Source organism: Flavobacterium flavipallidum, from assembly GCF_038289905.1.
Lineage (GTDB): Bacteria > Bacteroidota > Bacteroidia > Flavobacteriales > Flavobacteriaceae > Flavobacterium > Flavobacterium flavipallidum.
In genome coordinates this window covers 57,672-114,989 of record NZ_JBBYHU010000010.1, presented here as the reverse complement: position 1 = coordinate 114,989, position 57,318 = coordinate 57,672, and the positions used below count along the sequence as shown (strand labels likewise).

At 33.4% G+C, this 57,318-nt stretch carries 49 protein-coding genes, 1 tRNA gene and 1 riboswitch (1 of these 51 cut by a window edge); of the genes, 23 read left to right on the top strand and 27 right to left on the bottom strand.

Annotated elements, in window-relative coordinates:
• Nucleotides 1-185: 185 nt before the first annotated feature.
• Nucleotides 186-258, bottom strand: a tRNA-Phe gene (locus tag AAEO59_RS07375).
• Between the two features lie 99 nt (nt 259-357).
• On the opposite strand from AAEO59_RS07375, the gene AAEO59_RS07370 reads away from it, so the two are divergent.
• From AAEO59_RS07370 to AAEO59_RS07345, 6 genes are all read left to right on the top strand, one after another.
• Nucleotides 358-1,092 carry a type III pantothenate kinase gene (locus AAEO59_RS07370; RefSeq protein ID WP_341700089.1) on the top strand — a complete coding sequence of 245 codons (735 nt, stop codon included), beginning with the start codon at nt 358-360 and terminating at the stop codon, nt 1,090-1,092.
• Nucleotides 1,085-2,335: a hypothetical protein gene (locus AAEO59_RS07365; RefSeq protein WP_341700088.1), complete on the top strand. Its 1,251-nt coding sequence runs from the start codon at nt 1,085-1,087 to the stop codon at nt 2,333-2,335. Before AAEO59_RS07370 ends, AAEO59_RS07365 begins: the two co-directional genes overlap by 8 nt.
• A gap of 35 nt (nt 2,336-2,370) precedes the next feature.
• A complete protein-coding gene (lptC, locus tag AAEO59_RS07360) occupies nt 2,371-2,925 on the top strand; it encodes an LPS export ABC transporter periplasmic protein LptC (protein WP_341700087.1) in 555 nt (184 codons plus the stop codon).
• Between the two features lie 17 nt (nt 2,926-2,942).
• Nucleotides 2,943-3,137: a DUF6526 family protein gene (locus AAEO59_RS07355; protein WP_341700086.1), complete on the top strand. Its 195-nt coding sequence runs from the start codon at nt 2,943-2,945 to the stop codon at nt 3,135-3,137.
• 3 nt (nt 3,138-3,140) lie between these two features.
• Nucleotides 3,141-4,400: a hemolysin family protein gene (locus AAEO59_RS07350; protein WP_341700085.1), complete on the top strand. Its 1,260-nt coding sequence runs from the start codon at nt 3,141-3,143 to the stop codon at nt 4,398-4,400.
• A 107-nt stretch (nt 4,401-4,507) separates the two neighbouring features.
• Nucleotides 4,508-6,607, top strand: a complete 2,100-nt coding sequence (locus AAEO59_RS07345) for a peptidylprolyl isomerase (protein WP_341700084.1) — start codon at nt 4,508-4,510, stop codon at nt 6,605-6,607.
• Nucleotides 6,608-6,693: 86 nt separating this feature from the next.
• Here the strand turns inward: AAEO59_RS07345 and AAEO59_RS07340 are convergent, their stop codons facing one another.
• Entirely contained in the window at nt 6,694-7,617 is a 924-nt protein-coding gene (locus AAEO59_RS07340) for a GYDIA family GHMP kinase (RefSeq protein WP_341700083.1), read from the bottom strand.
• 29 nt (nt 7,618-7,646) lie between these two features.
• On the bottom strand, nt 7,647-8,978 hold the full coding sequence (locus AAEO59_RS07335) for a hydroxymethylglutaryl-CoA reductase, degradative (RefSeq protein ID WP_341700094.1): 1,332 nt from the start codon (nt 8,976-8,978) through the stop codon (nt 7,647-7,649).
• A 165-nt stretch (nt 8,979-9,143) separates the two neighbouring features.
• On the opposite strand from AAEO59_RS07335, the gene AAEO59_RS07330 reads away from it, so the two are divergent.
• The 4 genes from AAEO59_RS07330 to AAEO59_RS07315 are packed head-to-tail and all read left to right on the top strand — an operon-like array spanning nt 9,144 to nt 15,122.
• A complete protein-coding gene (locus tag AAEO59_RS07330) occupies nt 9,144-11,312 on the top strand; it encodes a S9 family peptidase (protein ID WP_341700082.1) in 2,169 nt (722 codons plus the stop codon).
• 2 nt (nt 11,313-11,314) lie between these two features.
• The gene (locus AAEO59_RS07325; RefSeq protein WP_341700081.1) at nt 11,315-12,859 is read left to right on the top strand and encodes a peptide MFS transporter; all 1,545 of its coding nucleotides are present in this window, start codon (nt 11,315-11,317) and stop codon (nt 12,857-12,859) included.
• Between the two features lie 5 nt (nt 12,860-12,864).
• Complete coding sequence (locus AAEO59_RS07320; RefSeq protein WP_341700080.1) at nt 12,865-14,619, top strand: peptide MFS transporter; 1,755 nt, start codon at nt 12,865-12,867, stop codon at nt 14,617-14,619.
• Between the two features lie 41 nt (nt 14,620-14,660).
• Entirely contained in the window at nt 14,661-15,122 is a 462-nt protein-coding gene (locus tag AAEO59_RS07315; RefSeq protein WP_341700079.1) for a thioredoxin family protein, read from the top strand.
• A gap of 6 nt (nt 15,123-15,128) precedes the next feature.
• Here AAEO59_RS07315 and AAEO59_RS07310 read toward each other — a convergent pair whose 3' ends face one another.
• The 4 genes from AAEO59_RS07310 to surE form a co-directional block, all read right to left on the bottom strand.
• Nucleotides 15,129-17,147: a ComEC/Rec2 family competence protein gene (locus AAEO59_RS07310; RefSeq protein WP_341700078.1), complete on the bottom strand. Its 2,019-nt coding sequence runs from the start codon at nt 17,145-17,147 to the stop codon at nt 15,129-15,131.
• A gap of 38 nt (nt 17,148-17,185) precedes the next feature.
• Nucleotides 17,186-17,677, bottom strand: a complete 492-nt coding sequence (locus AAEO59_RS07305) for a C40 family peptidase (RefSeq protein ID WP_341700077.1) — start codon at nt 17,675-17,677, stop codon at nt 17,186-17,188.
• The gene (gene lpxB / locus AAEO59_RS07300; protein ID WP_341700076.1) at nt 17,670-18,785 is read right to left on the bottom strand and encodes a lipid-A-disaccharide synthase; all 1,116 of its coding nucleotides are present in this window, start codon (nt 18,783-18,785) and stop codon (nt 17,670-17,672) included. Before lpxB ends, AAEO59_RS07305 begins: the two co-directional genes overlap by 8 nt.
• Nucleotides 18,786-18,858: 73 nt before the next feature.
• Nucleotides 18,859-19,638, bottom strand: a complete 780-nt coding sequence (gene surE, locus AAEO59_RS07295; RefSeq protein ID WP_341700075.1) for a 5'/3'-nucleotidase SurE — start codon at nt 19,636-19,638, stop codon at nt 18,859-18,861.
• Nucleotides 19,639-19,811: 173 nt separating this feature from the next.
• On the opposite strand from surE, the gene AAEO59_RS07290 reads away from it, so the two are divergent.
• The gene (locus AAEO59_RS07290; RefSeq protein ID WP_341700074.1) at nt 19,812-22,082 is read left to right on the top strand and encodes a carboxy terminal-processing peptidase; all 2,271 of its coding nucleotides are present in this window, start codon (nt 19,812-19,814) and stop codon (nt 22,080-22,082) included.
• 79 nt (nt 22,083-22,161) lie between these two features.
• Nucleotides 22,162-22,995, top strand: a complete 834-nt coding sequence (locus tag AAEO59_RS07285) for a DNA/RNA non-specific endonuclease (RefSeq protein WP_341700073.1) — start codon at nt 22,162-22,164, stop codon at nt 22,993-22,995.
• An 18-nt stretch (nt 22,996-23,013) separates the two neighbouring features.
• On the opposite strand, the gene rodA is transcribed toward AAEO59_RS07285, so the two are convergent.
• The 6 genes from rodA to purH all read right to left on the bottom strand — a co-directional run bounded on the left by rodA (nt 23,014) and on the right by purH (nt 30,213).
• Nucleotides 23,014-24,246, bottom strand: a complete 1,233-nt coding sequence (rodA, locus tag AAEO59_RS07280) for a rod shape-determining protein RodA (RefSeq protein ID WP_341700072.1) — start codon at nt 24,244-24,246, stop codon at nt 23,014-23,016.
• Nucleotides 24,247-24,260: 14 nt separating this feature from the next.
• On the bottom strand, nt 24,261-26,201 hold the full coding sequence (mrdA, locus tag AAEO59_RS07275; RefSeq protein WP_341700071.1) for a penicillin-binding protein 2: 1,941 nt from the start codon (nt 26,199-26,201) through the stop codon (nt 24,261-24,263).
• Nucleotides 26,198-26,704, bottom strand: coding sequence for a rod shape-determining protein MreD (locus AAEO59_RS07270; protein WP_341700070.1), 507 nt, complete (start codon nt 26,702-26,704; stop codon nt 26,198-26,200). The genes mrdA and AAEO59_RS07270 overlap by 4 nt, the downstream gene beginning before the upstream one ends.
• Nucleotides 26,697-27,524, bottom strand: a complete 828-nt coding sequence (mreC, locus tag AAEO59_RS07265) for a rod shape-determining protein MreC (protein ID WP_341700069.1) — start codon at nt 27,522-27,524, stop codon at nt 26,697-26,699. The genes AAEO59_RS07270 and mreC overlap by 8 nt, the downstream gene beginning before the upstream one ends.
• A gap of 79 nt (nt 27,525-27,603) precedes the next feature.
• Nucleotides 27,604-28,632: a rod shape-determining protein gene (locus tag AAEO59_RS07260; RefSeq protein WP_066328646.1), complete on the bottom strand. Its 1,029-nt coding sequence runs from the start codon at nt 28,630-28,632 to the stop codon at nt 27,604-27,606.
• 54 nt (nt 28,633-28,686) lie between these two features.
• Entirely contained in the window at nt 28,687-30,213 is a 1,527-nt protein-coding gene (gene purH / locus AAEO59_RS07255) for a bifunctional phosphoribosylaminoimidazolecarboxamide formyltransferase/IMP cyclohydrolase (RefSeq protein ID WP_341700068.1), read from the bottom strand.
• Between the two features lie 195 nt (nt 30,214-30,408).
• Between purH and AAEO59_RS07250 the strand changes: the two genes are divergently transcribed.
• Entirely contained in the window at nt 30,409-31,659 is a 1,251-nt protein-coding gene (locus tag AAEO59_RS07250) for an ABC transporter permease (RefSeq protein WP_341700067.1), read from the top strand.
• A gap of 169 nt (nt 31,660-31,828) precedes the next feature.
• On the opposite strand, the gene AAEO59_RS07245 is transcribed toward AAEO59_RS07250, so the two are convergent.
• From AAEO59_RS07245 to tamL, 4 genes are all read right to left on the bottom strand, one after another.
• Nucleotides 31,829-32,431: an SMI1/KNR4 family protein gene (locus tag AAEO59_RS07245; RefSeq protein ID WP_341700066.1), complete on the bottom strand. Its 603-nt coding sequence runs from the start codon at nt 32,429-32,431 to the stop codon at nt 31,829-31,831.
• 400 nt (nt 32,432-32,831) lie between these two features.
• On the bottom strand, nt 32,832-33,686 hold the full coding sequence (gene accD / locus AAEO59_RS07240; protein WP_341700065.1) for an acetyl-CoA carboxylase, carboxyltransferase subunit beta: 855 nt from the start codon (nt 33,684-33,686) through the stop codon (nt 32,832-32,834).
• 117 nt (nt 33,687-33,803) lie between these two features.
• A complete protein-coding gene (gene fbaA, locus AAEO59_RS07235) occupies nt 33,804-34,871 on the bottom strand; it encodes a class II fructose-bisphosphate aldolase (RefSeq protein WP_341700064.1) in 1,068 nt (355 codons plus the stop codon).
• Between the two features lie 69 nt (nt 34,872-34,940).
• A complete protein-coding gene (tamL, locus tag AAEO59_RS07230; RefSeq protein ID WP_341700063.1) occupies nt 34,941-37,496 on the bottom strand; it encodes a translocation and assembly module lipoprotein TamL in 2,556 nt (851 codons plus the stop codon).
• Nucleotides 37,497-37,534: 38 nt separating this feature from the next.
• Between tamL and AAEO59_RS07225 the strand changes: the two genes are divergently transcribed.
• Nucleotides 37,535-38,266, top strand: coding sequence for a TrmH family RNA methyltransferase (locus tag AAEO59_RS07225; RefSeq protein ID WP_341700062.1), 732 nt, complete (start codon nt 37,535-37,537; stop codon nt 38,264-38,266).
• A gap of 4 nt (nt 38,267-38,270) precedes the next feature.
• On the opposite strand, the gene porT is transcribed toward AAEO59_RS07225, so the two are convergent.
• Complete coding sequence (gene porT / locus AAEO59_RS07220) at nt 38,271-38,972, bottom strand: type IX secretion/gliding motility protein PorT/SprT (protein ID WP_341700061.1); 702 nt, start codon at nt 38,970-38,972, stop codon at nt 38,271-38,273.
• A gap of 11 nt (nt 38,973-38,983) precedes the next feature.
• Complete coding sequence (ubiE, locus tag AAEO59_RS07215; RefSeq protein ID WP_341700060.1) at nt 38,984-39,715, bottom strand: bifunctional demethylmenaquinone methyltransferase/2-methoxy-6-polyprenyl-1,4-benzoquinol methylase UbiE; 732 nt, start codon at nt 39,713-39,715, stop codon at nt 38,984-38,986.
• 145 nt (nt 39,716-39,860) lie between these two features.
• Between ubiE and AAEO59_RS07210 the strand changes: the two genes are divergently transcribed.
• Complete coding sequence (locus AAEO59_RS07210; RefSeq protein ID WP_341700059.1) at nt 39,861-40,196, top strand: hypothetical protein; 336 nt, start codon at nt 39,861-39,863, stop codon at nt 40,194-40,196.
• Between the two features lie 50 nt (nt 40,197-40,246).
• On the opposite strand, the gene AAEO59_RS07205 is transcribed toward AAEO59_RS07210, so the two are convergent.
• Together AAEO59_RS07205 and AAEO59_RS07200 are read right to left on the bottom strand one after the other, a co-directional pair.
• On the bottom strand, nt 40,247-40,744 hold the full coding sequence (locus tag AAEO59_RS07205; RefSeq protein WP_341700058.1) for a dihydrofolate reductase: 498 nt from the start codon (nt 40,742-40,744) through the stop codon (nt 40,247-40,249).
• Nucleotides 40,745-40,750: 6 nt separating this feature from the next.
• Complete coding sequence (locus tag AAEO59_RS07200) at nt 40,751-41,086, bottom strand: 2TM domain-containing protein (protein ID WP_341700057.1); 336 nt, start codon at nt 41,084-41,086, stop codon at nt 40,751-40,753.
• A 238-nt stretch (nt 41,087-41,324) separates the two neighbouring features.
• Between AAEO59_RS07200 and AAEO59_RS07195 the strand changes: the two genes are divergently transcribed.
• The gene (locus AAEO59_RS07195) at nt 41,325-41,621 is read left to right on the top strand and encodes an isoamylase early set domain-containing protein (protein WP_341700056.1); all 297 of its coding nucleotides are present in this window, start codon (nt 41,325-41,327) and stop codon (nt 41,619-41,621) included.
• Nucleotides 41,622-41,644: 23 nt separating this feature from the next.
• Here the strand turns inward: AAEO59_RS07195 and AAEO59_RS07190 are convergent, their stop codons facing one another.
• The 4 genes from AAEO59_RS07190 to AAEO59_RS07175 form a co-directional block, all read right to left on the bottom strand.
• Entirely contained in the window at nt 41,645-42,469 is an 825-nt protein-coding gene (locus AAEO59_RS07190) for a thymidylate synthase (protein WP_341700055.1), read from the bottom strand.
• A 63-nt stretch (nt 42,470-42,532) separates the two neighbouring features.
• Entirely contained in the window at nt 42,533-43,153 is a 621-nt protein-coding gene (locus tag AAEO59_RS07185; RefSeq protein WP_341700054.1) for a bifunctional nuclease family protein, read from the bottom strand.
• Nucleotides 43,154-43,281: 128 nt separating this feature from the next.
• Complete coding sequence (locus AAEO59_RS07180; RefSeq protein WP_341700053.1) at nt 43,282-44,250, bottom strand: electron transfer flavoprotein subunit alpha/FixB family protein; 969 nt, start codon at nt 44,248-44,250, stop codon at nt 43,282-43,284.
• Between the two features lie 139 nt (nt 44,251-44,389).
• Nucleotides 44,390-45,136, bottom strand: a complete 747-nt coding sequence (locus tag AAEO59_RS07175; protein ID WP_341700052.1) for an electron transfer flavoprotein subunit beta/FixA family protein — start codon at nt 45,134-45,136, stop codon at nt 44,390-44,392.
• Between the two features lie 266 nt (nt 45,137-45,402).
• On the opposite strand from AAEO59_RS07175, the gene AAEO59_RS07170 reads away from it, so the two are divergent.
• The 4 genes from AAEO59_RS07170 (at nt 45,403) to AAEO59_RS07155 (ending at nt 52,191) form a co-directional block, all read left to right on the top strand.
• On the top strand, nt 45,403-46,380 hold the full coding sequence (locus tag AAEO59_RS07170) for a pyruvate dehydrogenase complex E1 component subunit beta (RefSeq protein ID WP_341700051.1): 978 nt from the start codon (nt 45,403-45,405) through the stop codon (nt 46,378-46,380).
• Nucleotides 46,381-46,449: 69 nt separating this feature from the next.
• Nucleotides 46,450-48,939: a DUF5686 and carboxypeptidase-like regulatory domain-containing protein gene (locus AAEO59_RS07165; protein WP_341700050.1), complete on the top strand. Its 2,490-nt coding sequence runs from the start codon at nt 46,450-46,452 to the stop codon at nt 48,937-48,939.
• 120 nt (nt 48,940-49,059) lie between these two features.
• On the top strand, nt 49,060-49,590 hold the full coding sequence (locus tag AAEO59_RS07160; protein ID WP_341700049.1) for an inorganic diphosphatase: 531 nt from the start codon (nt 49,060-49,062) through the stop codon (nt 49,588-49,590).
• 108 nt (nt 49,591-49,698) lie between these two features.
• On the top strand, nt 49,699-52,191 hold the full coding sequence (locus AAEO59_RS07155; RefSeq protein ID WP_341700048.1) for a sodium-translocating pyrophosphatase: 2,493 nt from the start codon (nt 49,699-49,701) through the stop codon (nt 52,189-52,191).
• A gap of 63 nt (nt 52,192-52,254) precedes the next feature.
• Here AAEO59_RS07155 and AAEO59_RS07150 read toward each other — a convergent pair whose 3' ends face one another.
• Together AAEO59_RS07150 and metK are read right to left on the bottom strand one after the other, a co-directional pair.
• Nucleotides 52,255-52,869, bottom strand: coding sequence for a deoxynucleoside kinase (locus AAEO59_RS07150; RefSeq protein ID WP_341700047.1), 615 nt, complete (start codon nt 52,867-52,869; stop codon nt 52,255-52,257).
• A 188-nt stretch (nt 52,870-53,057) separates the two neighbouring features.
• Nucleotides 53,058-54,308 carry a methionine adenosyltransferase gene (gene metK / locus AAEO59_RS07145; RefSeq protein WP_341700046.1) on the bottom strand — a complete coding sequence of 417 codons (1,251 nt, stop codon included), beginning with the start codon at nt 54,306-54,308 and terminating at the stop codon, nt 53,058-53,060.
• A gap of 937 nt (nt 54,309-55,245) precedes the next feature.
• Here metK and AAEO59_RS07140 point away from each other — a divergent pair.
• From AAEO59_RS07140 to thrA, 3 genes are all read left to right on the top strand, one after another.
• Nucleotides 55,246-55,452 carry a hypothetical protein gene (locus AAEO59_RS07140; RefSeq protein ID WP_341700045.1) on the top strand — a complete coding sequence of 69 codons (207 nt, stop codon included), beginning with the start codon at nt 55,246-55,248 and terminating at the stop codon, nt 55,450-55,452.
• 173 nt (nt 55,453-55,625) lie between these two features.
• Nucleotides 55,626-55,731: riboswitch (SAM riboswitch) on the top strand.
• Nucleotides 55,732-55,802: 71 nt separating this feature from the next.
• Entirely contained in the window at nt 55,803-56,765 is a 963-nt protein-coding gene (locus tag AAEO59_RS07135; protein WP_341700044.1) for an alpha/beta fold hydrolase, read from the top strand.
• A 22-nt stretch (nt 56,766-56,787) separates the two neighbouring features.
• Nucleotides 56,788-57,318, top strand: partial view of a bifunctional aspartate kinase/homoserine dehydrogenase I gene (gene thrA, locus AAEO59_RS07130; RefSeq protein WP_341700043.1) — the 5' end (the start) only. 1,881 nt of this gene lie beyond the right edge of the window; the window shows 531 of its 2,412 coding nt (coding positions 1-531); it begins with the start codon at nt 56,788-56,790; its stop codon lies beyond the right edge, outside the window.

The following is a 57,318-nucleotide window of genomic DNA, read 5'->3' as shown; positions in this document are numbered from 1 at the left end:
AGAATCTTTTAATGCGAAAATAAAAGCTTTCAGAAGTCAATTTAGAGGAGTCAGAAAAATTGATTTTTTTCTATTCAGATTATCCAATCTTTTTGCTTAGTCCCCAACTTTTGAACTTGATCCACATTATACTTTCCAAAAACCTATAAAAACAAAAAACCCGAACTCTAAGAATTCGGGTTTTGTGGTACCTCCAGGGATCGAACCAGGGACACATGGATTTTCAGTCCATTGCTCTACCATCTGAGCTAAGGTACCTTGCATGTTGCGGGTGCAAATATAGAATCATTTTTAATATATCCAAAACATTTCTATGAAAAAATCTATTCGTACCTTCGCCTTGCCAAAAATCAAAATATGATAGTAACCGTTGATGTGGGGAATACCCGAATTAAAGCCGCTGTTTTTGAGGATGATACCCTTTTAGAAGGCTTTGTTTTTGATAAAATAGAGTTGCAGAAAAATATAAATGATATCTTAATGAAGTATAAGGCAGTAAGTCATTTGGTGATTTCTTCGGTGGGAGATACTGATAGAGCAGCTTTTTTGGTATTTGAAAAAGGAATTAAAGTGCATTTTGTTTCTCGAGATGATTCATTTCCATTTGTAAATAATTATGGAACTCCCAAAACTTTAGGAATCGATCGAATGGTATTGGCAGCAGGAGCAACTTTGTTGTATCCTCATCAAAACCGATTGATTATAGATGCTGGAACTTGCATTACCTATGATTTTGTAGATGAAAACAATGTGTATCAGGGCGGAGCTATTTCTCCGGGATTGCGATTGCGATATGAATCGATGCATCAATATACAGCAAAACTTCCTTTATTGACGTTAGAAAATCCTGAAACCTTTATCGGAAAATCAACCCAAACTTCGATGCATTCGGGTGTTGTTAATGGATTGGTCTATGAAATTGATGGTTTTATAGAGGAATATAAGGCATTCTGTAAAAATATTATCATAATTTTAACGGGTGGTGATGCAGATTTTTTGGCTAAACGATTAAAAAATACCATATTTGCCAATTCAAATTTCCTTTTGGAGAGTTTGAATCAAACATTTCAATATAAAATCAACAATGATTAGAAAAATTATATCAAGCCTTTGTTTACTTTTTTCGTTAGTATCCTTAGCTCAGGAAGGAACTTCATCCCCATACTCATTTTACGGAATAGGTGATGTTCGATTTAAAGGAACCATTGAAAGTCGTTCTATGGGAGGTGTTCAGGTTGAACAGGATAGTATTCATCTTAATTTAGATAATCCGGCGAGTTATTCAAATCTTAAGTTGACCACTTTTACTGTTGGAGGAACTTATAATATGACCAATTTAAAAAATGATAGTGGTTCTGAGAAAGCTAAGAGGACTACTTTTGATTATTTGGCGGTAGGATTGCCAATGGGTAAATTAGGAGTTAGTTTTGGATTGATTCCTTATTCTTCTGTAGGTTATAAAATTAATTCTATTTCAGATGTAGAAGGCGATAACAGTAGTCGTGATTATGGTAGCGGAGGTATGAATAAAGCTTTTTTTGGAGCTTCTTATAAGTTGTTGCCAAATTTAAATTTAGGTGCTAATGTTGATTATAATTTTGGTCGAATTGAAACTACTAATTTGACTTTTGCTAATGGAGTAGGTACTGGTAGTCGTGAAATTAATAGAGCTGATTTGTCAGGAGTAAACTTTAATTTTGGGGCTATGTATCAGGCGAAGCTTAATAAAAAGTTGCGTTTGTATAGTAGTTTGAGTTATAAGTTAGAGGGTAAATTAGCTTCGGATAACACCAGAAATCTGTCTGTGGTAACTACAACTAACGGAATTGATTTTTCTGCTATTGACAGTGCTGAAGAAGAAAAATTCCCTGAAAAGTTGACCTTGCCAAGTGAATTGAAATTTGGTTTAGGTATTGGGCAATCTAAGAAATGGTTGGTGGGAGCCCAAGTGATTTCTGCTTCTCAAGGTGATTTAGCTAATAGTTATAATACCGCATCTGATGTTTCGTATGAGAAGGCAATGAAATACAGCTTAGGAGGTTATTTTATTCCAAATTATAGTTCTTTTACAAGTTATTTTAAAAGAATCGTTTATAGAGCAGGTTTGAAATATGAAGAAACAGGTTTGGTTGTTAAATCGCAGTCTATTAAAGATAAAGGTCTTAGTTTAGGTTTAGGATTGCCTATTACGGGAAGTTTTTCAAATGTGAATATCGGTGTTGAATTGGGAAAACGTGGAACCACAGCAGCTGGTTTAGTTCAGGAAAATTATCTTAAATTGAGCGTAGGACTTTCATTCAATGACAGATGGTTTGTTAAGAGAAAGTTTGATTAATCCTTTAGCGCAATATTTTTAGTATCACCTTATCTATGTTTTTATTCAAAAAAGATAAATTTTATATAGTAGTCATGGCTGTTGCCGTGACTCTGTTTTTTGGGTGTGAAAGTAATTTCAAAAATGTGCAGCAAAGTAATATTGCTGAGTTTAAGCCTACGGGTGACGCAGATGATGTGAATTTAAAATATACAGATTCAGGTTATATCAAAGCTGAATTAGTTAGTTCAAAAATGTTGGATTATGCCGTTGTAGATTTTCCTTTTACCGAATTTCCAAAAGGAGTAGTGGTAACTGTTTATGATAAAAAAGGAAAAAAAACACGTATCACGTCTAATTATGCGATTTCATATAAAAGGACTAATATTATCGATTTGCAGGGAAAAGTAAAAATTGTTTCTCAGGACGGGCAAATGCTTGAAACGGAGCAGTTGTATTATGACCAGAAAAATGAATGGTTTTTTACGGAGAAAAAATATAAATTTACAGACCTGAAAGGATCGTCAAACGGTCAGGGGATTGATTTTAGTAAGGATTTTAAAGTAATAAATTCTCAAAGAATAACCGGCGAAGTTTTAACAGCTGAATAATTTTCAATTTAATACACATGAGTTATTTCAAATATACACCTTATATTTATTTAGTTTTTTCAGTTTTCTTTGTATACAATGCTGTCGAAAAATGGAATGATCCAAATGAAACGCCAATGTTGAGTCTTATGATTGCAGGTTTGGGTGTTTTTATGTTTTTCTTCAGAAGGCGATTTGCAAAGAAAATGCAGGATCGTAACCGCAAATCATAAACTATGGAAATTAGTATTATAATACTTTGTTTAATACTATCAGCCTTTTTTTCGGGGATGGAAATTGCGTTCATCTCTTCGAATAAAATTTACTTAGAAATTGAAAAAAAACAAGAGGGATTTGTTTCTGAAATTTTAACTAAGCTTACTGAAAAACCATCAAAATTTATTGCGGCAATGCTTATTGGTAACAATATTGCATTGGTTGTTTATGGTTTTTTTATGGGTGATCTTTTGATGGAATGGTTGCAATCTTTAGGCTATCCTTTTTCTGATTTTTTTAATTTATTTGCTCAAACGGTTCTTTCAACTTTAATTGTTTTAATTACAGCAGAGTTTTTTCCAAAAGTTTTTTTTCAGATTTATTCAAATTCTTTGATTAAGTTTTTTGCTGTTCCGGCTTATCTTTTTTACTTATTATTTTATTCTGTTTCTTCTTTTATTATTTGGGTTTCTGATTTTATTTTAAAAAGATTTTTCAGAACCGAAGGAGATCAGGTACAATTGTATTTTTCAAAAGTAGAGTTAGGAAATTATATCACGGAACAAATGAGTACTGTGGAAGATCATGAAGAAGTAGATTCGGAAATTCAGATTTTTCAAAATGCATTAGAGTTTTCCGGAGTGAAAGCCAGAGATATTATGACACCTCGTACCGAGATTGTTGCGGTGGATTTATTTGATTCGGTTGCTGAGTTGAAAGCATTATTTATCGAAACGGGTTATTCGAAGATATTGGTCTACGAGAATTCTTTAGATGAAATTGTGGGTTATGTGCATTCATTTGATTTGTTTAAAAAACCTAAAAAAATTAAGTCAGTAGCGATTTCTGTAGAATATGTTCCCGAGACTATTTATATTAAAGATGTTATGGATTTGCTTATCAAAAAGCGAAAAAGTGTAGCAGTAGTTTTAGATGAATACGGAGGGACTTCTGGAATTATTACGGTAGAGGATATCGTCGAAGAGCTTTTTGGTGAAATTGAAGACGAACATGATTCGGATGAGGAATTAATTGAAAAAGAGTTAGAAGAGAATGTCTATGTTTTTTCGACACGCTTTGATGTGGAATACCTCAATCAAAATTATAAATTGCAAATACCTGAAAGTGATTCTTATGGTACACTTGGCGGATTTATAGTTGATTTTACTAAAGAAATTCCTCAAAAAGGAGATGTAATCACCATTGGAAATTATCATTTTGTGATTGAAGAAGCGACAAACAAAAAAATTGAATTAGTGAAAATGACGGTAAAAGAGTAATTTTTTTAGAAAAGTGAAAAATCTTTTAAAATAAAAGCTTACTTGTATTGTTATTAGCGAGATAATTGTATTTTCGCAAACTGAATATAAAATTAACGACAATAAAAATGGCAGTTTTATCAAAAATTAGACAGCGTTCCGCTTTAATGATTGGACTTATTGCATTTGCTCTATTTGCATTTGTTATTCAAGATCTAATTGGGAAAGGAACTTTTGGTCAAAGTTCAAAAGATGTTGGAAGTATCAATGGAAAGGATATTTCATTTGAAGATTTTAGAATTAAAGTAAGTAATGTTGAGAAAAGTGGTCAGGGAATTACTTCTACCGCTGCCGCAAACAGAGTATGGGAACAAGAAGTTTCTGTTGCTTTGTTAACTGCTGAATTTGATAAATTAGGATTAAGAGTTGGTGAAAAACATATCATCGAAGTTTTAAAAGCAGATCAAAATATTGGTCAAAATCCAATGTTTTTAAATGCAGCTGGAATGTTTGATTTGGCTAAATTCAAAGATTATTTTAAAGCCAATCCTGCTCAGGCTGAGTTCTTAAAAGAAAGAGAAAAAGATGCTGAGTTGAATGCAAAATACCAAATCTACAATACACTTGTAAAAGCAGCTAATTACACTACTAAAGCTGAAGGAAAATTGAAATATGAAATGGAAGCTAATAAAGCTAATTTTTCATATGTAGGCGCGTTGTTCTCTTCTATCAAAGACAGTGAAGTTAAAGTTACTGATGCTGAGATATTAGATTACATGAAAAAACATGAGAAAAAATATAAAGCTGACGAATCTCGTTCAGTAGAATATGTTTTAATCGAAGACAAACCTTCTAAAGAAGATGTTGCTGAAGTAAAAGCTAAAATCACTAGCTTGTTATCTGGAAGTGTGGTTTACAATCAAACTACAGGTAAAAATGATACTTTAGCTGGATTTAGAACAACTGCTAATCCAATTGAATTTGTAAATTCAAATTCGGATATTCCTTATGATTCTTCTTATGTAGCTAAAAAAGATTTACCTGCTGTTGATGCTGAGCAATTGTACAATTTAGCACCAGGCGCTGTTTATGGTCCATATGTTTTTGGTAACTACTATTGTATTTCTAAATCTTTGGGTAAAAAATTAGGTGTTAATGCTAAGGCTAGTCATATCTTAATTAGTTATGAAGGAGCTCAGGTGCCTAACCAAAGAGAAAAAAGAACTAAAGAAGAAGCTAAAGCTAAAGCTGAAGAAGTTTTAGCTCAGGTTAATGCTAATCCTGAAGGTTTTATGATGTTAGCATTCCAATATTCTGACGATTCATCTGCACAACAAGGTGGTGATTTAGGTTATTTTGGACCTGGTCAAATGGTAAAACCTTTTAGTGATTTTGTATTCAATAACGGAATTGGGAAAGTTGGTTTGGTTGAAACGCAATTTGGATTCCATATTATTAAAGTTACTGATAAGCAAGACGGAGTGCGTTTAGCTACGGTAGCTCAAAAATTAGAGCCATCTGAAGTTACTTCGGATAAAGTGTTTACTCAGGCTACTAAATTTGAAATGGATGCAGCTGGAAATGATTTTGAGAAAGTGGCTAAATCAATGAAATTAACAGTTACTCCTGCGGTTTCAGTAAAAGCTATGGACGAAGGTTTTGGAGCTTTAGGGAATCAAAGAGCTATTGTAAGATGGGCATTTGAAGGTGATACTAAAGTGGGTTCAGTAAAACGTTTTGAAATTGCTAATGTAGGTCACGTTATTGCTACAGTTAAAAATATTGACGATTCAGGTTTTGCACTAATTGATCAAGTTAGACCATTTGTTGAAACAAAATTGAAAAATGCTAAAAAAGCTGAAATGCTTAAAGCAAAAATGACAGGTTCTTCTCTTGAAGCTATTGCAAAAGCAACAGGCAGTAAAGTAGAGCAAGCTGTTAATGTTACTTTAGATAATCCTGTGTTGAACGGAGGAGTTGGTCAGGAGCCAAGAGTAGTAGGAAGCGCTTTTGCTTTAGCTGCTAATAAAGTTTCTGCTCCTATTGAAGGAAATACAGGAGTTTATGTAGTGAAAACTAACAGCGTTGTCAAAGCTCCTGCAGTAAAAGATGTAGCGCCTTATGTTGCTAAGGTTAAAGCGCAATCAGCTGGAGATGTGAATAGATTATTGCCAGCTCTTAAAGATATTGCTGACATCAAAGACAACCGTAGACAGTTCAACTTCTAGTTTTATAGATTAATTTTAATTTCATAAAAAAGTCCCGTTTTGATTGCTATCAAAACGGGACTTTTTTTTTATTGTTTTTTTGGAGTTTAATCCAGAATCATTTCTTTGTAAGGGATGATAGTGTTAAAGCCTTTAGCTGTAAAATAAGTAATTGGATTAACTTCCGAGATAACCATTACAAAATCACCACCCCAGGCACCAAGACTTTTAATCTCACCATTAAAATCTGAAAACAAATCTTCTTTTGCAGTTGTAGTTTCTAATATAGTACTCATGAATGCTTCGTGATTAGCTATCGCAAGCGCCATTGATCCGGCAGTTTTAGCATTGATAACTTCCTGAGTGATTTTGTCTATTTTTAGAACGTTCTTTTCGGTGTTGTTTGTCTTGTTTTTTCTGTAATTGGCAATAGCTGCTTTACTGCTTTGCTTTTTATTGAGGTAAACAAAATAAATTTTATCGGTAAAATCAGGAAGAAAATTGATGGATTTTACTTTGGGTTTTCCATTTGTTAATTGGTAAATTATTGGTGTGTTGTTTTGGGCGCAGGCAATATCGTAACCACTTCCGCCAAAGCTTTTTTGTAATAATTCAAAAGCATCAATTTTCAGCCATTGCGCTATGTTGTTGATGAGTGTGGATGATGTTCCTAATCCCCATTTTTTTGGGAATGTCAATCCGGTTGTAATTCTATAACCTTTGGATTGGTTTATAAAATTAGGATTCAATAAATAAGCTTCATGAAGAATTTTGATTAAGGTATGTTTTATTGAATCTTCTTTGGAATCAACAGGATTGGTTATTTCTGAAAAGGTAATTTTTTCTTCAAACCAGATACTGCCATCACTGTCGTAACTTGTCCACGAAATCTCTAAATTTTCTTTTTCTTCGATTGTTAAGTTTTGACCAAATTTTGTAGGCAACGCCAAAGCTTTTGCGCCGTCTAATACTAAATATTCACCGGTGATTAATAGTTTGCCGTTACTGTAAAATGTTTTTTGAGGATTCATTTTAGAATAGGTATGTTTTACGAATACTTTTATTTGTTTCTCAAACTTTCTACAAAATTGACTACCCCACTATGAGAGACAGTATGTTGTTTAAAGTGTTTTTGTACCAAAAGGCGCTCCTCGTTTGTGGCTTCTAATTGATTCAGGATGTTGTTGAGGTGCATTTTCATATGTCCGTCTTGAATCCCCGTTGTGGTTAGTGAACGCAAAGCAGCAAAATTTTGTGCCAATCCTGCAACGGCTACGATTTCCATTAATTCTTTAGCAGATGGATTTTCAAGCATTTCTAAAGATAGTTTTACTAAAGGGTGTAAACTGGTTAATCCGCCCACAGTTCCTAAAGCTAATGGAACGTCAAGCCAAAAACTAAAAATACCGTTTTCGATTTTAGCATGCGATAAACTGCTGTATTGTCCCTCTTTAGCTGCATAGGCATGAACACCAGCTTCTACAGCTCTAAAATCATTTCCTGTAGCCAGAATTACAGCATCAATTCCGTTCATGATTCCTTTGTTATGGGTTACTGCCCGGAAAGGTTCTACTTCGGCGATTTTGACAGCCTGAACAAATCGTTCAGCAAAAAGTTGTGGATTTTCAATATGTTTTTCGGCTAAATCCTCTATCGGACAGGAAACTGCTGCGCGAACAACACAGTTAGGAACATAGTTTGAAAGAATACTCATCACCACTTCGATGTTTTTTTCTTCTTCTGTAAAAAGCTCATAAGCCTGTGCTTCTGCTTTAAGAATAGTCGAAAATTGTTCTAAGCAGGAATTGATAAAATTAGCTCCCATGCTGTCTTTGGTTTCAAAAGTAGCATGAAGTTGGAAATAATTAGCTAATAAAGTGGTTTTGTCTTCTAGTGTAATATCCAGAATTCCACCGCCACGTTGTTGCATGTTTTTAGTCAAATGTTCCGTTTCTGAAAAGAATTTGGCCTTAGTTTGAGCAAAAAACAAATTCAATTTAGAAATATCACCTTTGTATAGAAAATGAACTTGACCAATTTTTTCGGTATTAATAACAGTTGTTTTAAATCCGCCTCTTGTTGACCAATATTTTGCAGCTTTTGAAGCTGCAGCTACCACTGAACTTTCTTCAATAGCCATTGGAATGGTATGGTATTTGCCATTGATAAGAAAATTTGGAGCAACACCTAGAGGAATATAGAAATTACTAATGGTGTTTTCTATGAATTCATCATGTAGTTTTTGGAGTTTTTCGTCGTTGTTCCAGTATTTTTTTAATAATTGGACGGCTTTTTCCGGATTTGAAAAATAGGCCGAAGCTATCCAGTTTATTTTTTCTTCTTTAGTTAATTTAGAGAATCCTGCTACGGTTTTGTTCATTTTGAATGAAATAAAGTAATTAGGTACAAATATACGGTTTACGAGAATTAATTGCTATTGTTTTATTGTCAATTAATTCTATTAATGTAGTCGTATTGTTGCATTTTTGTTATCTTTAATATTAGTTTATTGTATTTTTTTTATTAATATTGGCTCAAATTTCAAACAGCGCTCGTTATGAAGCTTAATTTTTATGTATTTATTCTGTTTTTTTTAAGTGGTGTCACTTTTTCACAACAAAAAATTACTGTAGAATCTATTTATCGAGGTGCATTTCGAGCTCAGGGAATGGATGAATTGCATTCCTTAAAAAAATCCAATCAATACACCGTTTTAAATTATAATCAAGCGACACAGTCCACTCAAATTGATTTATATGATTTTGCTACTTTACAAAAATCAGCCACTATTATTGATTCTAAAAATCATAAAGGATTACCAGCTATAGATAGTTACACGTTTGATTTGAATGAGAAAATGCTGCTTTTAGCCTGTAATTCAAGTCCCATTTACCGTCATTCTTTTACAGCTGATTATTATTTGTATGATATTTCTAAAAATGAATTAACGCGATTGTTTGACCATCAAATTCAGGAACCTACTTTTTCACCAGATGGTAAAAAGATAGCTTTTGCAAGAGATAACAATTTATTTGTTTATGATATTGCTTCCAAAGCAACTACGCCTATTACAATTGATGGAAAGAAGAATTCAGTTATTAATGGAATTTGTGACTGGGTTTACGAAGAGGAATTTTCCTTTGTGCGCGCTTTTGATTGGTCGGCAGATAGTAAGAAGATAGCCTACATCCGATTTGATGAATCACAAGTTCCGGAATTCTCCATGACGATTTTCAATAAAGAGTTATATCCTGCAGTTAGCACTTTTAAATATCCAAAAGCAGGTGAGAAGAATTCAGAAGTTTCGTTGCATATTTTTGATGTGCCTTCAAAAGAAACGAAAAAAGTAAATTTGAGTAATTACAATGATTTCTATATTGCCAGAATCAAATGGACTAATGATGCAAATGTTTTGTCGGCTCAAGTTTTGAATCGTCATCAGGATAATTTAGATCTGCTTTTTATAGATGGAAATTCAGCCTCCAAGAAAGTTGTTTTAAATGAAAAAGATAAAGCTTATGTTGATGTTACGGATAATCTAACTTTTTTAAATGATAATAGTTTTATCTGGACTAGCGAAAATGATGGATTCAATCATATTTATTATTATGATAATAAAGGGCAGTTGAAAAATCAAGTTACCAAAGGTAACTGGGAAGTGACTGCTTTTTATGGATTGGATGAAAAAACAAATACCATTTTTTATCAGTCAACCGAGAATGGTTCTATAAACCGCGGTATTTATAAAATAGGATTAAAAGGAAACAATAAAGTTTCCTTAAATAGTGAATCGGGAACTAATGAAGCTACTTTTAGTCCTAACTACGATTATTATATTCGTACATTTTCAAGCGCAACAAATCCTACAGCTTATACTTTAAACGAAGTTAAGTCAGGAAAGGAGTTAAAAGTAATTCAGAAAAACACTGCTTTATCATCTTATTTGAAAGCTTATAATTTACCAACAAAAGAGTTTTTTGTATTAAAAACCGAAAAAGGGAACGAATTAAACGCTTGGATTATTAAACCAAAAGATTTCGACAGTACTAAAAAATACCCTGTTTTAATGTATCAATATTCAGGTCCAGGTTCTCAGGAAGTGAAAAATAGTTGGAATTCTTATAACGACTATTGGTTTATGATGTTGGCGCAAAATGGTTACATCGTAGCATGTGTGGACGGAAGAGGTACCGGTTATAAAGGTGCCGATTTTAAAAAAGTAACACAATTACAGCTAGGAAAATACGAAGTAGAAGATCAGATTGATGCCTCTAAAGTTATTGGGAATTATCCTTATGTCGATAAAACACGAATTGGTATTTTTGGTTGGTCTTATGGAGGATTCATGTCGTCTAACTGTATTTTGAAAGGCAGTGATGTTTTTAAAATGGCTATTGCTGTAGCTCCGGTTACGAATTGGCGTTTTTATGATTCAGTTTATACCGAAAGATATTTGCATACACCACAAGAAAATGCCAGCGGATATGATGATAACTCACCAATCAATTTTACGAAACAGTTAAAAGGAAAATATCTTTTAATTCACGGTAGTGCCGATGATAATGTGCATTTGCAAAATGCAATGGAGATGATGACTTCACTTATTCAGGCTAACAAGCAGTTCGATTCTCAAATTTATCCTGATTGTAATCATGGTATTTATGGTGGGATGACACGCATACAACTGTTCAATAAAATGACAAAATTTATCGGGGAAAATTTATAATTATGAGTGATTTAGTAATTAAAGAAAAAGAATTTTTTGGGCATCCAAAAGGACTTTTAATATTGTTTTTTACAGAAATGTGGGAACGGTTTTCATTTTACGGAATGAAAGCATTGTTGATTTTTTATCTTACGCGTTACCATCTTTTTTCAGATTCCAGTGGGAATTTGTTAATAGGAAGTTACGCAGCCTTAGTTTATGCTGTTCCTGTAATTGGAGGATTTCTCGCCGACAAATATCTAGGATTTCGAAAAGCAATTATTTTTGGAGGCATAATGCTTGTTTTGGGACATTTAGGGATGGCATATGAGGGTAACGCAGCTACGCAATCTGTTACCGGGGTGATCACCAGAGACGAAACAGCTTTGCAGATTTTTTATTTTTCTTTGTCGTTAATTATTGTTGGTGTGGGATTTTTAAAAGCCAATATTTCATCGTTAGTTGGAGAATTATATGAAGTGGGAGATAAGCGTCGTGATTCTGGTTTTACCTTGTTTTATATGGGGATTAATTTAGGATCTTTTCTGGCAACCATTGTTTGTGTTTGGTTAGGTGAAAGCTACGGATGGAGTTATGGTTTTGGAGCGGCAGGCGTTGGGATGACATTAGGACTAATCACTTTTGTTTTGGGTAAAAAGTATTTAGATGGAAATGGCGAACCTAAGGATTTTGCTCTTTTAGAGAAAAAGTATTTCGGATTAAACACAGAATGGATTATTTATATTTTAAGTGTCTTATCTGCTTTGGTTTTTTGGCAAATGGTTCAAAGACATGAGGTAGTTTCTTATTCTTTGATGGCTGCGGGGGCTATATCGTTTATTTATATTATTTATTTTAGTATTACGCAGTTAGATGGAAAAGCAAGAGAACAGCTGTTGGCTTTGACTATTTTGATTGTTTTTACAGTTATTTTTTGGGCATTGTTTGAGCAAGCTTATACCTCTCTTAATTTATTTGCGGATAGAATTTTAGATAGAACGTTATTTGGGCATACTTTTTCTGCTGGTCAGTTTTTAAGTTTTAATGCATTATTTATTATTTTACTGGCTCCAGTTTTTGCTTGGTTTTGGGTTAAATTAGGAAAGTATAATCCTAATACAGCAGTAAAATTTGCCATTGCCTTGATATTTGTTGGTTTAGGGTTTGGTTCATTGGTTTTTGGAATTTCAATTTCAGGAATGAGTAAGGTTGCTATGATTTGGTTAATTCTTACTTATTTTTTACATACTTGTGGTGAATTGTGTTTGTCTCCGGTAGGTTTATCTGCGGTAACTAAATTATCCCCTGTAAAGATTGTTGGTTTTATGATGGGAGTTTGGTTTTTAGCTACGGCTAGTTCGGAGTTTATTGCATCTGTTTTGGCTAATATTGCTTCGGTAGATACTTCAAATGGAACAGCAGCAGACTTTAATGTAGCTAAAAAAACCTATTTAAGTTTATTTGAATATTTATTTTATACAGGAATAGGATTTGGGGCACTATTATTGTTGCTTTCACCAATTATAAAAAAATTAATGCACGGCGTTGATAAAGAATTAAATAATTAATACACATGAATCAAAATTCAAAAGATCACTTTTTTAGTCAAAATGTATTGGGTCATCCTGCAGGCCTTTTTGTTCTCTTTTTTACCGAAATGTGGGAACGATTTTCCTTCTATGGTATGCGAGTGTTGCTGATTTTATTTTTAACAGCTTCTCTTACTGATGCTAATCCGGGTTGGGGATGGAGTGCAGAAAATGCGGGTGCATTATATGGAACTTATGCTCTGTTATTGTATATCACTCCTATTTTTGGAGGAATCGTTGCTGATAGGTACATTGGATATAGTTGGGCAGTAGTAGTAGGTTCGATAGTTATGACTTTAGGCCACCTGGCAATGTTTATGGATACGCCTTTTATGTTGTATGTAGGTTTAGGTTTGTTAGTTATTGGTACTGGTTTTTTTAAACCTAACATGACTTCTATTTTATCTGAAATGTATAAAAGTTTTCCAGAAAAGAAAGACGGTGCTTATACGATTTTCTACATGGGAGTAAATGCCGGAGCTTTTTTTGGAATGATGCTATGCGGTTATTTGGCTTCTAATCTTGGTTGGCGTTGGGGATTTGGTCTGGCTGGGATTTTTATGATGTTAGGAACACTACAGTTTTGGATGGCAAAACCTTTGTTTGGTAAGGTAGGAGACCGCCCTAAAAAAGATAAGAAATCTGTTGATGTTAAGACATTAGATTCTGATAACCCAGAAGAAAAATTAAATCCATATACTACATTTGATTATATTTTAATAGCGCTTTCAACAATAATTGGGTTGTTGTATGCTATTAATGATCCACTATCAAAAATTGGCGGGATCAACTTGTTTGATTTTTCAGTGAGTGGTTTGGATGGTTCTATTTTTGTTGTACTTGTTGGTTTAGCTTTATTTTTATATTTAGTTATTTCAAGATTGATGCGCTATACAAAAGTTGTACGTGATAGAATGATTGCAGTAATTGTGTTTGCCTTTTTTACTATTTTCTTTTGGATGTCTTTTGAGCAAGGAGCTTCTTCTTTAGTAATTTTTGCAAGAGATAATGTTGACAGAACTTTGTCAGGAACTTCATTGACTCTTTTTAATACCTTTAATACTTTATTGACAATTGTGCCATTAATGATTATCACGTGGGTGTTATTCCTGTTGGCTAAACAAACTTGGAATAAAATTACAGGATCTATTATTGTTTTGGCGGTAACCTTTTTGATTGTTTGGGGAATTTCTATTTGGATGCTTAACAATGAATTTAGTAAAGAGGCATCTGATATCGATCCGAGTTGGTTTTCTATTTTGAATTCGTTCTTTATTATTGCTCTTGCTTCAACTGTTTCAAAACTTTGGGATAGTAAATACAATCCTGCAGCAGCTACAAAATATGGTTTGGGATTAATTATTATGGCCATTGGTTTTGGATTATTGGCATATGGTGCATATGGAATAAGTTCGGGGGTAAAAGTGTCTATGGTTTGGCTTGTGTTAGCTTATTTATTTCATACGCTTGGAGAATTGTTTTTATCTCCAGTGGGACTATCGTATGTTTCTAAATTGGTTCCTGCCAGAATGATTGCTTTTATGTTTGGAATGTGGTATTTAGCTATCGCTATAGGGAACAAATTAGCAGCAGTCCTTGGAGGGCAAATCGAAAATATAACTAATACATATTCACTGTCTACTTTCTTTTTGATCTTTACGATTGTGCCAATCGTGGCTGGTTTAATAGTGATTGCTTTGAATCCTATTATGAAAAAGTTAATGCATGGTGTTAGATAAAAAATAGGCATTATCTTTGAGGAGAGTTAACAAAAAAAAGTATGAAAAAAATATATCTATTTGTGATTTTCTTCATTGGTATTGTAGCCGCTCAGGCACAGGAGCTAAAATGGCATACTGATGTTAAAGAAGCGATGGCTGTAGGGAACAAAGAACATAAGCCATTGTTGTTGTTTTTTACGGGAAGTGATTGGTGCGGTTGGTGCATTCGCTTGCAAAAGGAAGTTTTGATGACAACCGAATTTAAAAAATGGGCTAAGGATAAAGTTGTTTTGGTCGAATTAGATTATCCAAGAGCTGTTCCCCAAACTCAAGCTATTAAGCAACAAAATTTTGAGTTACAAAATGCTTTTGGTGTTCAGGGTTATCCAACCGTTTGGTTTGCAACTGCTCAATCTCAAGATGGTAAAGTAAATTTTAAAGGGTTAGGTAGTACAGGTTATGTTGCCGGAGGTCCTGTTGCTTGGTTAGAAGTGGCTAACGGCATTTTGAATCAAAAATAAATTCAATTAATTTAATTGGAAAAATCCCTTTTCGGCAGTAGCGTGAAAAGGGATTTTTTGTTTTTCACAACTTGCTTTCCATTTTTTTAAAATGTATTTATAGTTAGAGCCATCTGCGATGACTAATTTTGGCTTTAAGGATAATAGCATGCGTTCCAGATTAATTTTTGGAGTTTTGGTCAATAATACAATATCGGGTTTATAATTTTTTGGAAATATGCCAATGCTGTCCAAGATTAAGATTTTATTTCCTTTAAAGTAAGCCATGTGATTTATTGTTCCTTGTTTTTGTATATGACTGGAATTACCCACCAAGTAGGAATTTAATACTTTACTCTTTGCGTAAGAAATGTCATTGGTAAAAAGAGAAACTTCTTTACCAAAACGTTCTACGATTATGGTTTTTCTTTTCGAATTGAAAACAATCCATTCTTCTTGGTTTTGAGTTGTCCATCGATTATAGATTAATGCTGTCTGTAATGTAATTATCGATAGCAGTACTGTGATGAGTTTGTTAAATTGAGGTTTTTTAAGCCAAAGTATTGCCGCAATAATCAGGAAGTAAGAACAACTCATTAATACAAAGTTAAACGGAATGTCTTTAATGATGAATTGTTCAAAAGAAGCAATGTAATTAATGATTTTGTTTAAGAAAAGGATACTCCATTCTAAAGGTTTTGTCAGCCAAACTGCTGTAAATCCTGTTGCAGCTAATGTCATTACTACAACCCCAAGAAACATGATTATGCTAAGTAATGGTATAACAGCCAAATTAGTGATAAAGAACAACCCTGGAAATTGATGAAAATAATACAAACTCAGTGGTAAAGTGCCTATTTGAGCTGCAAAAGAAACCGTAAGGATATCCCAGCAGTATTTAAGGATTTTATTCTTCGGTTTCCAATAAGATGCCAGAATGGGCTGGAACCAAACAATAAAAAATAAGGCAAGATAGCTAAGTTGAAATCCAACATCAAATAGAAAATATGCCTGAAAAAGTAATATCAATAACATTGAAACTAATAAAGTGTGATAGATATTGACACTTCTTCTCAGATGTAAACCTATGGCAACAAAGGAAAACATAACTACTGAACGTACAATTGAAGGTGAAAGTCCTGCTATTAAAGCAAAAAGGAATAAGCTAAGTAATAGAATGCTTAATTTTATTAGTGATCCTTTTTGTGTATTAGGAATTGGTTTGAGAATGAAGTTTAGAAACAAGAAAATGAAACCTACATGTAAACCGGAAACAGACAAAATATGTACGGCTCCGGCATATTGATAATCCTGAATGATTTCGGGAGCAATATCTTGTCGTTGTCCGAGAATCAAAGCTGAGGCGACAGCCAAAGTCGAGTTGTTGAAATCCGTTTTTTCTAAATTATGAATTATCCGGGAATTAATTTTAGCAATATAGTACCAAATGTCCTTTTTGGGTTCCGGGCTTATCTTAATAGTAGCATTTGCAGGGTAGAGTTGGGCATAAATTTGTTTTTGACTTAAATAAGCGCCATAGTCAAATTGATTTGGGTTGTCTGGTTTTTTATTGCGTTGAATATTGCCTTTTATGTTTAAAATTGTGCCGGTTTCAAATACTTTAAATTGTTTTTTGGGAATGCTTACTAAAATACGTCCGTTACAGTTTTGTTTGTCAATTTGCTGAATTATGCCGATGTAACGATAGTTGAATTTGCTGTTTTTTAACTTCTCTCTAATGACCAGGGTTGTCGAAACTTCTTTATCCAATTTGTCAAACAGATGTGAGTAATTGCTTTGTTGAAAAGAATCTGTTTGAACGATTAAGCTACTCATTCCAATAAAATAAGAAGTGAGATAGCTAACTATTGCAAAGTAGCATTTGAACTTCGAATCTTTTTTAGTGGCTAAAAATGAAAGACTCACTAGGAATATCACAAGTAATCCAAAAATTAGTTTTGGATTTGGAAATAAATAAAAAGCCGTTATAATTCCGAATAGGAAGCAAACCGTAATTCTTGCCAATGGAAATTGTAGTACTTTCATGTTTCTAAAGTACGATTTTTCCTGAATAAAATATTTTTTTAAGGCAAAATTCTGTTGAGTTGACTAAAAGTTCTTTCGTAGTAAGCTTCTTTGGTTGAGGATATTATAACACCTCTGGATGTTGAGGAATGTATGAATTGAAGTTCATCATCTTTGGTTTCAACAACAATACCTACGTGATTAATTTTACTTCTGTTATTGGTTTTAAAAAAGATTAAATCTCCTTTTTGTGCTTTCGAAATGTTTTTTCCTAAAACAGTTCCCACTTTTGCCTGTTCGGCTGAACTTCTGGGTAATTTAATATCAAATTGATTAAATGTTGTAAAAACCAATCCGGAGCAATCAAAACCTGATCGGGTTGTTCCAGCACTTCTGTATGGTGCCCCCAGGTTTTCTGAAGCCGATTTGATAATTTGTTCTGCCAGATGATGTCTGTTTTTATTCGTTGTTGCCGAAGTGGATTTACAGGAAGTAAATACAATAGCCATTAGGATGGCAATACAAAGTGTTTTTAAATTTTTCTTAAGCATTCAAATCGGCAATAATTAATTGTGCTGTTTTTTCGCTGGCACCAGATCCTCCTAGTTTTTGCTCTAATTCATCGTATTTAGTCAGCAGTTTTTGGCGGTATTCTGGATTCAGTATTTTAGATAACTCTTTTTTTATGGTTTTAGTGTTGCATTCATCCTGAATTAATTCAGTAACGACTTCTTCATCCATAATTAAATTGACTAATGAGATGTATTTCAGGGTAATAATGCGTTTTGCAATTTGGTACGAAATAGCATTTCCTTTGTAACATACTACTTCCGGAACTTTAAAAAGAGCGGTTTCCAGAGTTGCTGTTCCTGAAGTTACTAAAGCAGCATGGGCAATTTTTAATAAATTATAGGTTTTGTTTGAAATGAATTTGATGTTTTTATTGGTAATAAAAGTTTCGTAAAAGGCAAATTCCTGACTTGGTGCTCCTGCAATCACAAATTGATAATCCGGAAAATCATCCACTACGCTTAGCATTACCGAAAGCATTTTAGTGATTTCCTGTTTACGGCTGCCTGGAAGCAAGGCAATAATAGGCTTTTCGTCTAAATTATTTTGGGTTCTAAAAGTAGCTTCTTCGAATGGTTTTTGATTTTGGATAGCATCAATCAAAGGATGTCCCACAAACTCCACCGGATAATGATGTTTGTCTTCATAGAAGTTTTTTTCAAAAGGTAAAATTACATACATTTTGTCGACATCTCTTTTGATGGCTTTGATACGATTTTCCTTCCATGCCCAAATTTGTGGTGAAATATAATAATCGGTTTTGATACCGTTTTCTTTAGCCCATTTGGCAATTCGCATATTAAAACCAGGATAATCAATAAAGATGATGGTGTCAGGTTTGAATATTAGGATGTCCTCTTTGCAAATTTTGATGTTGTTTAAAATAGTTTTTAGGTTAAACAGCACTTCAACAAAACCCATAAAAGCCAATTCGCGATAATGTTTTACTAAAGTTCCACCTACAGCCTGCATTAAATCGCCTCCCCAAAAGCGGATATCAGCTTCAGGATCCTTCTTGATTAAGGCCTTCATTAAATTTGAACCGTGTAAGTCTCCGGATGCTTCTCCTGCTATAATGTAGTATTTCATTCTTGCTGTTTAATTATAAATCGCTAATCAAAATTTGGTATTCCTTTTTAGGAATTAAAGTTTTAAAAATGGATTATTCGTTCCAATTCCAAGTGTTGAGTTGCTGGGTGGTGTGATAAGCTGTTAAGTCAAATTGAACAGGTACAATAGAAATGTATCCGTTTCTCAAGGCCCACTCGTCAGTATCTTCTCCGTGATCCTGATTTACAAATTCTCCCGAAAGCCAGTAATAGTCTCTGCCTTGAGGCGTTTGACGTTTGTGGAATTTTTCCATCCAATATGCTTTAGCCTGACGGCAAATTTTAATTCCTTTGATTTCTTCTTTTTTTAGTTTTGGGAAATTAACATTCAAAACGACATCTTTCGGTAGCTTGTTTTGTAATGTTTCCAAAGTTATTTTACGAATGAAAGGTTTGATTTCTTCAAAATTGGCATTCCAGTTAAAATCCAAAAGTGAAAATCCAATTGCCGGAATGCCTTCGATTCCTGCTTCAATAGCTGCGCTCATAGTTCCGGAATAAATTACGTTTATTGAGGAATTAGAGCCATGATTGATTCCTGAAACACACAAATCAGGTTTTCTTTTCAGTACTTCGTTAGTTGCAATTTTAACACAATCGGCTGGTGTTCCTGAACAGCTATAAATGTGTATACTGTCTCCTTCATTAGAAATTTTGTTTAAGTACAAGGTTTCGTTTGTTGTAATGGCGTGACCCATACCGCTTTGTGGTTTGTCAGGGGCAACCACTACAATTTCGCCAATTTCAGCCATGACTTCGATTAAAGCATTAATCCCAGGAGCCGAAACGCCATCGTCATTGGTAATTAAAATTAGAGGCTTTTTTGGATTCATTTTTGTAGAATTAGATATGAAAAATCATATTTATGAAACAAAGTAAACAAATTTTATTCAGTTAGCAGATTATTAGGATTAAGAAAAAAACAATTTTATATCTTTAACAAAAAATTATGGAAGCCTTATTATTGTTAGCATAGTTTTTCCCGTAACTTAGTTTAAAAAATTGAATGAATACTATTATTAGTCTTATGAAGAGAAATTATAAAATACTTCTTGCCGTAGTTTTTCTATCGGTAACACTATTTGCTTTTAAAATGAAATCGGATTCTAAGGCTGATTCCGATAAAGATAAATTACTTTTAGAATTACTAGCATTTGTAATTGAGAAAGGACATTACAGTCCTTCGGCTATTGATGATAACTTTTCTAAAGGTGTTTATAAAGATTATATTCAGGCTTTAGATCCTTCCAAACGTTTCTTTTTACAGTCGGATATCGACGAGTTTTCAAAATACGAATTAGAATTAGACGATGAATTAATGAATAAAGATTTGACTTTCTTTTCATTAACTTATGATCGTTTGATGCAAAGAATGAAGGAAAGTCAGGGTTTATATAAAGATATCTTAAGTAAGCCTTTTGATTTTTCTATCGATGAAAGCTTTAATACTGATTATGAAAAAGCGCCATATGCTAAAAGTGCTGCTGAATTAAAAGAGCGTTGGAGAAAGCAGTTAAAATTAACAACACTTTCATCTTTGACTGATCGTTTAAAAATTCAGGATAATAAAGGTAAACTTACTAAGGAAGAACAAGATTTGATTTCTAATCCTTTGCATGATGGTGAAGATAATGTAGCTCCTGTTGAAACTAAAAAAGAAGTTACTAAAGAAGATGCTAAACCAAAATCGTTTGAGGAATTAGAAAAAGATACCCGCGAAAGTACTTCTAAATCTTTGGATGAATATTTCGGATTCATGAAAGATTTAGATCGTAATGATTGGTTCTCAGTTTATATCAATTCGATTACTGCCCGTTTTGATCCCCACACTAATTATTTTGCTCCGGAAGAAAAAGAGCGTTTTGATGTAAGTATGAGTGGTACTTTAGAAGGTATTGGTGCTCGTTTACAAAAGAAAAACGATTATACTGAAATTTCAGAATTGATTTCAGGTGGACCAGCATGGAGAGGAAAACAATTGGAAGCTGGTGATCTTATTGTTAAAGTTGCTCAGGGTGATGATCAGCCTGTTGATGTGGTAGGTATGCGCTTAGACGATGTAGTTAAAAAAATCAAAGGTCCTAAAGGTACTGAGGTTCGTTTAACGGTTAAAAAAGTTGATGGAACCATTAAAGTGATTTCAATTATCAGAGATGTAGTGGAGATTGAAGAAACCTATGCAAAATCAAGTATTGTAAATAAAAACGGCTTGAAGTATGGTGTGATTTATTTGCCTAAATTCTACATTAATTTTGAAAATAAAGATGGAAGAGATGCTGGTAAAGACATTGCTCTTGAAGTTGAGCGATTGAAACAGGCTAAGGTTGACGGTATTGTTTTAGATGTTCGTGATGATGGTGGAGGTTCTTTATCAACAGTAGTAGATATTGCCGGTTTGTTTATTGAACAAGGACCTATTGTCCAGATTAAATCTGCCGGAAGAAAAAAAGAAGTTTTATATGATAAAGATAAAAAGATTGAGTGGGATGGACCATTGGTAATAATGGTGAATAGTTTCTCTGCTTCCGCTTCTGAGATTTTAGCTGCGGCTATTCAGGACTATAAACGTGGTGTAATCATTGGTAGCAAACAAACGTATGGTAAAGGAACAGTACAAAATGTTATCGACTTGAATCAGTTTGTTCGTAGTAACGAGTTAGGCGATTTAGGAGCATTGAAAACGACGACTCAAAAATTTTATAGAATTAATGGAGGTTCTACCCAGTTAGAAGGAGTAAGTAGTGATGTAGTGATGCCTGATCGTTATTCTTATTTAAAAATGGGTGAACGCGATGTTGAAAATGCAATGCCTTGGGATAAAATCGATGCAGCTGAATATAATGTGTGGAATAATAATACGAATTTTAACAAAGCTATTTTAAACAGTAAAGAACGTATTGCAACTAATCCACAATTTAAACTTATTGACGAAAATGCTAAATGGATTGATGCCAGAAGCAAAGAAAATGAGTATAGTTTAAATATTGATAAGTTTAGAAAATCACAAACAGCCATTGAAGAAAAAGCTAAAAAATTCAAACCTGTCTTTGATTATAAAAATGATTTAAAATTTACTTCATTACCATATGAGGTTGATCAAATGAGTAAGGATAATATTTTAAAAGAAAAAAGAGATCGTTGGCATGAAAGTTTGTCTAAAGATATCTATATCGAAGAGGCTTTAAATGTGTTAGATGATTTACAAACGAGAGTTAATTTGAAAAAAAACACACTTCCTTCTAATAATATGAAAAAGGAAAAATTAGCTAAATCTTAAAAAACGAAAAAAATATAGTTTAGATTCGCTCTGAAAATTAAATCAATTTTCAGAGCGTTTTTTATTTTAATAGAATGATATGAAAAATCGATTTTTTATTGTGTTGTTAACTTTTGTGTTTGGGTTTATAGTTAATGAATTGAGTAAAAATCTAAAAAGAGAAATTGAACAAAATTCTAATATAGCGGAAGCTGATTTGGAAACCAAAGCAGACATTCAAACTACTAATAAGGATTGGAGATTTTTTTTGCCAAAATCATCTACATCTCAAATAATTGAACATCCTTATTACACATTATCTTATAATGAAAAAGCAGAACAGGCCGAGTGGGTAGCTTATGAATTGAAGAAAGAATATGTTCGTAATAGTGATTTTAAGAGACCACTTTTTATAGAAGATCCTAAAGTACAAACACAATCAGCAGACTGGAGGAATTATAAAAATTCAGGTTATGATAAAGGTCATTTATGTCCAGCAGCCGATATGGAGTTTGATATTAATGCTTATAATGATACATTTTATACATCCAATATCAGTCCGCAGTTGCATGAGTTTAATTCGGGTATTTGGAATCGTTTAGAGCAAAAGTTTCGTTATTGGGCGGTAAAGCATAATGGGTTACTAATTGTTACAGGAGGAGTAATAAAAGGCAGTTTGAAAACTATAGGTAAAGAACAGGTGGTGGTGCCAAATTATTTTTATAAAATAGCCCTTAACTATTCGAAAGGAAACTATAAAATAGTAGCTTTTTTAATCCCTAATGAAAAAAGTAGTAAATCCATTTTTGAATATGTAGTTGCTGTTGATGCAATAGAAAAATTGACTGGAATTGATTTTTTTCCAAGACTTGATGATAAAATAGAAAATGATTTAGAAAAGAATGTGAATATTAATTCCTGGTTTGCACAATGATATCAAGTCAGGAATTTTTTACCACTCATTAACTTTGTTAGCATCCATTTTAAGGAATATAAATAGTAGGATTGTAAATCCCCATAATCCGGAACCTCCATAAGAGAAGAAAGGCAGTGGTACCCCGATAGTTGGGAATATACCAATAACCATTGCTATGTTTACAAAAAAGTGAATGAATAAAATTCCGGCGCAACAGTATCCATAAACTCGGCTGAATTTGGTTTTTTGTCTTTCGGCAAGAAAAATGATTCTCAGAAATAGTGTGACAAATAATGCAATAACAACAAGTGAACCAATAAATCCCCATTCTTCACCTACTGTTGTAAAGATATAATCGGTGTGCTGTTCTGGTACAAATCCTCCTTTGGTTTGAGTACCTTCTAGAAAACCTTTTCCAAACCATCCGCCTGATCCAATAGCAATTTCAGATTGGTTGGTGTTGTATCCAATTCCTTTTAAATCTACGGTTTTACCCAGTAAGATGTTGAAACGATCTCGGTGGTGTTGTTTAAAGACATTTTCGAATACATAGTTAACGGACAAAACAAAACCCGAAATAAGTGCAAATATAATTCCACTAGCGATGATATTTCTATTGGCTAATCTAGATCTCCAATAAACTATAATTATAGCTATTAAAGCCATTAAAATAACATATTGTGGCTCGAATACTAGTGTAAAAATAAATAAAGTGATGGCAATGAATCCAGTCCAAATGTACCAAGCTGGTAATCCTTCACGATATAAAACAATTAAGAATATAGTATAAATTAATGCACTACCTGGATCATGTGGTACAATCAAAAGTATTGGTAATCCTAAAATGGAAAGGACTTGAAATTGTTTTTGGGTATCTTTCAGATTGATTTGGCTATCACTCATGTATTTGGCTATAGCAAGTGCGGTAGCTGTTTTTACAAATTCTGACGGTTGTACACCAAAAGAACCAAATGAGTACCAGTTGGTTTGTCCTTTGATAGTTTTACCAAAAACAAATAAACCCGCCAGCGAAAGTAATCCAATGATATATATGACACTGGCGTATTTTTCATAAAATTTTCCGTCAACAGCAAGTATTATGAATATTAATGGAATTGTAAACGCAATAAAAATTAACTGTTTTTGATAAGTGTCTTCAGGAGATGATAATGATGATGAGAAGATATTGAGCCATCCCATAATCACTAATGAGCTATAAATTATAACACATATCCAGTCAATATTTTTCTTTACACTTTGATTTTTCATTTGAAAAGAATGGCTTAATTAATTTTTTTCTTTGTAGAATCTATTGCTGAATTTGTTTTCACATCTTTGATTTTGCTTATGGAATCCTTTGGTGTTGTTTCTATGGTACTCGCTTCAGGCATTCCTCCTAATTTTGCATATTCACTTCTTAAACTCTTTTCAAGAACTCTTTTTTCTAAATCAGTGCGTGTGATTTTTTTTCTTAAATATTTTTCAATCATCAAGCTTGCAATTGGTCCTGCAATTGTGGCACCAAATCCTCCATTTTCTACCATTACAGCAATTGCAATTTTTGGATTGTCCTTAGGTGCGAATGCCACAAATATTGAGTGGTCTTCAAGCTGAACTCTTTTGCCTCCTATTCTTGCAAAGTTTTCAGCAGTACCTGTTTTTCCACAAATATCAATTCCGTCAACTTTCAGTCCTCGGGCTGTACCTAAGTTGTATACGTCATATAAACCGCTGATGATAGGTTCGAAATATTTTTTATCGATAGTTGTTTCATGCTTTATTTTGAACTTAGGATCGATTTTTTCTCCTTTGATTTTTTTAATGATATGAGGGGTGTAATAATATCCTTTGTTTGCAATAGTAGCCATCATGTTGGCTAATTGTATAGGGGTTGCTAATACTTCACCTTGTCCAATAGAATTGGAAACGATTGCTGTACTTCTCCATCCTCCGTTAGGGTAGATACGTTTATATGTTTTAGAAGTTGGAATACTTCCTTTTCTTCCTGTTGGTAAATCATAACCCATGTATTGACCAAGTCCAAAACTTTTCACATGACTACTCCAAACATCAACCGCATAAGAAGGTTTGACATACTTGTTGATGGTTTTCATGTAAGCTGTCCCGAAATAGGCGTTACAAGATTCGTAAATACCACGGTGTAATTGTAATGCTCCTCCATGACAGTGGCATCTCATGAATCGGCCTCTGGCATAACTAAATCCGTGGCGACAAAAAACGGTGAAATTTTCATCTATTACACCTTCTTGTAAGGCTACCAAACCTGTTAAAATTTTGAATGGTGAGCCAGGAGGATATTCGGCTAATAGACCTCTGTCATATAACGGTTTTGCTATAGAATCATTATAAAGTAGTGTATAGTTTTTAGAGCGTTGTCTGCCTACGAGAATACCAGGGTCATAGGATGGAGCGGTAACTAATGCTAAGATTTCACCAGTTTTAGGCTCTATAGCAACGATACCACCTCGTTTGTTTATCATTAATTGCTCACCATAACGTTGAATTTCGGCATCAATCGTTAGATTGATATCTTCTCCTTGTACAGCAATGGTATCGTATTTACCGTTTTTGTAGGAACCTATTTCGCGGTTGTATTTGTCTTTTAGGAAATATTTAACCCCTTTTACTCCTCGTAAGATATCTTCGTAGTATTGTTCTACACCTTGTTTTCCTATTAAGTCACCACTTTTGTAATAAGAATTACTTTTAATAATTCCATCATTTACCTGAGTGATAAAACCAAAAATATTAGCGCCAAAATCTACTTCATAATCACGAAGGGAACGTTTTTGAACATAGAAGCCTTCAAATTTTCTGATTTTTTCCTGAAAAGCCGCATATTCACTTTTATTTAGTTGAGGTAAGAATACAGAAGGAAGTCTAGGACTGTAGACTTTAGCTTTGGCTATTTTTTCTAAAAAATCTTCTTTGGTAATATCTAATAGTTGGCAAAGTTCTAAGGTGTCCAGATTTTTAATTTCCCTTGGGATAACCATGATATCATAAGAGGCCTGATTAGCAACTAAAAGTTTACCATTACGGTCATAGATATAGCCTCTTTCAGGATATTCGTATTTTATCTTGATAGCATTATTATCAGATTTTAATTTGAAAGTATCATTAATGACTTGCAAATAAAAAATCCGAATTAGGAGCAATGATGCTGCAACAATAATTATAGAAGGCAGCAGTAGTTTTCTCATCGTTTGTTTGGCTTAATAAGGTAAATTATTATAATGCAGCTAATAATTGTAAATACAGTACTCAGTAAGGTTCTAATTAAAATGTCTAAAATGAAACTAACTTGAAAAGCTGCCAGAATGAATAGTGTAAAATGATGGATTACCACAGCCAAAAGAATAAATGTAAATCTTTCGGGTGTTAAGGATTCATTCAGTTTAATCGTTTGGTATTCGTAACTGACACCAAATGCAAATTTAAATATATAAGGCCTGTAATAAGCTAAAATAAGACATGCTGTAGTGTGAATTCCTCCGGAATTTGAAAATAAATCCATTGTTAACCCCAGCAAAAAACTGCTCATTAGTAAGGTTGCTCTATTTGAATTAACAGGGTATAATATGATGAATAGAATATACGGCAATGGCATTATGAACCCTAAAAACGTCATGTTGTTAAATATGACAATTTGTAGTGTCAATAATAAAATAAACCGTAGTATATTGATTAACAAAGTGCTATTCATCTTTTAAGGTTTCTTTTTCTAAATTGTTAAGTTCGTCTCTGTCTTTACTCTTAATGATGTATACATGTCCTAAATTAGTCATGTCATTAAATAGCTTAATATTTAAAACATAATAATTGGTTTCTTCTTCTTTGTATACTTTGTCAACGGTTCCAATATTGATGTTTTCAGGGAAAATTACTGATTGTCCTCCAGTAACAATAGTGTCTCCTCTTCTAACTGAAGCTAATCGTGGTACATCAATTAATTGTACAAAACCAGTGCTTTTTCCATCCCAGGTTAAAGAACCAAAATGATTTGATTTTTTGATCTTAGCATTGATTTGTGATTTTGTATTTAAGATACTCACGACAGTAGAATATTTAGGTGAGGTTTTATCAACGATACCTACAATTCCTAAACTATTAATAACACCCATGTCTGCTTTAACTCCATCATTAGAGCCAGAATTTAATGTTAAGAAGTTTTCATGTGTGTTATAAGTGTTGTGAATGACCTTTGATACTATAATGTCGTCTGGAAGTACACCTTTAAGATTTTCCGGTTTTTTAATTGCTGTGGTATCCTTAGTGTTGAAAATGATGCTTTTTAACCTCGCATTTTCAAGTGCTAAAGCATCATTTTCAGACTTAAGATTCAAATATTCGGTTATGTTGTTTATTTTTTCATAAACACCACCCGTTAAAAAATTGGCAGAACTGATAATTCTACTTTTATGGTAAGAATGAGACTGTATAGTAAGCAAAAGCGAAACGCTTAATAACAGCAAAAACAGTAATTTATTACTGTTTTTGAATATAAAATTAAATATTTGCTGCATTCTCTTATTTCGTTATTAATTTCAGAATTGCTAATGTAAAAGGATTTTGTCCAAATACAATTTTTTCGAAAAAAATAGATTATTTGATTAAGATACTCTTGAATTTTCCGATGTTTTTAAGTGCCATACCTGTTCCTCTAACTACAGCTCTTAATGGGTCTTCTGCGATATAAACAGGTAAGTCTGTTTTTTGAGAAATACGCTTGTCTAATCCTCTTAACATTGAACCTCCACCAGCAAGATAAATTCCTGTGTTGTAAATATCAGCTGCCAATTCAGGAGGAGTTTGAGATAATGTTTCCATTACAGCATCCTCAATACGTTGGATTGATTTGTCTAAAGCTTTTGCTATTTCACGGTAAGAAACATCAACCTGTTTTGGTTTTCCTGTCAACAAATCTCTACCTTGAACTGACATATCTTCTGGAGGAGTTTCCAGGTCTTCAATGGCAGCTCCAATTTGTATTTTAATTTTTTCAGCTGTACTTTCTCCAACAAATAAGTTGTGTTGGGTACGCATATAATAAACAATATCATTTGTGAAAACGTCACCAGCAATTTTTACCGATTTGTCACACACAATACCACCTAATGCTATTACAGCAATTTCAGTAGTACCACCACCAATATCTACAATCATGTTTCCTTTTGGTTGCATGATGTCAATTCCAATACCGATTGCTGCTGCCATTGGTTCGTGAATCAAATAAACCTCTTTTCCGTTTACACGCTCACAAGATTCTTTTACGGCTCTCATTTCCACTTCAGTAATTCCGGAAGGAATACAAACCACCATTCTTAAAGCAGGAGTGAACATCTTCTTTTTTAATGCCGGTATGCTTTTGATAAACATACTAATCATTTTTTCAGAAGCATCAAAATCAGCGATTACACCGTCTTTTAAGGGTCTTATGGTTTTAATGTTTTCATGCGTTTTACCTTGCATTAAATTGGCTTCTTTACCAACAGCTATAATTTTACCAGAAATTCTATCTCTAGCAACGATTGACGGGCTGTCAATGACTACTTTATCATTATGTATGATTAGCGTATTAGCGGTACCAAGGTCAATTGCAATATCCTCGGTCATGAAATCAAAAAATCCCATACGATTTTTAGGGGTTTAAAAGTTAAAAATTAGGAGCGTACAAAGTTAGTCAAATTAATGTTTGAAATGACGAGTCCCTGTAAATACCATTGCTAAATTATTTTCATTACAATAGTCAATGCTTAATTGGTCTTTAATTGATCCTCCTGGTTGAATCACAGCTGTTATTCCTGCTTCTTTTGCAAGTGCAACACAGTCAGGGAAAGGGAAGAATGCATCACTTGCCATAGATGCTCCGTTCAAGTCAAAACCAAAGTGTTTTGCTTTTTCTACTGCTTGTTGCAAAGCGTCAACTCTGGATGTTTGTCCTGTTCCTGATGAAATTAAAGTTCCGTTTTTAGCAAAAACAATTGTATTTGATTTAGTGTTTTTACAAATTTTAGAAGCAAAAATCAAATCTTCGATTTCTTGCTCCGTTGGACTTGTAATAGTAACGGTAGTTAAATCTTTTTTATTGTCTGTGATGTTGTTTCTGTCTTGAATTAAAAGACCGTTTAAGCAAGTACGAACTTGTCTTTGTGGTAATTCAACATCATTTTGAGTTAGAATAATTCTGTTTTTCTTTTCTTGTAAAATAGTTACCGCTTCTTCGTCATAAGCAGGGGCAATTACCACTTCGCAGAATAATTTGTTAATTTCAGTTGCAGTAGCGACATCAATTTTAGTATTTGAAATTAAAACACCTCCAAAAGCTGAAGTTGGGTCACAAGCTAAAGCGGCTAAGTAAGCTTCTTCGATTGTGTTTCTTGAAGCTAATCCACAAGCGTTGTTGTGTTTTAAGATAGCAAATGTAGGTCCGTCAGTTTTAAATTCGCTAATTAAATTTACAGCTGCATCTACATCTAATAAGTTGTTGTATGATAATTCTTTTCCGTGTAGTTTTTTGAACATAGCGTCAAAATCTCCAAAGAAAAATCCTTTTTGGTGTGGGTTTTCTCCGTAACGCAATACTTGTCCGTCAGCAATACTTGCTTTGTAAATCGTTTCGTCAGTATTGAAATAGCTGAAAATGGCACCATCGTAATGAGAAGAAACGTGGAACGCTTTTGTAGCTAATAATTTTCTGTCTTCAAGAGTGGTAGCTCCGTTTTGTTTTGTGATCATATCTAAGAACAAAGCATATTCGTTCATGGATGGAACAATCACAGTGTCTTTGAAGTTTTTAGCAGCGGCACGAATTAAAGAAATTCCACCGATATCAATTTTTTCGATGATGTCTTGCTCGCTAGCTCCAGAAGCAACTGTTTTTTCAAACGGATATAAGTCAACAATTACTAAGTCAATCTGAGGGATGTTAAATTCCTTCATTTGTTCCACATCACTTGCATTGTCTTGACGGTTCAAAATTCCACCAAAGATTTTTGGGTGTAAAGTTTTAACTCTTCCTCCTAAAATTTCAGGAAATGCAGTAATATCTTCAACAGCAACAACAGGTATTCCTAAATTTTTGATAAATTCTTCAGTTCCTCCTGTAGAATAAATAGTAACATTTTGGCTGTGAAGTGATTTAACAATAGGCTCAAGACCTTCTTTCGAAAAAACCGAAATTAATGCAGATTGAATTGTTTTTGATGTGCTCATGAATACTTTAAATTATAAAGTGCAAAAATAGTTTTTTAATGTTAAAATTTACTATCAAAAAATAAGATAATTTTTAATTGACTCAATTTTTTTAAAACTTATTGAATAAGCTGGTTTTTATTGTGTTAAAAGAACTTTATATTAGGTTTTTGAATATTATTTACAGAATTTTACCTTATTAAAAACAGATTTTATATGTTGTTGTATCTTAGGTTGTTGAAAGAGAGTTTTACTTTTGCTCTCAATGCACTGCGAAATAATAAATTAAGAACCCTGCTTTCACTTCTTGGAGTGACTATCGGGATCTTTTCGATTATTGCGGTTTTGGCGGCTGTTGATTCATTGGATAAAAAAATAACTAGTGATTTGAGTGGTTTAGATAAAAATACCATTTATTTAATGCGCTTTTCTTTTGGTCCGTCGGATATTCCTAAATGGAAAAGAGATCAGTTTCCAAATGTGAAATATGATGAATATGTTTATTTGAAAGGAATAATGACTAATACAGCCGAATTGGGTTATCAAATTTTTACCAAAACGGAGAATATTAAATACGATTCTAAAATTGTTAGTGATGTAAATATTGTTCCTGTTTCGCATGAATTTATCGACATTCAAGGTTTAGAATTTGAAAAAGGACGTTTTTATAATGAATCCGAAGCAAATTCAGGTGCGAAGGTAATTGTTTTGGGAAATGATATTGCGACTAATCTTTTTGATGATGTCAATCCAATAGGTAAAGATGTTCGATTGTATGGACAGCGATTTACTGTTATTGGTGTTTTAAAAAAATTGGGAGCCAGTATTTTTGGAGATAGTAATGATTCGGCGGTGTTTATTCCGGTAAATTTTGTTCGTCAAAAATTTGGCGATAATAATGAATCTTTAACTAATGTAATCATTTTTAAGCCTGTAGACGGTGTGGATATGGAAGCTTATCAAGCGGAGATTTCTCAAAAACTACGTGCCTATCGCGGAATTAAAGCGGGTGAAATTGATAATTTCTTTATCAATGTTTTTTCCGGTTTTACAAACATGATTGATGGTATTATCGGTAGTATGAAATTAGGTGGCTGGGTGATAAGTGGTTTTTCACTGTTGGTAGGAGGCTTTGGGATTGCCAATATTATGTTTGTTTCAGTAAAAGAACGAACCCATCTAATTGGTATTCAAAAATCCTTAGGAGCTAAAAACCGTTTTATACTGTTTCAGTTTTTATTTGAAGCTATCATTTTGTCAGTAATAGGCGGGCTAGTGGGCTTATTGATGGTTTGGGGAATAGCTGTTGGTTTGTCCAAAGCATTGGATTTTGAATTTGTATTGAGTATGGGGAATATTCTCTTAGGAACTGGCCTCGCCGGAATAATAGGTTTGATTTCCGGAATCATACCAGCCATTTCAGCATCACGATTAGATCCTGTGGAAGCGATTAGAACCGGAATGTGATTTTAGATTGCAGAGTCATTGCGAGGAACGAAGCAATCTCATTATCAAATTCCGTATGGTTTTGAAATTTCAGTTTAGAAAATTACAGACAGATTGACGATTCCGAACTAGAAAGGATTAGATTCGCTTAATTTTATTTCGTGCAAAAACGAAGGCAGACATTATTAGTTTATTCCAATATTTCTTCATTGATAAAATTATATTGATTGTCAATTAGTTTTTGCAGGTAATCTTCAAAACTGTCAGCAATAACACTAAATTCGTCAGGGTCGTGCAAAAATCTTACTATTTGACCTTTTATTCCTTTTTCGGAAGGGCTGAAATCAATAAATAATTGGGAAGTTCCTCCATTATTCATACAGTCTGAAAAATGAAGCCATTTTAATGATTTTGGTTGTTTTGTAATTATGTCGTCTATATGAACTTTTTCATATTTTCTTTCAATGTAGTCTGAATAGTATTCAATTGCTAGGTCCTGGTTTTCTATGATTTCTTTTGAGGATAAAAGATAATATGGATAATCTTCAACGTCAGAACCAAGAAAATATAATGTAATTTCTTCTCCTTGATATTCTCTCCAATATGTGCCGTCTACAAATTCAAGTAGATTTATCAAAGAGTTTGGGAGTTCTGGATATAGGGTTTTAATTTTTTCAATATCTTCTTTTCTTGCACCGTGTTTTATTTTTTTAAAATGTTCCCAAGTTACCTTAGCACCATAGTCAAAATATGCTTTTTCAAGTCCTGCTATATATAGGTTTACTATTTCCATTCTTATTTGAACTAAATTGTTTGTTGTTGTCTGAATTTACGTTCGGTTGGGTATGCTTGCAGCTACGAAGGTGCATACATGAAAAACTAGAGTATATAAACCCAAAATCGGGTAGATTGGCGTAGGTTTGTTTCGTTTTATTGCTTTTTCAAATATATCACATTATTTTAAAAAAAATGTTTTGGAAATCAAAACGAATTGGATAGCCCTGATCGTAGCGGCATCCTTTGTCTCGTTTTTTTAACGAGACAAAGATATAGCGTAGAGCAGGAGAGAACGTCAATGCAATTAGGAATCGTTCTGCTCCTGAAAAAAAATAAAGATGTTTTTTGGAAAGGTGATTGCAAAAAAAAATCCCACTTGCATGCAAATGGGATTTTATATATTTAGAAGTTAAAAACTATCTAATTTCATTATTCTGAATCAAATCTAAGTACAAGTTAATCTTGTCTTTCAATTCTTTTCTGGCTGTGATAAAGTCTAAGAAACCGTGTTCTAAAAGGAATTCTGCAGTTTGGAAACCTTCCGGTAAATCTTTACCAGTTGTATCTTTCACCACACGTGGTCCGGCAAAACCAATTAATGCTCCAGGCTCAGCAATGTTGATATCTCCTAACATGGCGTAAGAAGCAGTTGTTCCTCCTGTTGTTGGATCCGTACATAAAGAGATGTATGGTAATTTAGCTTCAGAAAGTTGAGCTAATTTTACAGAGGTTTTAGCTAATTGCATTAATGAATAAGCAGCTTCCATCATACGAGCTCCACCTGACTTAGAAATCATTACAAATGGTAATTTGTTTTTGATGGCATAGTCAATTCCTCTGGCGATTTTTTCACCTACAACCGCTCCCATAGAACCACCAATGAAGGCAAAATCCATAGCGCAAACAACTAAATCTTTTCCTTTGGATTTTCCAACAGCTGTACGAACAGCATCTTTAAGCTTGGTTTTTTCCATAACATCTTTAAGACGATCTGAATATTTTTTTGTGTCCACAAAATTCAAAGTGTCTTTAGAAGTTAGGTTTGGATCTAATTCGGTGAATTCGTTGTTGTCAAATAAGATTTCAAAATAAGTAGCACTACCTATTCTCACATGGAAACCATCTTCAGGACTTACAAACAAGTTGCGTTCCAGTTCTTCTGCATCAATAATTTTTCCAGTAGGAGATTTGTACCAAAGTCCTTTTGGAACATCCATCTTTTGATCGGTAGGAGTTGTGATCCCTTTTTCTTGTCTTTTAAACCAGGCCATTTGTTCTAGTATTCAGTGTTCAGTAATAAAATTCAGTATTCAGTTTGTAAATCAAATTATTAGTGTTCAGAAATCAGTTTTGATAACTGAACACTAAGAACTGGATACTGAATACTTTTATAAAGTGTTTACGTTATTCAAGTCAGCAAAAGCTTGCTCTAATCTTGCGTTGAAAGTTACTTCTCCTTCACGTAACCATTTTCTTGGGTCATAATACTTTTTGTTTGGAGCATCAGGACCTGTTGGGTTACCAATTTGTGTTTTTAAGTAATCAATATTGTTTACCATGAAATCACGAATTCCTTCAGTGAAAGCAAATTGTAAGTCAGTATCGATGTTCATTTTAACTACTCCGTAGCTAATTCCTTCTCTGATTTCTTCTAATGTAGAACCAGAACCTCCGTGGAATACAAAATCAACTGGATTGTGTCCTGTGTTGAATTTTGCTTGTACATAATCTTGAGAGTTTTTCAAGATTTTTGGAGTTAATTTAACGTTTCCAGGTTTGTAAACTCCATGAACGTTTCCAAAAGCAGCAGCAATTGTGAATTTTGGACTTACTTTAGAAAGTTCCTCATAAGCATAAGATACTTCTTCTGGTTGAGTGTATAATTTTGAGCTATCCACATCAGAGTTATCTACACCATCTTCCTCACCACCAGTGATTCCAAGTTCGATTTCTAATGTCATACCCATTTTGCTCATTCTTTCTAAGTAAGTTTTGCAAATTTCGATGTTTTCTTCGATTGGCTCTTCTGATAAGTCAATCATGTGCGAACTGAATAATGATTTTCCTGTTGCTGCAAAATGTTCTTCAGATGCATCTAATAAACCATCAATCCAAGGCAATAATTTTTTTGCACAGTGGTCAGTATGTAAAATTACAGTTGCTCCGTAAGCTTCAGCTAAGGTATGGATGCTTTTTGCTCCTGCAATAGCTCCAGCGATAGCTGCTTTTTCACCTGCATTAGAAAGTCCTTTTCCAGCGTTAAATTGAGCTCCTCCGTTTGAAAACTGTATGATTACCGGTGCTTTTAATTTAGCAGCTGTTTCAAGTACACCGTTAATTGTGTCAGATCCTGTAACGTTTACCGCAGGTAAAGCAAAGCCTTTCTCTTTGGCATAATTAAAGATTTCCTGAACTTGATCACCAGTTGCTACACCAGGTTTAATGTTGTGTCCCATTTCTTTTTTTGTTTTTAGTTAGATTTTTAGTTTTTAGATTAAGTTCGCAAAAATAAGAATTTATTAGTATTAGAACGGATAATTTATTCCAAAATTTAAAACGGAGTGTCCAAAATTGTAATCTCTAAACCATTTTTTTCCTGATTCTTCGGCAGGATTAAAGGTTTTGAATCCAAAATCAAATCGGACAACAAAGAAGTTTAAATCATATCGAAGACCGAATCCTGAACCTAATGCAAGGTCTTTTAAGCTGGATATGTTATTGAATGTTGCTTTTTCATCAGTCACATTGTCGAACACATTCCAGATGTTTCCGGCATCGGCAAAAAGAGCTCCTTTTAAATCGCCTAAAATTTTAAATCTAAATTCGGCGCTTAAAGCAATTTTCATATTTGCTTCGTTGAAATCTAAAGCTGATTGTGTTTTTCCCGGTCCCAGGCTATAAGGCTGCCAGGCTCTGTTGTCATTAGAACCTCCGGCAAAGTAACTTCTTGAAAATGGAATATAGTCTGAATTTCCAAAGGGAATAGCGATTCCGAAAAATGTTCGAAATGCTAGTACATTTTGTCTGGATAAATCCCAGTGTTTAATGAAATCAAATTCTGTTTTGGCGTATTCTGAATATTCTAGTTTGAATATATTGTAATTACCGTTGCTATTTTTGTTAAGCCCGATGGTATTAGAAAGTAACGAAAGTAATGAGCCGGCAGTTTCAATTTTGGCTTTAAATTGGTAAAAATCATTGTCTTTTAAGTCTCTTTTTGTGGTTTTGGAAAAAGTAAAATTTGAAGCAAGTATAAAATTGTTTTCGCTCAATCTTGTTCTTCTTTCAGCAATACTTAAAACCTCTTTGTAATCCTGATCTTGTGGCGTTAAACTTGTTTGTTGGGTTAACACATCGGTAATGAATCCAGATGTTCCTGAATCTATTTTAAGATTATTGTTTGTGTCAACAAAATCAGGGTCTGTATTGTAAATTTTTCCAATTGTATTTAATGCATTGTAGGATGAATTATATACATTAAAATAGTTTTGAGGGTTTAAGTTGCGTACAAACTGAACGTTGAATAAATCGAATCTTGCCGTATTATTTTGTTTCGGATTCCAATTGTAGGTAAATGTTCCTGTGAAGTTTTCTTTGTCTAATCCAATATTGGTTTGTGTGGCATAACCTAGACCAATTTGTGTAGAAGGAATCATACTTTTTGGAATGATTTTCTCGGTAGAAAACGGGAAAAATATTCTAGGAAAATTTAGTTTTAAATCAATTCCGTATTCAGAAACATTGAAGAATTGGTTGTTTGGATTGGCTAAATCTTTTGAAGAACCAATATTAGCTCTGGCAGATATTTCTAGAGTTTCGGCTCCGTTAAAAATGTTTCTAATAGTCAATGACGGGCTAAAGGAAATTCCAATGTCCTGAATATTAGAATGAGTAAAGTCAGAAGAAGCCTGGAAACTGTACTTTTTTCTAGGTGTTAGATAGATTTTTGCAATTAAAGAATTTTGTAACGAATCATTTTTGTCAATCTCATATTGAATGCTTGGTGGATTGAAAATTTTAAGATTACTTACATATCTTGAAGTTAATACTGTTTTGTAATCCGCAAAGGAAGTTCCTTTGGTAATGAAAACAGCATTGGTAATTGCTTTTGGGTTGTATTTTATTTTTTCTCTACCGTAAAGGTTGAAATTTTGATATTTAATACTATCTGTAATGTTTTGTTTGTTTGTGTTTGGCGCATAATCGGTATAGATATCTACACTACTGATTTTGTATAATTTATAAGGTTCGATTTTTGTCGAATCTTTATCTTGATAGCTGTAATTCCCAATGTTGATGTTTACATTGGCCTTGTTTTTTTTGCCAATAGTGTCAATGTCAAATACAATGGAAGTTGGTTGGAAATAATAAGCACCGTGATTTCTGAAATAGTTTGAAAGTCGGTTTTTCTCATCCGAAAAGTCAATCGTTTTAAATTGGCTTCCTGGTTTGATGATGGCGGTTTCTTTTGCTTTTACGTATAAAGAGTCTAGTTGTGGCGAACTGATATTAGCCTTTATAGTGTCAAGTGTATAAGCACTGTTGGTTGTGATTTCATATTTTATTTTTCCTCGCTTTGGTTTTATGGTGTCATGTTGGGAAGTAATATTTACATTAAAAAAACCATTGTTGAAATAATAATACTTAAGTCTTGAAACTGATTTTTGAGTTTTTGCAGTATCAATAATCACAGGAGCTTCTCCCGTTTTTTTTAAGAAGTCGTGAATTCCGTGATACCAAAACGATTTTCCAAGACGGTCAACCTGTTTTGCTGAAAGCCATTTGGATTTTCGTTCGTATTTCCCGGGATGATTCGTAAACTTAGCCTGATAGGTAGAATCTGGATTTAAATTAGCTAAATTGTACAAATTTAAGCGTAAACGATAGCCTAGAAAAGTCCCATTGGGTTTTTGATACAATTGTTCATGGATTTCCTCATTATTGATTTTTTTTCCGTTCACTATTATTTGATTGCTTACAAGAAGCTGTTTGCCATCCGGAACTCTTTTTTCAGCGTTACAAGCAGATATAATTATTCCAATTAGAATAAATAGTGATATTTTTGTTGAAATTTTTTTCAAGAGGTCTAAAATAATTTAATTCAAAAGTACATATTTTTATGGTTAGTAAAAACCAAATAAAACTTATAACTAGTTTACAGCAAAAAAAGTATAGAATAAACAATCAAATGTTTTTTGCTGAAGGGGTAAAAGTAATTCAGGAACTTTTACAATCTAATTTTGAATTAGAACATTTGTATACCACTCAATTTGATTTTGAAGATGTTTTAGAGAGTAAGAAGTCTTTAATTCATGAAAATGATTTGAAAAAAATAAGTGCTCTTACTACTCCTAATACATGTTTGGCTGTTTTTAAAATTCCCGCTGAGAACCCAGTTATAGATTCAGGTTTAATTATTGCTTTGGATGACGTTAGAGATCCAGGAAATCTTGGAACTATTTTACGTTTGTGTGATTGGTTTGGAATTGAACAACTTATTTGTTCTAAGGAAACAGTCGATATTTATAATCCAAAAGTTGTTCAAGCAACTATGGGTTCTATAGGTAGAGTTAATGTCACCTATGTGGATTTGCTGGAATATATTTCTCAGACTAATCTAGCTGTTTTTGGAACTTTTATGGATGGTGAAAATATCTATAAGAGTAATTTGCCTCAGGAAGGTATTGTAATTATGGGTAATGAGGCTAATGGTATTTCATCTGAAATTGAGTCAGTAATTAAAAACAGGCTTTCAATTCCGCGTTTTGGTAATTTGCAAAAAACAGAAAGTTTAAATGTGGCAACTGCGACCGGAATTATTTTGAGTGAGTTTAAGCGTAATCAGGCTTAATTGATTAATGAAAAGTAAAGTTAATAAAGATGGCTCTGCTTTTCATAGATTCAATATTTCCTGTCCAAGGACTGTTAGGGTCGTTGTCTCTTATGAGTTCATCTTTAAGACTAAAACATCCACGAATAGAAGGTGAGAATATAAAATATTCTGAAAAGAAATCAATCCCAAAACCTAGTTCGTAGTTTGTATTCCATGGTTTTACTCTGAATTTTTGTTGGACATTATCATCAATAGATTTTGAATTGGATGATAAATTTAAAGTGGTTGAAAATCCACCTACGAGATACGGACGAATATTCCCTGTACGTAAAGATGAAAATTTTAATAGTAAAGGAAAATGGATATAGGTGCTGCTTACATCTCGTACAGCATCAATTTCTCTTGAAAAATTAGGATAGTTTAAAGTTCTTTTAGTGTAATATAATCCAGGTTCAAAACGCAGATTGATATGTTCCTGAAGTTTTAAATCAGATACTACTCCTACGTTAAAACCAGTGCTTTTTTGAACTTGGATATCTGGACCTACAGTTTTGTAATCAAATTTAAAATCAAATGAACTAAAGCCTAAATAATAGCCAAAATAGACTCTTTGTTTTTGAAAATTTTCTAAATGGATAATAGGGTCTTTGCTAAACATACCTTTAGTTTGAGGATGTCCTCTAAAAGCAAGTAAGAATAGAATAAAGACTGCTATTTTTTTCATTTTACAGATAGTTATTTTTTAGATGCAACATAAATCGTGGCAACACCAAAAGTTTGTGGCATGGCCTTTACATCTATAAACCCAGTTTTTCTTAAAATATTGTTTAAAGCTTCGCCATAAGGAAATGCTGCAGCTGACTCAGAAAGGTATCCGTAAGCCATGTTGTCTTTTGAAAATAATTTTCCAATGATAGGTAATATGTTTTTGCTGTAAAAATTGTAGCCTTGTTTATAAGGTGTTTTTTCAGGAACTGAGGTTTCAAGAATTACAAAAGTTCCGTTTGGTTTTAAGACACGCAATATTTCAGCTAAACCTTTTTCAAGATTTTCAAAATTTCTAACTCCAAAAGCTACAGTAATAGCATCAAAATAATTGTCCTCAAAAGGAATTTTTTCAGAATCTCCTAATATCATTTCTATTCGATCGGACAGGTTTTTTTGAGCTACTTTTTTGATTCCTACTTCAAGCATTCCTGTAGAAATATCCAGACCTGTAATTTTCTTAGCATTTGTGTTTGCCATTAATATAGCTAAATCACCTGTTCCTGTAGCGATGTCTAAAATGGTTTCCGGTTTGCTGTTGTCGACAATTTTAAGAACTTTTTTTCGCCATTTAATATCAATTCCAAAAGAGATTACTCTGTTTAAGTTGTCATAGTTTCCGGAAATTGTATCGAACATTTTTGCAACTTGCTCTTTTTTACCTAATGAAGAATCTTTATATGGGGTTATTTTGTTGTCCATTTTTTAAATTTTCGCAAATATACTACAATGCCTTGTAAGTTCGTGGTTAAATTGAATTTCAATTTATTTGTAAATATTTCTTTATTTAAAAAAATCACTAAAAGTGGGTATTGTATGAAAATAATTATGTTTCGATATTTACAACATGAATTTTTTTGTAACTCAAAATAAAGAATTGATCGTTCAACTCAAATGGTTGTCTTTTGCGTTGGCAATTTCATTTGTGCTTGTGATTTTTTTTGACGGCGCTGCTTTGCAAAAAGAAGGCGTTTTAGTTCAAGCGCATAATACGTTCTTAGGATTAAATTTGTTTTTGGAAATTTTAATTTTCATGGTCTTTACTATCTTCGTGGTATTTGGTATTAAAGGCTTTTTTGAGATGTTTTCTCGAAAAATCGCAAATCTTATAATTCTCATTTCGGGAATGAGTTTATTATTTGTGAATTTGGTATTGTTATGTCAAATTATTTTTCAAGAGTAGGAAGTCAATTTTAAATGTTGTTGCAAAAGTCAAAAAAAAAAACACCTCTTTCACTGAGGTGTTTTTTGTTTTTTAATATAAGTTTCAAATGTGTAATCATAAAGATGTTTTTCGTCTTTACTTTGAAAATAACTATTAATTAGTTCCCAGTTATTGGTGTCTATTTCAGGAAAAAAAGCATCTGCTTCAAAATTATGATGTACTACGGTAAGTTCGATTTTGTCTGCATGAGCAAGACTTAGATTGTAGATTTCGCCACCGCCAATGATATAAGAATCTTCGTTTTTAGGACAATTTTCAATTGCTTTTTCAATGCTGTCCACAACGATACATCCTTCGGCTTGATAATCATTTTGTCTGGTGATGATAATATGAGTACGATTAGGTAAAGGTTTAGTGAAACTTTCAAAAGTTTTTCTGCCCATTATTATGTGGTGTCCTGTGGTTAGGTTTTTGAATCTTTTAAAATCATTAGGTAAATGCCAAACCAATTGGTTGTCTTTACCAAGAGCCCTGTTTTCGGCAGCGGCAGCAATCATTATAATCATTAGTGTTTATTTAGTAGTGGAATCGTCGTTTATGTTATGGCTTAGTTCTTCGATTTTCTTTTGTTGTAATTCAACTAATCGATCAATTTGTTCTCTTTCCCAGTCTTTGTTCATGAAACGATCTGTTATGAAAACTTTTATAAAGTGTAAAATGAATAAAAACAACCAAGCTGTAATTAACCAAATATGCCAGTGTGCACCTTCGTTAAATTTAAAAACTTTAGTAGCAACAAATAAAAATAAACTGGATAAAAACAATAAAACAAAATGAAAATAAACTCTTTTTTTTTGTTTTATACGTTTTCTGGCGTATTCGTATAATTCATGTTGTTCGGTTTTCATAGACTGATTTTTTTGCATATAAAGATAAAATATAATTTCGAAAAGCTAAATTGTGTGCGAAAAATATTTGATTTTAAAAACTTGATTTTTTAGATTTTGAAAATTTTGACCTTTTTAAATTATTAATTTATTCTGATTTTAACATTTTATTACGTTTTATCTTAAAAGTTTGCCGATGGTGCTCGGACTTCAAATAAATTGATTTACTTTGTCTCATAAATCTAAAAATGAAACAGTTATGTCGATTAAAAAACAATTTATAAAGTCAAAACCAGTTTGTAAAGTTACGTTTTCAATAGAGGCTAAAGATGCTGCTACAGTTTCAGTAGTAGGAGATTTTAACAATTGGAATCCTGAAGAAGGAACTTTAAGTAAATTGAAAAATGGTACTTTTAAAGGTGCTTTTGATTTAGATAAAGATGCGGCTTACGAATTTAAATATCTGGTTGACGGTGAATATATCAACGAAACAGAAGCAGATTCTTATAAATGGAATGAATTTGCAGGAACAGAAAATAGCGTTTTAGAGGTTTAATCTAAAACGCTTTTTTTTTCGGTTTATACTGCAACATTACCTTTGATGGTTTCATGTGGTTCGTAACCTACGAGCGTGAAATCATTGTAGTCAAAATCAAAGATGTTTTTTATCTCCGGATTTAAAATCATTTTTGGTAATGGTCTTGGTTCGCGTGATAATTGCAGTTCGATTTGCTCAAAATGGTTGTTGTAAATATGGGCATCTCCAAAAGTGTGAATGAACTCACCTGGTTCAAGGTCACATACCTGTGCTATCATCATGGTTAATAAGGCGTATGAGGCGATATTAAAAGGAACTCCTAAAAAGATATCTGCACTTCTTTGGTATAGCTGGCAGGATAATTTTCCGTCAGCTACATAAAATTGGAAGAAAGCATGGCAAGGAGGTAATGCTGCCTTGTTATTAGCTACGTTTTCTTCGAATGATTTTGTAGTGTCCGGTAATACCGATGGATTCCATGCCGAAACCAGCATTCTACGGCTATTAGGATTTGTCTTTAATTCTTTTATTAAATCCGAAATTTGGTCGATCTCTTCACTATTCCAATTGCGCCATTGGTGTCCGTAAACGGGACCTAAATCGCCGTTTTTATCAGCCCAGGCATCCCAGATCTTTACATTGTGCTCTTTTAGGTAACCAATATTAGTTTCGCCCTTAAGAAACCAAAGCAATTCGTAAATAATGGATTTGAGATGTAGCTTTTTAGTGGTAACCATTGGAAATCCTTCGCTTAAATCAAAACGCATTTGGTAACCAAAAACACTTTTAGTTCCAGTTCCTGTACGGTCGCCTTTTTGACAGCCGTTTTCCATTACATGTTTTACTAAATCTAGATATTGCTTCATTTCTAATGGTGATTTGTGGATTTGATAATTTGCTTATTCGTAGGTACCAATAGCCAGACTAAACTAGGATTCTCTTTTTGAGATTTCGTCTCTTATTTTGGCTGCTTTTTCATAGTCTTCCTGTTCAACTGCCTGTAGTAGTAAATCGTTTAATTCTTGTAAGCTGTATTTGATATATGCTCTACCGCTTTCGGCTTCAGATGAAAAAGATTCCGGATTTGAAATAACATCATCCATTGGCTGATTTTCTTTGTCGGAGTCAGCAGGATTTGTTTTTAAATAGATTCCAGCTTTGTCAAGAATGTTCTTGTATGTGAAAATTGGAGCGTTGAATCGTAATGCCAATGCTATGGCATCCGAAGTTCTGGCGTCAATTATTTCTTCGATTTTGTCTCTTTCGCAAATAATACTAGAGTAAAAAACACCGTCAACAAGTTTGTGAATAATAACTTGTTTTACCACGATGTCAAAACGTTCTGCAAAATTTTTGAACAAATCATGAGTGAGTGGACGTGGTGGTTTTATTTCTTTTTCTAAAGCAATAGCAATGGATTGAGCTTCGAAAGCACCTATTACGATAGGAAGTTTTCTTTCACCGTCAACTTCGTTCAAAATCAAAGCGTAGGCTCCGTTTTGTGTTTGGCTATAAGAAATTCCTTTGATGGATAATTTTACTAAGCTCATAATTGTTTGGACTGAAAAATGTAGTTTTAATTTAGGCTGCAATATTAATTAAAAATTCTGCCAATAAGCAAAGATACGATTATCTAATTTTATTAGGCAGAATTATTTTATTGTTTGATGCTTAGGTATTAAGCGTTTTGGGCTTTGAATGCTTTTAATTTCTCAATTAATCTTGGTACAACATCAAAAGCGTCGCCTACAATTCCATAATCGGCAACTTTAAAGAATGGAGCTTCAGGGTCTGTATTGATGACTACTTTTACTTTTGAAGCGTTGATTCCGGCGATATGTTGGATTGCTCCCGAAATTCCAACTGCAATATATAAGTTAGTTGCAACAGGCTTTCCGGTTTGTCCTACGTGTTCAGCATGAGGTCTCCATCCTAAGTCAGAAACTGGTTTTGAACAAGCAGTAGCTGCGCCAAGTACGGCAGCTAGATCTTCAATTAGATTCCAGTTTTCAGGTCCTTTTAATCCGCGTCCACCAGAAACTACGATGTCAGCATCGGCAATAGCAACTTTTCCTGATGATTTTTCAATTGATTCAGTTTTGATATTAAAGTCGTTGTCCTCGATTGTTGGGATGAAAGCTTCTTCTGTAAGGGTAGAAGCATTTTCAAAGATACCATAAGAGTTTTTAGCTAATCCGATAACTTTTATGTCGGTATTGATTTCGGTTATGTTGAAAGCTTTGTTTGAAAAAGCATTTCTTTTAACTTGAAAAGGAGAAGTGCTCACTGGTAAACCTACTACATTTGAGGCAAAACCAGCCTCTAAATTTACAGCCACTAAAGATGAAAGGTAAATGCTATCAGTACTTGAAGATAAAATTACAAGTTTTGCGCTTTCCTGTAGGGCTGCTTGTTTGATTACGTCAGCATAAGCTTTAGCATTAAATCCAGATAGTTTATCATTGTTTACTTTTAAAACTTTGTCAACTCCGTATTTTGATAATTCAGCAACGTTTTCATTGTTTATTGCTAGTGCTGTTACTGTAGTTCCTAAAGTTTCTGCTACTTTTTTTGCGTAAGAAGCGATTTCAAATGCTACTTTTTTAAATTTTCCTTCTGCAGATTCTGTATATATTAATATTGACATGATAATTTCAGATTTCAGAATTTAGATTTCAGATTTCAGAATCTGGAAGCTAAAAACTTGATTTATATTATTTTAAATTTAAAGATTATCGAAGAGATTTTATACTGCGATTTGCAATCTAAATATCTGCAATCTTAGCTTAAATAACCTTTGCTTCGTTGTGTAATAAGTCAATTAATTCGTCTAAATTGTCAGGAGAAACCATTTTTATTGCTGATTTTGGAGCCGGTTTTTCAAATTTTACCGCTTTTGTATTAGTCGCTGCGTCAATTGCTTCAACAATATTTAATGTTTTTGTTCTGGCAGTCATGATTCCTCTCATATTTGGAATGCGTAAATCTTTTTCTTCTACGATTCCTTTTTGAGTACCAATAACTAATGGTAATGAAGTAGAAACTGTTTCTTTTCCGCCGTCAATCTCGCGAATAGCTTTTACATTGTTTCCGTCTACAGCAATGTCAATACATGAATTTAAAAAGTTGTATCCTGAAAGTGCAGCCGTCATTCCCGGTACCATTCCTCCATTGTAATCTAATGATTCTTTACCAGCAATTACTAAATCGTAAGCTCCTGTTTTGATTATTTCTGCTAATTGTTTAGCAACAAAAAAACCGTCCGTTGGATTGGTGTTGATACGAATTGCATCATTGGCTCCAATTGCTAGTGCTTTTCTTAATGTTGGTTCGGTTTCGGGACCACCTACGTTTACTACAGTTACTGTAGCGCCTTGTTGTTCTTGGAACCAAATGGCACGTGTTAGCCCAAATTCGTCATTAGGATTGATTACATATTGTACGCCGTTAGTGTCAAATTCTGTGTCACCATTGGTAAAATTAATTTTTGAGGTAGTATCAGGAACATGACTGATGCAAACTAGTATTTTCATGTTTTGAAGATTTTAATGTATTTTTTGAAGTTGAGGTACAAAATTAGAATAATATTTCGAATAATCGATTAAGAATAAATGCTAAGGAATGGTAGTAGGGATTTTATTTGTTTGATATGACTAAAATAACTCAATAAAAGCGAGATATTCACATACCTATAATAAGATGTTAGAATTTGGGGTGGAATATTTAGGTTTATTTGTGCTTAAATGATTTTAAATATTTATTTTTGCTCCTTTGAAAATTATATACATACTATATTAATATGAGAACGATACAATTTAGAGAGGCCATTTGCGAAGCGATGAGTGAAGAAATGCGTCGCGATGAGTCCATTTATTTAATGGGTGAAGAAGTTGCAGAGTACAATGGAGCTTATAAAGCGTCTAAAGGGATGCTTGCTGAATTTGGAGACAAAAGAGTTATCGATACTCCAATTGCAGAGTTAGGTTTTTCAGGTATTGCTGTAGGTTCGGCAATGAATGGTTGCAGACCAATTGTTGAATACATGACTTTTAACTTCTGTTTAGTTGGTATTGATCAAATTATTAATAATGCTGCTAAAATGCGTCAAATGACAGGTGGACAATTCAATGTGCCTATCGTTTTTCGTGGTCCAACAGCTTCTGCTGGTCAATTAGGAGCTACTCACTCACAAGCTTTAGAAAACTGGTTTGCTAATACTCCGGGACTTAAAGTTATTGTTCCTTCTACTCCTTATGATGCTAAAGGGCTTTTGAAAGCTGCTATTCGTGATAACGATCCAGTTATTTTCATGGAATCAGAGCAAATGTATGGTGATAAAGGAGAAGTGCCAGACGGAGAATATGTTATTCCAATTGGAGTTGCTGATATTAAAAGAGAAGGAACAGATGTAACTATCGTTTCTTTTGGGAAAATTATCAAAGAAGCTTTTATCGCAGCTGATGAATTAGCTAAAGAAGGAATTTCTTGTGAGATTATCGACTTGAGAACAGTTCGTCCTATGGATCAGGAAGCTATCTTGAAATCAGTTAAGAAAACAAATCGTTTGGTTATTCTTGAAGAAGCTTGGCCAGTAGCAAGTATCTCTTCTGAGATTACTTATATTGTACAAGAACAAGCGTTTGATTATCTTGATGCACCAATCCAAAGAATTACAACAGCTGATACTCCAGCACCATATTCACCAGTTCTTTTAAAAGAATGGTTGCCTAATGCTGCTGATGTTGTTAAGGCTGTAAAAAAAGTAATGTATAAATAATACATATTAGATACTATTAAGGCTTCATCTTACGTTAGTTTGATGAAGCTTTTTTTTTAAATTAACTATATGAGTAAAAAGTACCTTTTTTTTGCGTTTGTATTTTTTTTGACTGCTTTTAATGTGCTGATGGCTCAAACTAAAGTAAGTGGAATAGTGGTGGATAAATCTAATCAGCCCGTTCCTTTTGCAAATATTATTTTAAAGGGTTCAACTCAAGGGGTAATGTCTAATGAGGATGGACGTTTTTATATAGAATCTCCTGAGGATTATAGTACTTTAGTGGTTACTTCGGTAGGTTTTTCAGATAGAGAAATTACCTTGACTAAGGCGGTTAATTATGACTTTAAAGTGGTTATGAAAGATGCTGAAGAACTAAAAGAAGTGGTTATTTATGCTGGAAAAACGTCCAAGAAGAATAACCCAGCTTTAGATATTCTTAGAAAAATTTGGGAAAGAAAACGAAAAAACGGTTTGTATCAGTTTGATCAATATCAAATGGAAAAATACGAGAAAGTAGAATTTGATATGAATACTATTGATAGTGCTTTTATGAAAAGCAAACTCTTTAAAGGAATGGAATTTGTTTTTAAACATATTGATACTTCAAGAGTTACCGGAAAAACCTATTTGCCAATTTTTATCAATGAATCTTTGTCTGATGTTTATGGAAATAATAAACTTAAAAAGGTTAAAGAAAAACTCAAGGCTAACAAAAACTCCGGATTTAGTGATAATCAGCAAATTTTATCTTTTGTGAAAGATTTGTATTCTGATTACGATATCTATAATAATCACATGACTTTTTTTGATAAAAGTTTTACTAGTCCGTTATCTAAAACAGGTATTGATGTTTATAATTATGTTTTAAGAGATAGTGCTTTTATAGGTAAAAAATGGTGTTATAATATTTTGTTTTATCCAAGGCGAAAAAACGAATTGACTTTCAAAGGTGATTTTTGGGTAAATGATTCCACTTTTGCAATCAAGAAAATTAATATGGCAGTAACCAAAAGTGCTAATATTAACTGGGTAAAAGATATTTATATCGAACAGGAATTTGAGGTAGAAAATGATTCGGTTTTCTTATTGACTCGTGATTATATGATGTCAGATTTTGCCTTGAATAAAAAAGAAGAGTCTAAAGGAGTCTATGGAAAACGTACCACTTTATATCAAAATCATAAATTCAATATTGAAAAGCCGGCTTCTTTCTATAAAGAGGAAGTAAATTATATTGACAATGAAGTTTACAATAAGTCGGAGAAATATTGGGAAGAAAACCGATTTGAAAATCTAAACAAAGACGAAAAAGGAATCTACAAAATGCTGGATACTTTACAAACGGTCAAGAAATTTAAACGTTTGTATAATCTGGTTTCGATTCTTGGAAGTGGTTATATTCAATTTGGTCATTTTGATTACGGGCCAATATTTTCCACTTTTGGTTACAATCAGGTAGAAGGAGTCCGAATTAGGACGGGGGGGCGTACTTATTTTGGTCCAAATGATCCATGGAGACTTCAGGGTTATACTGCTTATGGATTTGATGATGATAAATTCAAATACGGTATTTCTGGAAAATGGATGGTGGATAAGAAAAATCGAATCATTATTTCAGGTGGAAATCGTCGTGATGTAGAGCAAATTGGAGCTAGTTTGACGACTACAAATGATGTTTTGGGAAGAAGTTTTGCTTCGTCTTCATTGGTTTCGACCAGTAGTAATGGTAAATTAACTAATATAAATTTATCGAATGTTGCTGTTGAGATCGAACCGGTAAAAAACCTGATGTTTCAGGCGGGATTTTCATATAGAACCTTAGAATCGGCTTCAGATGTGTTTAGTCTTGATTATTACACAAATTTGAATACAATGACTACAAAAAGCGATGTGAAACAATCGGAAGTTAATTTTCAGGTGGAATTGGCACCAAATAGAAAAATGATAGGTTACGGTGTGGAAAGAAATGTGGTTGATAGTCCTTTTAGTCGTTTTTATATCAATTACAGTCATGGTTTTAAAGGTTTATTTGATAGTGATTTTGATTATGATAAATTGCAATTGTATTATAAGCAACCTATCATTATTGGTCCTCTAGGGCGAACAAATCTAACTTTAGAATTAGGAAAAACTTTTGGAACCATTCCTTTAGGATTAATGAGTGTTATTCCGGGAAATCAATCCTATTTTACAATTGATAATACTTTTAATAATCTTAATTTCTACGAATTTGTAACTGACCAATATGCTACTTTGCAGTGGGAGCACAATTTTCAAGGGAGATTATTTGCCAGAATTCCTTTTATGCGAAAGTTGAATTGGAGGGAAATCATTGGAGCAAGAGGTGTTTATGGAACGATTTCAGATGCTAATAGAGCGATTAATGCTTCGGGCTTGACATACACTGCGCCGGAAAATGTGTATTGGGAATACAGTGCTGGTATTGGGAATATTTTCAAGGTTTTCCGAATTGATTTTACCTGGAGAGGAAATTATTTAAATGCGCCTGACGCGCAGAAATTTTCAATCAAAGGTGCTTTTGGATTCTATTTCTAAAAATTAAGAATTGTAAAACAAAATGTTATAAAACCTTTTTTAGGTGTAAATGTTTTGTTATAAAAGAGTAATTCAATTACTTTTGTGCCCAAATAAATTCAACTTAAGATAATAAATAAAATGACTGCAGACAAAATAACCACTTTCGATGTTTTAATCGAAATTCCAAGAGGAAGTAGAAATAAATATGAATATGATTTCGAAATCAAAAGAATGCGTTTTGATAGAATGTTATTTTCTTCAATGATGTATCCGGCTGATTACGGATTTATTCCTGAAACTTTAGCTTTGGATGGTGATCCATTAGATGTTTTGGTTTTGGTAAATGAGCCTACTTTCCCTGGATGTGTTATGGAAGTAAAACCAATTGGTGTTTTCCATATGGCTGACGATAAAGGTCCGGATGAGAAAATTATCTGTGTTCCTGTTTCTGATCCAATCTGGAATAAATTAAATGACTTGTCAGATATTAACACGCACTTAGTTAAAGAAATCGAACACTTTTTTCAAGTGTACAAAGACTTAGAAAACAAAAAAGTTGATGTTGAAGGATGGGGAGATGTTAATGAAGCAATGGAAATCTTGAGACAGTGTACGGAGCGTTTTGATCAATTAGAAAACAAACCAGAAGGATTATTTAGCATTAAATAATTCAAGTTTATAAAAATATAAAAAAAGCAATATTCTGTAAGAGTATTGCTTTTTTTGTTTAAATTCGTTTGTATACTGTTGATTATTAACCTTAACCAAAACGAATTTATGAATGCAATTATGATTTGGGTGCCTGTTATTATGGCATTATTAGGATTGGCTTTTATGTTTTTAAAAAGAGCCTGGGTTTTAAAACAAGATCCAGGAGATGGGAAAATGGCTGCTATTTCTGATTATATCTACGAAGGAGCCTTAGCCTTTCTAAAAGCAGAATATCGATTATTAGCCATTTTTGTTTTCTTTGCCAGTGTTGTTTTGGCAGGTATAACTTTTTTACCGGGTGTAAAAACGCATTTATTAATTGTTTTTGCCTTTATTATTGGTGCCTTTTTTTCTGCTTTGGCGGGAAATATGGGAATGAGAATTGCAGCCAAAACCAATGTGAGAACTACACAGGCAGCACGTTCCAGTTTGCCCCAAGCTTTGAAAGTTTCATTTGGCGGAGGGACAGTGATGGGGTTAGGTGTTGCAGGTTTGGCAGTTCTAGGATTGACCTCATTTTTTATTTTCTTTTTTCATTTTTTCATGGATGGTTCATGGACTTCTACCGAAGATATGACGGTAGTTCTTGAAACATTGGCTGGTTTTTCTTTAGGTGCGGAGTCTATTGCGCTTTTTGCTCGAGTTGGAGGCGGAATTTATACTAAAGCTGCCGATGTTGGTGCTGATTTAGTAGGAAAAGTGGAAGCTGGAATTCCTGAGGATGATCCTCGAAATCCTGCTACCATTGCTGATAACGTAGGAGATAATGTAGGTGATGTTGCCGGAATGGGAGCTGATTTGTTTGGCTCTTATGTGGCTACTGTTTTGGCTGCTATGGTTTTGGGTAATTATGTTATCAAAGATATGGGGGGAAGTATTCAGGATGCCTTTGGAGGTGTTGGTCCTATTTTGTTGCCGATGTCTATTGCGGGTTTTGGAATTTTATTCTCAATCATTGGAACACTCTTAGTAAATATAACCGATGATAATGCTAAAGAAGCTCAGGTGCAAAAAGCATTGAACAAAGGGAATTGGGTTGCCATAATTTTAACAGCTGTTAGCTGTTTCTTTTTAGTGCAATACATGTTGCCACAAACTATGAGAATGGAATTTTTCGGCGAAGGGAGTCAGGAAATTTCTTCGATGCGGGTTTTTTACGCCACTATCATTGGATTAATTGTGGGAGGAGTCATTTCTTCGGTTACAGAATATTATACTGGATTAGGAACAAAACCAGTTTTGGCAATTGTTCAAAAATCGAGTACAGGGGCAGGGACAAATGTTATTGCAGGTTTAGCAACCGGAATGGTTTCAACTTTTCCAACGGTTTTATTATTTGCTGTCGCGATTTGGTCTTCCTACGCTTTGGCAGGTTTTTATGGTGTGGCGTTGGCTGCTTCGGCTATGATGGCTACCACTGCAATGCAATTGGCAATTGATGCTTTTGGACCTATTTCGGATAATGCGGGAGGAATTGCAGAAATGAGTGAATTACCAAAAGAAGTTCGTACCCGTACTGATATTTTAGATTCGGTAGGGAATACAACTGCTGCTACCGGAAAAGGATTTGCAATTGCGTCAGCAGCATTGACTTCTTTGGCTTTGTTTGCGGCTTATGTAACTTTTACAGGAATCGACGGAATTAATATTTTCAAAGCACCTGTTTTAGCTATGCTATTTGTAGGCGGAATGATACCGGTGGTTTTTTCGGCATTAGCGATGAATTCGGTAGGGAAAGCTGCTATGGATATGGTTTATGAAGTGCGTCGTCAGTTTAAGGAAATTCCAGGGATTATGGAAGGAACTGCAAAACCAGAATATGCTAAATGTGTTGCTATTTCGACTAAAGCAGCGCTACGCGAAATGATGTTGCCGGGTGTTTTGACTATTGGTTTTCCGATAGCTATTGTTTTGGTTGGCAAAATAGTTTACGCAGATAATAATCAATTAATCGCTGAAATGTTAGGAGGGTATATGGCTGGTGTTACGGTATCTGGAGTACTTTGGGCAGTTTTTCAAAATAATGCTGGTGGTGCTTGGGATAATGCTAAAAAATCGTTTGAAGCAGGAGTGATGATTAATGGAGAAATGACTTATAAAGGCTCAGATGCGCATAAAGCAGCAGTAACAGGCGATACCGTTGGGGATCCATTCAAAGATACTTCAGGGCCTTCGATGAATATTTTAATTAAACTGACTTGTTTGATTGGTTTGGTTATTGCGCCAATTTTAGGAAATGGAAGTCATACTATTGCAAGTAAAGCCTCTTGTTGTACCACTATGGGTGCCTGTAGTTCTATGTCTATAGAAGAATGTGAGGCTAAAGGATGTGCAAATATGAATTGTGAGCATCATATGGCAATGAGTTGTCATAAGATAGGAAAATGCGATATGAGTAAATGCGCTAAGCTGACTAAAGTGGAATGTGCTAAAATGTGTGATAGTCTGGGTTGTACTCCAGAACAAAAAGAAGACTGTTTGTCACATTATGATACGAACGGTAAATTTATTATACCTTCAGGTACTTCTGAAGGAAGTTGTTGCGCTCATAAAAAATAATTGTATTATAGAATTAAAAATGCCCCGACTTTTCGGGGCATTTTTTGTTATTATTTGTTTTGATTAAAATAAACCGTTTAATTCAGCATTAATTCTTTCAATAATGTTTCCAAGGTCTTCCGGATTGTCAACAAAATTGATTTTATCAACATCAATAATCAATAGTTTACCTCGAGTATATGTTTGAATCCAGGCTTCGTAGCGTTCATTCAAGCGACTTAAATAGTCAATTGAAATAGAGTTTTCGTATTCGCGTCCTCGTTTGTGAATTTGCCCCACTAGATTTGGAATAGAACTTCTAAGATAAATTAATAAATCAGGCGCTTTTACGGTAGCTTCCATTAATTCAAAAAGGGAAGAATAATTTTGAAAATCACGTGTAGCCATTAAACCCATTGCATATAAGTTGGGAGCAAAAATATGAGCATCTTCATAAATAGTTCTGTCCTGAATTACTTTTTTTCCGCTTTCGCGAATTTGCATCACCTGACGGAAACGACTGTTTAAGAAATAAATTTGAAGGTTGAATGACCAACGCTCCATTTGATGGTAAAAATCATCTAAATAAGGATTGTCTACTACGTCCTCATAATGAGGTTCCCATTTAAAATGTTTCGATAATAAAGCGGTTAAAGTGGTTTTTCCGGAGCCTATATTTCCTGCTACTGCTATGTGCATTATGTTGTTAGCGTTTTATGTTTTTTGTATTCCTTAGTTTGTAAAAATAGGAAAAAAATAGTTTTTGTTGAGTTAAATATGGCTCGATTTTGAATTTTATTAACGCTTTTTAGATTTGGATTATTATAAATAAAAAAAGCCATTCGATAAAAAAACGAATGGCTTTCTGAAGTGTATATAAGAATAGATTATAAACCAAATGCAGTTTTGATTTGGTCAACAAAATCTAATTTTTCCCATGTGAATAATTCTACTGTTACTGTTTTTTCTTCACCGCCAGGAGCAGAGAAAGTTTTAGTAACTACTTCTGGAGTACGTCCCATGTGTCCATAAGCTGCTGTCTCACTATAAATAGGATTTCTTAATTTCAAGCGTTGCTCTATAAAATAAGGACGCATGTCAAAAATAGCTTCCACTTTTTTGGCGATTTCTCCATTCGTTAAATTAACTTTAGAAGTTCCGTAAGTGTCAATAAAGATACCCATTGGTTTTGCAACACCAATAGCGTAAGAAACCTGAACTAAAATTTCGTCAGCAACACCAGCTGCTACTAAGTTTTTAGCAATATGACGAGTAGCATAAGCAGCACTACGGTCTACTTTACTTGGGTCTTTTCCAGAGAAAGCACCACCACCGTGAGCTCCTTTACCACCATAAGTATCAACAATGATTTTTCTTCCTGTCAACCCTGTGTCTCCGTGAGGTCCACCAATTACAAATTTCCCTGTTGGGTTGATATGGTAGTTGATTTTATCATTAAATAAATGAGCGTAAACAGGATATTTAGCGATAATTCTAGGAATTAAAATTTCGATAACATCTTTCTTGATTTTAGCAAGCATTGCTGCTTCTTCGTCAAAGTCGTCGTGTTGTGTTGAAATAACAATAGCGTCAATACGAATTGGGGTATTGTCATCGCTATATTCTAAAGTTACCTGTGCTTTAGCATCTGGACGTAAATATTTTATTTCATTATTTTCACGTCTTAATTCTGCTAACTCTTTTAATAAGTTGTGTGAAAGATCTAATGCTAATGGCATGTAGTTTTCTGTTTCGTTAGTTGCATAACCAAACATCATTCCTTGGTCACCAGCACCTTGTTCTTCCGGTGTTTTTCTGTCAACTCCCTGATTAATATCAGCAGATTGTTCATGGATAGCTGAAAGGATTCCGCAAGAATTTGCTTCAAACATGTATTCGCTTTTAGTGTATCCAATTTTACGGATAACATCACGTGCGATTTGTTGAACGTCCAAATACGTATTTGATTTTACCTCACCTGCTAAAATTACCTGACCAGTAGTTACTAATGTTTCGCAGGCTACTTTTGAGTCAGCGTCAAATGCTAAAAAGTTATCAATTAATGCATCCGAAATTTGATCTGCAATTTTATCCGGATGTCCTTCGCTCACAGATTCTGACGTAAATAAATAGGCCATAATTATTGTTTTTAAATATTAAGTGAGGGAAAAATAATTGCAAAAAGGACTAAAGGAGGGTTTCTGCTTTAGCATTTTTTTTCTACTGAAGGTTTTTCAGTGATCATAATCAACATGGTTAATTATGAAGAGGTTGCAATCAGTTCAAATTTTTCCTCTCGTATTTTGAGGTGCAAAGGTATGAAACCATTTTTGAATTGTAAATGAAACGCAAATAAAATTTTAATATAAAAGTTTGAGGCAATTTAGAATCCTTTTCAAAAGCTTATTACTTGTCGATATTTAAGGCTTTGTCTAAGTTAACTTTAATTTAAAAATCAATTAACATGGTATTTTGATTTCGTTTGTATCTTTGAAATATCAAATCATAAGAGTGGAATAAAGTTAATTCTTTATGGATTTACAGAGAAAAAGACTCTTGTTTGATTTGTTTTTTAAAAGAAGATGTTAAAAAGATATAATTATCTGTTAATTAGTTTTTTTTGACTAAAAAAAATAAAGAAAAAAGATAGTTCGTAAAGATTAATTTATATCTTTGTAACTCAAAATCAAAAAGGAGAAATGAATTTTATTATTTGTAAAAAAGCGATGGTTCAATCTAAGGGGATTTGCAGGAGTGCAATTGCTTAATGTTTTTTTATTCAAGTAAAATAAAAATATAGCAAAAGCCTCCTGAGAAATTGGGAGGCTTTTTGTTTACAACACAAATAATAATTTTTAAAAGAGAAATAACAATGATTAGTATTAACAATAAGATGAAAAAGCAATTTTCGGCGGCTGTACTTTGTGTACAGATGCTGGTCTGTTGTTAACCAAAAGTATCGTTTATAAAAATATATATAAACCCTTTTGGTACCGCCCAAAAGGGTTTTTTTATACAACAAACATAATTTTAATAGAAACAAACAATAAGTCAAATAAATTAAATTTAAAAATCATGAGCACAAGAAGAATTATTACAAGGGCGTTAGACTTTATAAGAGAAATAAGGACTACAAATAGTGAAGAAAACAGAAATAGAATAGAGTTAACCAATACCAGATTTGGTATCAATGTGGGGGCGGATGCTAAAGAACAAAAAAAAGCATCTAATTCATTAACGTTTTTGATGTATTCTAAAGAAAATGAAACACTATTTATCTAATTGTAATTTCGTTACTATAAATTTCAAACGCAGGTAATTTCTGGATTTTGTGTTCAGTGATAACTTGCGTTTGTTTATTGTATTATTGCCAATTTAAAACTGAGTTGGCAAAATTTGTTTGTTTCGAAAAATTGTGGTTACTTTGCGACTTTAAAGTTCGTAAGCATATTGAAATGTTATAAAGAAAGGACGAGGGATTAGACCCGATGATGCCTTAGCAACCCTTCGGTCTTCGAAGAAGGTGCTACATTCTATCCCGAAATCGGGAAAAGATAACAATGCAAATCTTCTAGTTTATTTGAGTTTTCTTTTTAATATTTCCATAATCAATCCTATTTAAAGATTTGAAGTTGGAAAATAAACCCAATCACATTATAATTCAAAATTTCACTACCGAGAGTGGTGCCTTATACCCTGTTTTAAATTTAAGCTACCAAGCTTTTGGGCCTGAATTAAATACAGCGCCTATCGTTTTGGTTAATCATGCATTGACCGGTAATTCTCAGGTTGTGGGCGAAAATGGCTGGTGGAATGATTTAATTGGAGATAATAAAACTATTGATACTAATAAATACAGTATTCTAGCCTTTAATGTTCCTGGAAACGGATATGATGGGACAATTGTAGAAAATTATTTGGATTTTACAGCCAGAGATATTGCAAAACTATTTATCGAAGGGGTGAAATATCTTAAAATACAACAGTTGTATGCTGTTATTGGAGGTTCAGTAGGTGGTGGAATTGCTTGGGAAATGATTGCTTTGGAACCTAAATTGGCTCAGCATTTAATTCCTATTGCTACCGATTGGAAATCTACCGACTGGTTGATAGCAAATTGTTTTTTGCAGGAGCAAATTTTGAAAAATTCCTCAAATCCTATTGAAGATGCCCGTATACATGCGATGCTTTGTTATAGAACGCCTGAATCTTTCAAGAAGAAATTTGACCGAACAATTAATGAAGAATTAGCTATATTTAATATTGAGAGTTGGTTGCTTCATCATGGTAAGAAATTGCAAAAACGTTTTCAGTTAGCATCCTATAAAATGATGAATCAGTTGCTTAAAACGATTGATGTGACTCGTAATAGTGATTCGTTTGAGGTATTTGCTTCTAAAATTGAAGCCACAATACATATAATCGGTATAAATTCAGATTTGTTTTTTACCGCCAAAGAGAATAAAGAAACCTATCAGGAGTTAAAAAAACATAACGTAAATGTTTCTTATAAGGAAATAGAATCTATTCACGGGCATGATGCTTTCCTGATAGAATTTGAACAATTAAACAACATGCTTGCTCCTATTTTTTAGTAGCAACACAAAATATATTTAGATGAAAATATTAAAATTTGGAGGTAAATCTTTATCGAATGGCGAAGGAATCAATAAGGTTGTTTCTATAATCAGTGATAAAGTAAATCAAGGTGAAAAAATTGCCATTGTAGTTTCGGCACGTGGTAATGCAACCGATGATTTAGAAGAGATATTAGCGGTAGCTGTAAAAAATAATGATTACAAAAGTTTGTTGGAACAATTTAAAAAGTACCAACAAGATGTTTATGCAAACGTAGATTTGTCTGAGGAATTTGCTGTTTTGGATAAATTGTATGAAGGAGTTAGTTTGATAGGTGATTATAGTTCGAAAATTAAAGATCAAATTCTTTCCATTGGTGAATTGCTTTCTGCAAAATTATTAACAGCGATTTTAGTTGAAAAAGGTATCAATGCCCGTTTTGCTGATTCGAGAATTTTCTTGAAAACCGATTCAAAATTTGGAGATGCACAGCCTTTGGAACAAGTTTCGAAGAAAAATGTAATTAAATATTTCAAAGATAACGATGATGCTGTTAATGTTGTTACCGGT

Coding starts and splice junctions, on each gene's coding strand:
- AAEO59_RS07245 (WP_341700066.1), bottom strand. CDS start 32,431: ATGGAAATAGTAAACCTATATATAGCAGGACTTGAAAAAGCATATTTT.
- AAEO59_RS07190 (WP_341700055.1), bottom strand. CDS start 42,469: ATGAAGCAATATCTAGATTTAGTAAAACATGTAATGGAAAACGGCTGT.
- purH (WP_341700068.1), bottom strand. CDS start 30,213: ATGAGCACATCAAAAACAATTCAATCTGCATTAATTTCGGTTTTTTCG.
- AAEO59_RS07320 (WP_341700080.1), top strand. CDS start 12,865: ATGAATCAAAATTCAAAAGATCACTTTTTTAGTCAAAATGTATTGGGT.
- AAEO59_RS07345 (WP_341700084.1), top strand. CDS start 4,508: ATGGCAGTTTTATCAAAAATTAGACAGCGTTCCGCTTTAATGATTGGA.
- lptC (WP_341700087.1), top strand. CDS start 2,371: ATGTTTTTATTCAAAAAAGATAAATTTTATATAGTAGTCATGGCTGTT.
- fbaA (WP_341700064.1), bottom strand. CDS start 34,871: ATGGGACACAACATTAAACCTGGTGTAGCAACTGGTGATCAAGTTCAG.
- AAEO59_RS07340 (WP_341700083.1), bottom strand. CDS start 7,617: ATGAATCCTCAAAAAACATTTTACAGTAACGGCAAACTATTAATCACC.
- porT (WP_341700061.1), bottom strand. CDS start 38,972: ATGAAAAAAATAGCAGTCTTTATTCTATTCTTACTTGCTTTTAGAGGA.
- AAEO59_RS07160 (WP_341700049.1), top strand. CDS start 49,060: ATGACTGCAGACAAAATAACCACTTTCGATGTTTTAATCGAAATTCCA.
- surE (WP_341700075.1), bottom strand. CDS start 19,638: ATGAATCCAAAAAAGCCTCTAATTTTAATTACCAATGACGATGGCGTT.
- AAEO59_RS07200 (WP_341700057.1), bottom strand. CDS start 41,086: ATGAAAACCGAACAACATGAATTATACGAATACGCCAGAAAACGTATA.
- AAEO59_RS07195 (WP_341700056.1), top strand. CDS start 41,325: ATGTCGATTAAAAAACAATTTATAAAGTCAAAACCAGTTTGTAAAGTT.
- AAEO59_RS07150 (WP_341700047.1), bottom strand. CDS start 52,869: ATGCACATAGCAGTAGCAGGAAATATAGGCTCCGGAAAAACCACTTTA.
- AAEO59_RS07270 (WP_341700070.1), bottom strand. CDS start 26,704: ATGAATAGCACTTTGTTAATCAATATACTACGGTTTATTTTATTATTG.
- AAEO59_RS07365 (WP_341700088.1), top strand. CDS start 1,085: ATGATTAGAAAAATTATATCAAGCCTTTGTTTACTTTTTTCGTTAGTA.
- mrdA (WP_341700071.1), bottom strand. CDS start 26,201: ATGAGAAAACTACTGCTGCCTTCTATAATTATTGTTGCAGCATCATTG.
- AAEO59_RS07210 (WP_341700059.1), top strand. CDS start 39,861: ATGAATTTTTTTGTAACTCAAAATAAAGAATTGATCGTTCAACTCAAA.
- AAEO59_RS07175 (WP_341700052.1), bottom strand. CDS start 45,136: ATGAAAATACTAGTTTGCATCAGTCATGTTCCTGATACTACCTCAAAA.
- AAEO59_RS07310 (WP_341700078.1), bottom strand. CDS start 17,147: ATGAAAGTACTACAATTTCCATTGGCAAGAATTACGGTTTGCTTCCTA.
- AAEO59_RS07170 (WP_341700051.1), top strand. CDS start 45,403: ATGAGAACGATACAATTTAGAGAGGCCATTTGCGAAGCGATGAGTGAA.
- AAEO59_RS07315 (WP_341700079.1), top strand. CDS start 14,661: ATGAAAAAAATATATCTATTTGTGATTTTCTTCATTGGTATTGTAGCC.
- AAEO59_RS07285 (WP_341700073.1), top strand. CDS start 22,162: ATGAAAAATCGATTTTTTATTGTGTTGTTAACTTTTGTGTTTGGGTTT.
- AAEO59_RS07355 (WP_341700086.1), top strand. CDS start 2,943: ATGAGTTATTTCAAATATACACCTTATATTTATTTAGTTTTTTCAGTT.
- accD (WP_341700065.1), bottom strand. CDS start 33,686: ATGGCCTGGTTTAAAAGACAAGAAAAAGGGATCACAACTCCTACCGAT.
- AAEO59_RS07250 (WP_341700067.1), top strand. CDS start 30,409: ATGTTGTTGTATCTTAGGTTGTTGAAAGAGAGTTTTACTTTTGCTCTC.
- metK (WP_341700046.1), bottom strand. CDS start 54,308: ATGGCCTATTTATTTACGTCAGAATCTGTGAGCGAAGGACATCCGGAT.
- AAEO59_RS07225 (WP_341700062.1), top strand. CDS start 37,535: ATGGTTAGTAAAAACCAAATAAAACTTATAACTAGTTTACAGCAAAAA.
- AAEO59_RS07165 (WP_341700050.1), top strand. CDS start 46,450: ATGAGTAAAAAGTACCTTTTTTTTGCGTTTGTATTTTTTTTGACTGCT.
- AAEO59_RS07205 (WP_341700058.1), bottom strand. CDS start 40,744: ATGATTATAATGATTGCTGCCGCTGCCGAAAACAGGGCTCTTGGTAAA.
- AAEO59_RS07155 (WP_341700048.1), top strand. CDS start 49,699: ATGAATGCAATTATGATTTGGGTGCCTGTTATTATGGCATTATTAGGA.
- AAEO59_RS07260 (WP_066328646.1), bottom strand. CDS start 28,632: ATGGGATTTTTTGATTTCATGACCGAGGATATTGCAATTGACCTTGGT.
- AAEO59_RS07140 (WP_341700045.1), top strand. CDS start 55,246: ATGAGCACAAGAAGAATTATTACAAGGGCGTTAGACTTTATAAGAGAA.
- AAEO59_RS07370 (WP_341700089.1), top strand. CDS start 358: ATGATAGTAACCGTTGATGTGGGGAATACCCGAATTAAAGCCGCTGTT.
- rodA (WP_341700072.1), bottom strand. CDS start 24,246: ATGAAAAATCAAAGTGTAAAGAAAAATATTGACTGGATATGTGTTATA.
- lpxB (WP_341700076.1), bottom strand. CDS start 18,785: ATGAAATACTACATTATAGCAGGAGAAGCATCCGGAGACTTACACGGT.
- mreC (WP_341700069.1), bottom strand. CDS start 27,524: ATGCAGCAAATATTTAATTTTATATTCAAAAACAGTAATAAATTACTG.
- AAEO59_RS07325 (WP_341700081.1), top strand. CDS start 11,315: ATGAGTGATTTAGTAATTAAAGAAAAAGAATTTTTTGGGCATCCAAAA.
- AAEO59_RS07180 (WP_341700053.1), bottom strand. CDS start 44,250: ATGTCAATATTAATATATACAGAATCTGCAGAAGGAAAATTTAAAAAA.
- AAEO59_RS07290 (WP_341700074.1), top strand. CDS start 19,812: ATGAATACTATTATTAGTCTTATGAAGAGAAATTATAAAATACTTCTT.
- ubiE (WP_341700060.1), bottom strand. CDS start 39,715: ATGGACAACAAAATAACCCCATATAAAGATTCTTCATTAGGTAAAAAA.
- AAEO59_RS07185 (WP_341700054.1), bottom strand. CDS start 43,153: ATGAGCTTAGTAAAATTATCCATCAAAGGAATTTCTTATAGCCAAACA.
- AAEO59_RS07330 (WP_341700082.1), top strand. CDS start 9,144: ATGAAGCTTAATTTTTATGTATTTATTCTGTTTTTTTTAAGTGGTGTC.
- AAEO59_RS07305 (WP_341700077.1), bottom strand. CDS start 17,677: ATGCTTAAGAAAAATTTAAAAACACTTTGTATTGCCATCCTAATGGCT.
- AAEO59_RS07350 (WP_341700085.1), top strand. CDS start 3,141: ATGGAAATTAGTATTATAATACTTTGTTTAATACTATCAGCCTTTTTT.